The organism is Methylobacterium sp. V23 (assembly GCF_002917135.1).
GTDB lineage: Bacteria > Pseudomonadota > Alphaproteobacteria > Rhizobiales > Beijerinckiaceae > Methylobacterium.
Genome location: NZ_PDHT01000010.1, coordinates 111,509 through 166,476, shown reverse-complemented (window position 1 = coordinate 166,476; position 54,968 = coordinate 111,509). Strand labels below are relative to the sequence as shown.

Sequence of the window (54,968 nt, the reverse complement as noted above, 5' to 3'; positions counted from 1 at the left end):
GTCGTGGAGCGCCAGGACAGGCTCGGCCGCAACGCGTCCGTCGGCCTGACCGAGTGGCAGCCACTCTGTCCCGGCCAGGACCGGCAGCCGCTCCGCGATCAGGGCCACGGCGTCCTCGATGCGCATCAGCGCGCCCCCGAAGGCGAAGCAGTCGTCGGTCAGTTGGGCCATGGCCCCTCCACGTGCGCCAGCGCCGTCTCCAGCGGTTCTGCCAGGGCGAGGACGAGATCGGCGATGCGCGCGATATCGTCGAGATCGACCATCGGGACCCTCGCATCCGTGAAGGTCTGATCGCTGGCCACCGCGACGATCCGTGGGTCGTCCGGGTAGATCGGTGGCTTGCCGTTTGCGGCGCGGTGGACTTCGAGCTTGGCATGCGCCTCCCGCTTGAAGCCCTCGACGATGACGAGATCGCAGGGAGAGAGCCGGCGCAGGAGGTCGCCGATCCGCGCTTCCGACCCGTCGCCGATCTCGTGGATCTGGACCCAGCGACGCGACGAGGACACGATGACCTCCGACGCGCCGGCCTCGCGGTGGACGTAGGAATCCTTGCCCGGATGATCGACGTCGAAGGCGTGGTGCGCGTGCTTGATCGTTGCAACCTTCACTCCGCGCGTCACCAGCAGCGGGATCAGCCGGGACAGCAACGTGGTCTTTCCCGCGCCGCTCCAGCCCGCGAGACCGATGACCCCGGCGGGATTCACGATGCCTCCGCGGGTAAGAACCCGGCTTCGTTGAGGAGGATATGAGTCTCTGGTTCGCGCAGGCAGGCGAGGAAAGCGGCCAAGGCCGGCCGGCCGCGGTTTTCTGCGCGGTAGGCGAAATCGTAGCGTTCATGCGCGAGCGGCAGGAAGCCGAGGCCGTAGGCTCGCGCCACCGTGGCGATGGCGACGCCCCAATCCGCGCGCCCCTGAGCCACCGCCGCCGCCACGGCGTTGTGCGAACGCGGCTGGTTCCAGAACCCGGAGGGGCGGGCACCCTTAAGAAGGCCGTCAACCAGGGCACGGGTGCCCGAGCCGGTATTTCGGTTCACCATCACGGTCGCGGGTTCGGCCAGGGCCGCGGCAACAGCTATTTGCGGCGAGCGGCCCTCGAACAAGGGATGTCCAGGCCGGAATACGATACCCTGCAGGCGGCCCCAGCCTTCGGCCAACGCCATTCCGGGCGCCAGGAACGGCCGGTTGTAAACACCCGTCTCGGCGTCGAGGAGATGCATCGCGGCGAGGTCGCACTCCCCCCGATCCAGGGCGGCGAGCCCCCCGGCCGAGCCGACCCAGATGGGCCGTACGCGGAGCCCGCGCTCCGCGAGCCGCCCGATCACCTGGTCGAGCCCGACGCAGTGACTGCCGATGAGGGTCAGATCCGGCGGTCGAACGCCGGCGCCGAGGCGGGTGACGGACACCGTCTCTCCGGCTTCCAGGCCGGCTCTGGCGGCGGGAACCGCGAAGAAGCCATCGGCCTGTGAGAAGGCCGTGACCGAGCCCGATCCCTTCGGAAGCGGCAAGGCACGCAGGCCGTCCTCCGTCTCTGCCAGGGCGGCCATCACGAATTCGGTACGTCCGCGCTCGGAGAACACGCGCTGCGGCAGAACTGCCGTCACGGTGCTCTCCTCCCGAGGGGGAAGACCGGCCATCGCCCGCATCAGCGGCACGACGATATCGTGGAAGGTGAACATCGCGGACGTCGGAAAGCCAGGGAGGACGACCACGGGCGTCTTCCCCGCCACTGCGAGGCAGAGCGGCTTGCCGGGCTTCAGCGCGACCCCGTGCACGAGGATGCCGGGTTCGCCGAGGCGCTGAAGGATGCGGTGTGAAACGTCGCCCGCCCCCTTCGAGGTCCCTCCCGACAGGACCACGAGGTCGCTGTCGGTGATGGCGGTGCGGAGGGCCTTGTCCAGGGCGATCTCGTCGTCCCGCACGATGCCGAGCGGCCAGACGCTACCACCGTTCTCGGTCACGGTCGCGGCCACGATCAGTCCATTGGAATCGTAGATCGCGCCGGGCTTCAGTGGCTGGCCCGGCGCGACCAGTTCGTCGCCAGTCGACAGAACGGCGACCCGGGGGCGGCGGACGGCGTCGATCACGGCGAGACCACAGGCGGCCAGCATGCCGATCTCCCTTGCGGTGATCAGCATGCCCTTGCGCAGGACGGTTTCGCCTGAGGCCATGTCGGATCCGGCATAGCCGATGAATTGGCCGGGCCGGGCCGGACGGACCAGATCGATCGCGAGGCTGTCGGCACGGAACTCGGTCTGCTCGACCATTACGACAGCATCGGCGCCGCGCGGGACGACGCCGCCGGTGGCGATCGGCGTCGCGGTGCCGGGGGTGACGGCCACAGCCGGCGCGACCCCGCACGCGAGGATCTCGCGGTTGAGGGTCAGGCGACGCGGCTGCGCCTCGTCCGCGCCCTCGGTATCGCCAGCGCACAGCGCGAAACCGTCCACGAGGGCGCGGTCGAAGGGCGGCACGTCGATGGGCGAGGCGACATCGTGGGCCAGGACGCGCCCGAGTGCTTCACCGAGGGGAATCGTCTCGGCGGCGAGGGGGGCGTGCGGAACCGCTGAGCGGAAACGCTCGATGGCCTCCTCCCGGCTGACCACGGTCAGGAATTGTTCCTGGCGTGCAGCCTGCGCCAGCAGGTCCAGGAAAGCGTCTTCCGTCGCCGCGGCGTTGGTGGGTACGGCCTCCTTCACAGCGGGAGACCTTGAACGACGCTGCCCTTTGGATAGCCTTCCGAGTCCGGTTCGACGAGGATCACCGCATCGGCCTGGATCAGGCTGGCCAGCGCAAGGTCGCGACCACCCAGTGGCAGGAGCCCGTCCGGCATCCGTCGCGCGAAGACGATTTCGCTCATTCCAATGGTCGAGGCGATCTTGCTCAGGAGCGGGGCTCTGCTCCCCAACGGGGGCCGAGCTCCGGCGAGTGCTGCGATCATCGGGCGCGCGAGGGTGACGAAGGCGCTGAGCGCCGCGTCGGGCCGCCCTGGCAGCAGAACGACGGGGCGCCCTCCGACCTCGCCGAAGCCCGCGCTGTCCCCGGGCTGGAGGGCGATGCCGTGTACCCGCGTCGTTCCCGCGAGAGCCAATCCGGCAGCGGCATGGTCGTTGTGTCCGAAACCTGTCCCACCGATCATCAGAACGGCGTCACCTTCCTGTGTCCGGAGCACATCCGCGATCGCGTCCGGTGTGTTGGCCGCCATGATGCCGACCACGACGGCGCCGGCCTCGGCGACCCAATGCGCCAGAAGGGGGGACACGGTGTCAAGCTCGGGTGCGCCCGCAACGATCAGGGTCAAGCGCGGACGGCGCAGCGCGATGCTTGCGAACCCAGCCGCCTGAAGGGCCAGCCGGTGCAGGGCCGTCACCCGCTGACCGGTCGCAAGTAGCAGGGTGTCAGACGAGGCTTCGGCGCCGATCGCACGCACACCTTCACCGACCGCGACCTCGTCCACGATGGACGATCCGTCGAGGGCTTCAGGCGGCAGGATCGTATCGGCATCTTCGAGCAACCGCGCGCCGGCCTCGACCCAGAGAGGACGACGCCCGGTGAGGATCGGCGCAAAGGGCGAGGCGCCGACAACGTCAGCGCCGCGCACGGCCCAACCGTCCCGCAGGGCCGTCGGAAATTCCGGGATGGCCCGCGGCGCATGACAATCCACCGCGCCGGTCCCGCCAACGGCCTCACCGAGCGGTACCGCCTCCGGTGTGACCGGGGCAAGATGCTGTGTCAGCAGATGAACGGCCTGCATCAGGGGCATGAGGGCCGAGGATGCGGTCCGGCGCTGGCCGGGTGCCGATGCGGGCGAGCCGGCCTCCGTTTCGAGGGCGCTGCGGGCGGAAGCGATCATGCGTCGAGCGATGCGCCATCGTCGGGCGATGATCAAGCGCCCACCGGGTATACCGCGTCACCGGGTCCCGTCTTCGCGCAGCGACATCTGCCGGGCGGATCGTCTAGGTTCGCGCGCCGGACCGGGATCCCGGCGTATGATCGCGAGGGATGCGTTGCAGATATTCGGCAAAGCCTTGGCCGATCGGGCCCCGTCTCTGCGGGCACTCGCCCTCTGCTTCCTCGTCACCGCCTCGTCTGGATCACCCGCAGCGGCGCAATTGCGCGGACATGGCGGCCCGGTTCGAGCCTTGGCCGTCGCGCCGGGTGGTGCCGTTGCGATTTCGGGCGGCTTCGATCAAGCCGCGATCCTGTGGGCGATCGACAGCGGCGCGGCGCTTACCGTCCTGCGCTTTCACGATGGAGCCGTGAACGCGGTTGCGGCCTTATCCGATGGCGCCTTTGTCACCGCCTCGGAAGATGGCCGCATCGCACTCTGGCGCGCCGGACAGCCGGAGCCCGAGCGGGTCTTTACCGAACATTCGGGGCCGGTGGCGGCACTGGCCGTCTCGCCCGACGGATTGCTCCTCGCCTCGGCCTCCTGGGACGGGACCGCCCGCATCCGCCCGCTGACCGGCGGTCCGGTCCGCGTACTGGCGGGGCATCAAGGCAACGTGAACGCCGTGGGCTTCCTGCCGGACGGACGGCCGGTCACCGCCGGCTACGACGCCACCTTACGGATCTGGCCCCAGGCCGACGACCCGGCGGGCGTGACCATCGTCTTCACGCTGCCCACCATCCTGAACGCGCTGGCGGTGATGCCGGACGGCGAAATTGCGGTCGCAGGCGGGGATGCCGTCGTACGCCTGTTGCGCCCTGACGGATCGGCCCGGGCGTCGGTCAATGTCGGGCCGAACCCGGTGATTGCGCTCGCGCCCTCCCCCGATGGGAGCCGGATCGCCGCCGCCACCGCCGGTGGCGCAGTCGCCGTGATCGATCGGAGATCGGGCGCGATCCTGCACCGGCTCGTCGGGCCGGGTCTGCCGGTCTGGTCCATCGCCTGGCGCCCGGACGGACAGGAACTCCTCACCGGGGGCAGCGATCGGCTCATCCGACGCTGGGATGCTCGAACCGGAGAGCCGATCGGCCCCCTGGCAATGCCCCGCCCGGCGGATGCCCTGGCCGTCTACCATGGGGACCGCGGCGCCGAGGTGTTCCGCGCCTGTGTTGCGTGCCACGCCCTCACGTCGGAAGACGGCCCCCGCGCCGGACCGACGCTCGCCGGCATCATGGGCCGGCGAATCGCCACCGCGACGGGCTACCGCTATTCCGACGCCCTGAAGGGTATGGACATCGTCTGGGACGCGCGGACGATCGCGCAACTCTTCGAGGTCGGCCCCGCCCGTTACACCCCGGGGACACGCATGCCGGAGCAGACGATCAACCGGGCGGAAGACCGGGAGGCACTGGTAAAGTTCCTAGAGCACGCGACCACGACGCGCTGAGATCGGATCACAAAGTCCGGACCATGTAATGAGCCGCGCTGCCGTAGCTGGCGAGTTTCCTGGCCATTCCGTCGCTCGGCTCGCGGATCCGAAAGCCGTGGTGCTCCCAGAACGATACGGTTCCGTTGACCGCCACCAGGGCGAGGTCGCGGAGCCCGGCCTCCCGCATCCGATGGATCAGGAGCGCCAAACCCGCTCCCGCATGCCCGGCTCCGGCGAGCGCCGGGTCGATGCCGAGGTCATGGAGATAGGCCCCGCCCCCCGCCGGCGGCACGGGCGCAAGCGACCGGTTCAAGGGCGGAATTCGCCCGAGAGGCCAGGGATATGCGATGGCGTATCCCGACACGCCCGCATCTGCGTCGCTCAGGGCCAGACACAGGCCGGAGCCCAATGCGAGCCGTTCGGCAAAATGCACCGCATCCTCCGGATGGTCCGGAAACAGCCGATCGGCCAGGGCGACAACCTGCCTAAGGTCGCGCGCCGCCATGCTCCGCCATGTCCAGGCGCCCATAACAGAGCCTGATCCGGCTAGATCGCCTCGCCGCGAGCGGCACGCTCACGCAGGTAGTCCTCGGTGGTGCGCGGACGGGCGCGTTCGGGTCCGGCATGGGGATCGAAGCCCTGGTTCACCGCGACCTTGACACGACAGTCTTCGCACATCATCAGGGCCTGCACGCGCGCCTCGCCCGCTTCGCCCCGGAACATCCAGTGCCGGTCGCGCAGCTTCTCCACCACCCGCTCGATCGTACTGCGAGTGCCGAAGGGTTTGGCGCAAGCGATGCACGCGAAGGGCTCTTCCTCCTTCACCACACGTCGTGGTGCGGCCCAGGCCTCGAAATCGACGCCGGGCTTCAGGGTGATGACACTCTCCGGGCAGGTATTGGCGCAGAGCCCGCATTGTACGCAGAGGCTCTCCTCGAAGGCGAGGAACGGCCGGTCGGTACTGTCGGACAGTGCATGGGTCGGGCAGGCACCGACGCAGGCCAGGCACAGCGTGCAATCCTCCGTCCGGAACTCCAGGCCTCCGAATGGAGCGCCCGCGGCCAGTGGAATCCGCGTGACCGGCTCGGGAGCGGCCGCATGCATCTCGTTGAAGGCAAAGCGCAAAACTTCTCGCTTGCCGCCGACGGGCATGAAGCGAGAGGGCGCGCCCGCCGCCTTTCCGCTCGGCTGCGCCGCCAAGGTGGCGCCCAGAACGTCGGGGTCGTCGGTCTCGACCAGGGAGACCATCGGCTCGGAGATCCCGCTGCCATAACCGAGTCCGCGCGCCAGGGTGTCGCCGAGGGCCACCGCTCGGCGCAGACTGTCGAGGTCATGCTTGGGTCGGTCGCGGCCAAGAATTCGGACTCCAGCGGCGCCGTAGGCAAAGAGAGCTGCGAAGGCCTCCGGACCCAGTTGCGTGATCTCGTTCACCCGCACGGGCAGGACGCGAGCCGGCAAGCCATCGCCATGCCTCGCAAGCGCGTCGATGAGGGGCTCGCCGTGGTCGCCGTCGTGGAACAGGATCACCGCGTCATGCCCACCGGCCGCTTGATAGGCGACCATGAGCGTCCGCAGCCGCCGCATGAGCGCATCGGCCGGCGGCAGCGCATAGGCGGCAGCCCCGGTCGGACAGACCGAGGCACAGTTCCCGCATCCGGCGCAGATATAGGGATCGATTGCCACCGTATCGCCGGCCGGCGAGATCGCCCCCGTCGGGCAAACCTCGAGGCAGCGGGTGCAACCGGTGATGCGCGAGCGCGAATGGGCACAAAGCTCGGCGTGGAAATCCACGAAGCGCGTCTTGTCGAAGGTGCCGACGAGGTGTGACCCCTCGGCGATCATGCGCTCGACCGCCGCCGGATCTCTCGGATCTGCGCGCAGATAGCCGAGCCGAACTTCGTGGGCCGGAAACAGGGGGGTGCCCCCGGTAACGTCGATGACGATGTCGCAGGTCGAATTCGCGCCGTTTCGGCTCGGTCCGAAAATGAGCTGCGACCGCGACGATGGAGCCGGCAAGGCGTAATCGTCGATGCGCAACGCGAAAGCCCCGAGCCTTCCCTTGGCACCGGCGATCGTACCCTGCACGATCGGAAAATCGTTGCGCATGGGCGGCTCGACCGTTCCGGGCCGGCTCAGCAGCACCGTGACGTCGAGGTGTTCCGCAAGACGACGGCCAACCTCGATGGCGGCTTCGTCACGACCGTAGATCAGGGCGACGCCCTGACTTTCGATCGCGACGGTAGCGGCATTCGGGACGGGCTCGGCGCTCGCAGCGAGCAGAGCCGCCATCTTCGCGCCAGCCTCGTGACCGTGGATCGACCAGCCTGCCGTCTCCCGGATCTTCGCGTACGCCACCCGGTCCTCGGCGCCGAGTTCGGATGCGACTTCGTCGAAGAGGGGCGACTGCAGGGTACAGGAAACGGTGACCGCGCCACCCCCCTGAACCGCAGCCCGAAAGCGGTCGAGTTCGCGGCCGCAGAGCTGATCGGCCAGCTTGAGCGTCCCGCCACATCCCCGCCCGATCGTCTCGGCGTCGAGCGACATCGTCTTCTCGCAGGAGCAGGCGAATACGATACGATCGGACACGGACGAACCCTGGATGGATTTGGAGGACGCTGACGCAGACGACGGCCGGAACAGCGGTGGCCTCTTCGCGTCGTCGTTCGTATCGCATATACTCAAATGGTTCAAAACTGCGATCCGACACCGGAGCGCAGCGACGACACGTCCCGCGCGCATCTTGCGTCTTGTGACTTCGTCGTCGGCTGAACATGTCGGGTGCGCGTATCCCTCCCGCAACCAATCCCCCGTGAGTCTTGCCGTTTCCGTGATGACAGCCCTGGACCTCGACGTTCCATCGACGGCACTCGCCCTGCCACCAGCCTTCACCGGCCGGTTGGTACAGGGTGCCTGCGATGCCTTCACGGAAGCCTTGGCACTGGTGGGGCGAGACGGGTCTGACGCGGCAGGCACCCTCATCCTCACAGAACGCGCGAACGTGCTCGACTTGGCAGTGGTGCTGGCGCCGGACGAGCCCCTGGGTTCGGCGCGCCGTGCATTCCTGGCAGCCATGACGGCCCTTGCCGACGCTGTCGGCGCACACGGCCCACCGGAAATGCCGCTGACCTTCGGCTGGCCGGACGTTCTCGTTTTCGACGGAGCCCGGCTCGGCGGCGGACGGTTGGGCTGGCCCGTTACCTGCGCCGAAACATCCACGCCGGACTGGCTCGTCTTCTCGGCCATGCTCATTCTCTCGAAGGCCGGCACCGGCGATCCGGGGCTCACCCCTGGCTCGACGGCCCTCGATGAGGAGGGATTTCCCGCCGACATCCGTTATCCGCTGGTCGAGAGCTTCGCCCGCAATCTCATCCGCACGTTCTCCCTGTGGGCCGAAGACGGCTTCGACGGGATCGCAGCCCGCTACCTCGCGCATCTGCCGACCCCTTCGGGCGTGTCGGTCCGCATCGATCGAGAGGGTGACGTCATTCTCGGGGAGTCCGAGCGCTGGTCTCTGGCGCGGCTGCTGCGCGAACCGGCATGGCTCGATCCGGAAACCGGGACGGTCCGCCTATGACGGCGCTCAAGTTACCGCGCACATTGCGGCTCGACCCCTCCGACAACTTCGTCTTCGCCCATCCGGCCGAGCCGGGAGAATGGGCGGTGACGGGATCGTTTCTCTTCTGGGACCAGGACCTTCCCGCGCTGGAGGGGAAGGCGCGCGCCGCCTTTCGGTCCGGTTTCGTCGGGGTGACGTCGCTCGGTTTCTCGACCCTTGTGGTGGTGAGCGAAGCGTCCGAAGCCGAGCGCGATGCGGCGGTCGAAGATCTGGCTCGGCATATCCAAGAGCGGCTCGGTGCCCCGGACCGAGCGACCGCGCGCGCCGCGGCCCGCGAGGAGATCGACTTCGCCGCCTCCCTCTGCGGCGTTCCCATCGGAAGCGTCGTGGCGATGCATCGGACCCAGACGGACGGCGAGATCTCGGAAGCCTTCCGGACGCTGCACCAGCGCGATGCCGGAACGCCCGGAGCCGACCGCCTGCACGCCCATGCCCGCGCCTTCCGATTCGTCGAGACCGATGAGGAGGAGCCCGAGGAACGGGCCGACCTGATCGGTCTCGCCCGGGCTTCCACGTCCTCGGGAACCTGATCGATGCCAGCCTTCGTACCGGGACAGACCCTGCCATGACCGAATTCTGGGTCTCCAGCGGCCACCACCTGACGCAGCGCACCGAGGGTGGTGGGTTGGCCGTCACCGACGAACTGATCCTCGCCTATCTCGCTCGCCCGGAAGTGTTGCCGCCCGACGACGCCTGCGCTGCGGAGCGCGACCTCTATGCCGACCTGCTCGCTCACCCCCGCCGCCCCGTGGCGCCGGAGGCCGTGACGGCCATTGCCGATCCGGACGCGCGGGAAAACTGGGAGGTGCTGCTCGCCTTCCGGGACCGCCTGCTGGCCGCGCGCTCGATCGAGGCGGCTTATCTCGGCATGGTCAGACAGGGCCTGCAGGGCATTCCCTCGTTATTTCTCAACCAGTTGGTCCACCTGATCCTGCGCAATGCCCTCGACGGCTGCGACGACCCGTTCGTGCTGCGCGCAGCGGAACTGCTGTTCCGGCCACAACGGATCAGTCGCCTCGACGGCGCCGTTCTCTTGGCCGATGCGGAGGTGATCGAGGCCCGGGAGGGGAGTGCGCCCCTGTCGCCGCTGGTGAGCATGCTGGGCAAGGACGCGGCGAACGAACTCGACGTTCTGAACGAGGACAACGCCTGGAGCTACTGGAGCCGCTCCGACGCGTTCTCGATGGCGCTGAACCTCGGCTCCAGCGTGCGCAGCCGCGAGGCGCTCGCCCGGGTGATCGAGGCCTTCGTCGGACACCTCCTGAACGTCGAGGTTCGGGTCAACCCCCTCGACAAGCTCGAGGATTCCGACTGGCGCTGGTTCGTCGGCCTGGATGCGGAAGCGACGCGGATCGGCAACGCCCTCTGGCGCGGAGACCCGGTCTCGAGCGCCGATCAGGAGCGCGTCATCGCGCTCTTCAGCCTGACATTCGCCGACCGGACGCGCCTCGAAGACTCGGTCGGCGACCGTCCGGTCTACCTCCTGCTGGCGGCAACGGGCGCGAACCTCGTGACGCTGAAGCCGCAGAATTTGATCGCAGGCCTCCCCCTCAAGACAGCGCAGGCGCCCTGCTGATGCCGAACGATCCGACAATCCCCGACGACGAGCGGACCGGACCAGCGCCGGACGAACCCGCGCAGGAGCGGGTCCCGCCGCAGAACCATTTCGAGGTCGGTATCCTCGTCGCCCGCCGGCGCCTGCGCGGCCCCTGGGCGACCCATGCCTGGCTGCCGGTCGCGGCACTGCCGGCGGCGCCCCCCGTGGCGAACTGGACCCAGCTCGCAGAAACCGAAGCGGAATCAACGTTCTACGCCGGATCCTACGAGGTTCTCCTGCACCCTGCGGAGACCTCGCATTATCGCGACAACCTCGTGTCCGGACGTCCATCCCTCTGGGTCTCGCTGCGCAAACTCGGCGAGGATGCCTACGAGATCGCCACCGTGACGGCGGACCCCTACGAGGGCGAGGCCATGGCGGAAGGGATCGGGGAGATCGTGGAGGCTGTCCCGATGCCGAACGAGTGCCAGGGCATCCTGCGCGCCTTCTTCGAGGCGTTCCATGTGGAGCGGAAGTTCGAGAAGCGGAAGCGCGACCGCGCCGATCCGGAAGCGCTGGCGCGGGGCGGTCAGGGCAAAGGACGCGGCGAATGAGCGACGGCCTTCTCTCACGCTGGGCGCGACGCAAGCAGGAGGTTCGTCGGCGCGAGCGCGAGCAGGCGGTCGCGGAACCGCTCCCGACCGAACCGCAAGCCGTTGACGACGCTCAGGTTTCTTCGGAACCGGCGATCGACGACGAGAGCCTGGCGGACGCGATCGCCCGGTTGCCGAAGATCGAGGATCTGACCGCGGAGACCGAGCTCGCTCCGTTTCTCAGGGTGGGGATTCCGGCGGCTTTGCGCAAAGCCGCCCTGCGGCGGATGTGGTCCGTCGATCCGGCGATCCGTGACTTCGTGAGCGAGGCCCGCGAATATGCCTATGACTGGAATACGCCCGGTGGGGTGCCGGGGCTCGGCCCCATGCTCCCCACGGACGACATCAAGGCGATGGTCGAACGGATCATGACCGGCCACGCCCCGCGACGGGTCGAGGAGCCCGCCGGTATCCAAGAGGGTGTCGTCGAGGTCACACCGTCCACCGGACCGGATGCGGACGAACCGAAGACCGAGACGCAAAATCTGGCGGCACCCGACGGACTCGCCGATCCGGACGTGCTCGCATCCCCGGAGTTGCCGACGCACGTCGGCGTCGCGGAGCTTCATCCATCGAAAATTAGTGAGCGCGCGTTTCAATCGCCTCCGATTGTTTCGCCCCTGCGACGCCATGGCGGCGCGATGCCGAGCTAATCGGAAGAAAGCCGATTGCCGTCCGGCGAAACGCTTTTTATTATCAATACAAACTAGACCGCACCTCAGGTGGAGCGGCGGGGGCCGCAAGGGTCGAGGAGTGGTATGCGTTCCGGTGCGCCGTTTTCAGAGCCGCCAGGGGAAGTAGGCTTCGGGGTGACGGATCGGATCGACGAGGCCGCAGTGGCGAGCTTGGCCTTGGACGAAGTCGATTACCTGCGCGCCCAGCAGTACGACCTGCTCGCGGTCCTGCTGGGTCGCCCTCCCACGGCGGATCTTCTGCGCGCCTTGGCCGGACTGAGCGGCGGCGACAGCGTGCTCGGACGCGAGGTCGCCGCCCTCGCCGCCCTGGCGCGGGAGACGTCGGTGGAGGCGGTGGAGCGGGAATATTTCGCGCTCTTCGTCGGTGTCGGGCGGGGCGAGCTCCTTCCCTACGCCTCCTACTACCTGACGGGGTTCCTGAACGAGCGGCCCCTTGCCCGGGTGCGGGAGGATCTCTCGAATCTCGGCATCGAGCGCGACCCGGCGACGACCGAACCCGAGGATCATCTCGCGATTCTCTTCGATGTGATGGCCGGGCTCACGGCCGGGCGGCTCGAGGCGGAGCCCGAGGCGTCCCGCGCGTTCTTCCTCCGGCACATCGCGCCGTGGGGCGAACGCTTCTTCACGGATCTGGAGCGCGCGAAGGCAGCGCGCTTCTACCGCCCGGTCGGGGCTCTGGGACGAGCCTTCCTGGAGATCGAGGCGGCAGCTTTCGCGATGGATGCCTGAGGCATTCGTCACTTGGGATCATGGCGCTCGGCCCGCATGGGCGAGCACCGTCAGGAGTGTGTGGGCGATGAGACAGGATCAGAAGGACCAGCTCGGCCGTCGCCAGTTCTTCCGCGCGCTCGGCGGCGGCACGGTGGCAGCCGCGGCCGGCATGGCGTCGCCGATCTCGGTCACCGAGGCGCAGGCCTATGACCCCGGCACGGACGAGACCCGGTCGCGCTACCGCCTCACGGACGAGGTGAAGGCGTTCTACCGGACCAACGGCTACGAGACCCTCCAGAACAGCACGAACGCCGGAAAGAAGTGAGCCTGCGATGCTGACCAAGCGCAAGAGCGGCGAGGCGAGCCGCACCAAGCATCAGGCCGTCGCCGCGGGCCTTGCGGCCGGCGTGCTCGACCGGCGTGGCTTCCTGAAGAAGTCGGGCCTGACCGCGGGCGCCCTCGCGGCGGCCGGCACGATCCAGCTCGGGTCGGTGCGTCAGGCGCGCGCGGCCGGGTCCTCGGCCACGGCGCCGGACGTGCAGATCAAGAAGAACGTCTGCACGCACTGCTCCGTCGGCTGCACCGTGACGGCCGAGGTGGTGAACGGCGTCTGGGTCGGCCAGGAGCCGTCCTACGCGAGCCCGATCAACCGCGGCACCCACTGCGCCAAGGGCGCGGCCATCCGTGAGCTGGTCTCGTCCGACCGCCGCCTGAAATACCCGATGAAGCTCGTCGGCGGGCAGTGGCAGCGCGTCTCCTGGGAACAGGCGATCGAGGAGATCGGCGACAAGCTCGGCGCCATCCGCGAGAAGAACGGCGCGGACTCGGTCTACTGGCTCGGCTCCGCCAAGTTCACCAACGAAGCGGCGTACCTGATGCGCAAGTTCGGTGCCTTCTGGGGCACCAACTCCGTCGATCACCAGGCGCGCATCTGTCATTCGACCACGGTGGCGGGCGTCGCCAACACCTGGGGTTACGGCGCCCAGACCAATTCCTACAACGACATCCGCAACGCCAAGACGATGATCATCCTGGGCGGCAACCCCGCCGAGGCGCACCCGATCTCCATGCAGCACGTGCTGTCCGGCAAGGAGATCAACCGCGCGAACATGATCGTCATCGATCCGCGCTTCACCCGCACCGCCGCCCACGCCACCGAGTACGTGCGCATCCGCTCCGGCACCGACATCCCGGTGGTCTGGGGCATCCTCTGGCACGTCTTCCAGAATGGCTGGGAGGACAAGGAGTTCATCAGCCAGCGCGTCTACGCCATGGACGACGTCCGCAAGGAAGTCGCCAAGTGGACGCCCGAGGAGGTCGAGCGCGTCTCCGGCGTGCCGGGCGAGCAGCTGCGCCGGGTGGCGGAGAAGTTCGCCAAGGAGAAGCCCGCGACCCTGATCTGGTGCATGGGCGCGACCCAGCACACGGTCGGCACCGCCAACGTGCGCGCCCTCTGCATCCTGTGTCTGGCCACCGGCAACGTCGGCAAGCCCGGCACCGGCGCGAACATCTTCCGCGGCCACACCAACGTGCAGGGCGCGACCGATCTCGGCCTCGATGTCACCTCGCTGCCGCTCTACTACGGTCTCGTCGAGGGCGGCTGGCGCCATTGGGCCCGCGTCTGGGACGTGCCCTACGAGTGGCTGCAGTCCCGCTTCGACGAGGTACCCGCCGCGGCCGGCCGCAAGGCCCGCTCGCGCAAGGAGAACATGGAAGCGCCCGGCATCACCTCGACGCGCTGGTTCGACGCCGTGAACCTGCCGCCGGAGCAGATCGACCAGCGCAGCCCGATCAAGGCGTTCATGGTGTTCGGCCACGGCGGCAACACCGTGACCCGCCTGCCCGAGGCGATCGAGGGCATGAACAAGCTCGAGCTGCTGGTGGTCGCCGACCCGCACCCGACCACCTTCGCGGCCCTCGATGCCCGGCAGGACAACACTTACCTGCTGCCGATCTGTACCTCCCTCGAGATGGAAGGCTCCCGCACGGCCTCGAACCGCTCGCTGCAATGGGGCGAGCAGATCGTGAAGCCGGCCTTCGAGTCGAAGAACGACTACGAGGTGCTCTACCTCCTGGCCAAGAAGCTCGGCTTCGCCGAGACGCTGTTCAAGAACATCAAGGTCGAGAACAACGTCCCGTCCGCGGAGGACCTGCTGCGCGAGATCAACCGTGGCGGCTGGTCGACCGGCTATTGCGGCCAGAGCCCCGAGCGGCTGAAGGCGCACATGCGCAACCAGCACAAGTTCGATCTCATCACCCTTCGGGCGCCCAAGGACGACCCGGAGGTGGGCGGCGACTATTACGGCCTGCCCTGGCCGTGCTGGGGCAAGCCCGAGCTGCGCCATCCCGGTTCGGCGATCCTCTACAACACGTCGCTGCACGTGAAGGACGGCGGCAGCACCTTCCGGGCTCGCTTCGGCACCGAGCGCAACGGCCAGACCCTGCTGGCCGAGGACAGCTTCACCAAGGATTCGGATCTCACCGACGGCTACCCGGAATTCACCTTCGGGGTGTTCAAGAAGCTGGGCTGGGACAAGGACCTGACGGCGGACGAACTCGCCACGATCCTGAAGATCGGCGGCGACAAGCCCGACACCGTGAGCTGGGCCACCGACTTGTCGGGCGGCATCCAGCGGGTCTGCCTCGACCACGGCGTGATCCCGTTCGGCAACGGCAAGGCCCGGGCGAATGCCTGGAACCTGCCCGATCCGGTGCCGGTGCACCGCGAGCCGGTCTACTCGCCGCGGCCGGACCTGGTGGCGAAGTACCCCACCCGGCCGGACGAGCGGCAATTCCGCATGCCGAACATCGGCCTGTCGGTGCAGAAGGCGGCGGTCGAGCGCAACGTGGCGCGCGACTTCCCCATCATCCTCACCTCGGGCCGCCTCGTGGAATACGAGGGCGGCGGCGAGGAGACCCGGTCGAATCCGTGGCTCGCCGAGCTGCAGCAGGACATGTTCGTCGAGATCAACACCGGCGATGCCGCCGACCGCGGCATCAAGGACGGGTCCTGGGTCTGGGTCACCGGCGCCGAGAACAGCTCGAAGGCCAAGGTCAAGGCGCTCGTCACCGACCGCGTCGGCAAGGGCGTCGCGTTCATGCCCTTCCACTTCTCGGGTTGGTACGACGGCAAGGACATGCGCGACTACTACCCGAAGGGCACCGACCCGGTGGTGCTCGGCGAGAGCGTCAACTCGGTCACCACCTACGGCTTCGATCCTGTGACGGGCATGCAGGAGACGAAGTGTACCCTATGCCAGATCAAGGCCGCGTGAGAGGAGCGCATCGACCATGGCCCGTATGAAGTTCCTCTGTGACGCCGACCGTTGCATCGAGTGCAACGCCTGCGTCACCGCCTGCAAGAACGAGCACGAGGTGCCCTGGGGCATCAACCGCCGTCGCGTGGTCACGCTGAACGACGGCAAGCCCGGCGAGCGCTCGGTCTCGATGGCCTGCATGCATTGCACCGACGCGCCCTGCGCCGCGGTCTGCCCGGTGAACTGCTTCTACACCACGGCCGACGCCGTGGTGCTGCACTCCAAGGACATCTGCATCGGCTGCGGCTACTGCTTCTATGCCTGTCCCTTCGGCGCGCCCCAGTATCCGCGCGTCGGAAACTTCGGTTCGCGCGGCAAGATGGACAAGTGCACCTACTGTTCGGGTGGACCGGAGCCGGACCTGTCGGTGGCCGAGTACGAGAAGTACGGCTCGAACCGCCTCGCCGAGGGCAAGCTGCCGCTCTGCGCCGAGATGTGCTCGACCAAGGCCCTGCTCGCCGGCGACGGCGAGATGATCGCCGAGATCTACAAGCAGCGCGTGATCAAGCGCGGCTACGGTTCCGGCGCCTGGGGCTGGAAGACGGCCTACCGCGAGACCGTGGCGATCTGATCGCCCCCTCGCCCCTGGAGCCGGCGGCCGTCCGGCGGCTCCCAGACGACACGCCATCGGGCGACACGCCATCGAAAGGAACGCCGATGCGGCGGGCAGTTACGCTCCTCAGCACCCTCGTCGTCGCGACGACGCTCCTGGCCGCGCCGGCAGCGTTCGAACCGGCGCAGGCCCAGAATCCAATCACGCAGGACGGGCAGAACCCCATGGGCGCCAGGCCCACGGCGGATTCGGTGAACGAAGAGTTTCTCTTCAAGAACGCGGACAAGATCACCGGCCGGATCAGCATCCCGGACCGGAAGGCCGCGAACCTGATCCAGCCGCAGGGCCGCGAGTACCAGTCGTTCCGCGAGCACTACCTGCCGTGGATCGGTGCCGCCTTCATCCTCGGCATGATCGGCGCGCTGGGCGCGTTCTTCCTCTGGCGCGGGCGCATCCTGACCGAGCACAGCCAGGAATCCGGCCGGAAGATCCTGCGCTTCAACACCTTCGAGCGCTTCACCCACTGGATGACGGCCGTGTGCTTCATCATCCTCTCGCTCTCGGGCCTGAACTACATCTTCGGCAAGCGCCTGCTGATGCCGCTGATCGGCCCCGAGGCCTTCGGCGCTCTGGCGCAATGGGCGAAGTACAGCCACGTCTACCTGGCCTGGCCGTTCATGTTCGGCGTGGTGATGATGTTCGTGGTCTGGATAAAGGACAACATTCCCAACCGCCTGGACTGGGCCTGGATTAAGGCCGGCGGCGGCTTCATCGGCAACAAGCACCCCCATGCGGCGCGCTTCAACGCGGGCCAGAAGGGCGTGTTCTGGATGGTCGCCGGCTTCGGCGTCGCCATGAGCCTGACCGGCCTGATGATGCTGTTCCCGTTCGCGCTGCTGGACATCAACGGCATGCAGGTCATGCAGGTGATCCACTCGCTGATCGGCATCACCTTCATCGCCGGCATCCTGGCGCACATCTACATCGGCACGCTCGGCATGAAGGGCGCCTACGACGCCATGGGCAGCGGCAAGGTCGATCTCGCCTGGGCGCGCGCGCACCACGATCTCTGGGTGGAGCAGGAGCAGGCCAAGACCGCCAGCGGTCCGCAGCTGACCGGGCGCCACCCCGCCGCGGCCGAGTGACCTTCCAACGCTGCCTGAGGACGCCGGTACGGCGACGGGGAACCAGACCATGAAAGCCTTCATCCTCGCCGTCATCGCGGCCATCGGGCTCGGCGTCGTCGCCATGTACGCCCTGACGAGCAATCAGAAGTTCGCCTACCAGGCCTTCGCGACGTCGGGCGCCCGCGTGTCGGAGCCGGGCACCAATCTCGTGGGCGACAAGTGGAACGGCGATCCGCGCACGAACGACACCGGGGAATCGGCACACGGCAAGGCGACCGGTGAGCCCTCCCACCCGAAGCGGTCCTGATCCATCCTGCGATCGCCGAACCCAACCAAGCGCCCGGACCACAGGGGACCGAAGATGATCCGACGCCTGCCCTTCGCCGCGCTGCTCCTGTCGAGCTGCCTCGTGGCGCCCGCGGCCTTCGCCCAGGATGCGGCGCCCGCCCCGGCGGCGGCCCCCGCGAAGGGGCCGGCGAACCTGTGCCAGGAATTGGTCGCCTTCGTGCAGAAGCCGGAGGAGAAGAAGCAGGAGGCCGCCACACCGGCGAAGCAGGCGACCGCCGTCTCGAATTCCTCCGGCAAGAGCGAGGGGCAGCCCTCGACGGGCGCGGGTGAACCGCAGCAGAAGTCCGGCCTGAGCGGACCCACGAACGCCGACACCAAGGCGCCGTCCAGCGACACCAAGGCGCCGTCCACCGAGGCGAAGGCGCCGGCCGGCGACACCAAGGCGCCGACCAGCGATACGCGGGCGCCCGTCAGCGACGGCAAGACGGTCATGACCCAGGCCAATGCTTCGGCCAAGTCTCCGCCGCCGCCCGGTGCACCGGCCCCGAGCCCGAAGCCGGATCCGGCCGTGATCGCGCAGCTCGAGACGGCCGCCGGGGCGAACGACCAGACCGCCTGCCGCGCGGCGGCGCGTGCCATGCGGGTCGCCGGCGTCGTCATGCCCCCGCCCCTGCTGGCGCTCGCCGCCCTGAACCCGAAGTTCTACGCGGGGTCGCAGCCCTGAGCCTGGACGGGAGGGCGGACGACGCAGACTTGCGTTGCCCCGAACGTCCCCCCATCGGGCGGGACACGACCCTCTGCATGTCCCTGTCGGCGCGACCGGGACATTTCGGGTCGCGGTTTCACAACCGGCTCTACGCGCTTCTCGGGCTCGACTACGTCTACAAGGCGTTCGCGACCACCGACCTCCCCAGGGCGATCGCCGGCATCCGCGCGCTCGGCATCCGCGGCTGCGCGGTCTCGATGCCGTTCAAGGAGACGGTGATCCCGCTCCTCGACGCCCTCGAGCCGTCCGCGCGGGCGATCGACAGCGTCAACACCATCGTCAACGACAACGGCACGCTGACCGGCGCCAACACCGACTACCTCGCGGTGCGCGCCCTGCTGGCCCAGCACGCCATCGATCCGTCGGCGGCGTTCGTGCTGCGGGGGTCCGGCGGGATGGCCAAGGCGGTCGTGGCGGCCCTGCGCGATTCCGGCTTTCGCCACGGGACGGTCGTCGCGCGCAACGCGGCGGCCGGGGCCGCCCTGGCGCAGCGCTACGGCTTCGCCCATGCGACCGAGCTCGGCGACCGCACGGCGCCGCTCCTCATCAACGTCACCCCCCTCGGCATGGAGGGCCCGGATGCGGCGGCCCTGGCCTTTCCGGAGTCGGCCATCGCCGCCGCCGCGATCGCCTTCGATGTGGTCGCCCTGCCCGCACGGACCCCGTTCCTGCAGGCGGCGGAACGCCTCGGGACGCCATCGATCACCGGACACGAGGTCCTGGTGCTGCAGGGCCTCGAACAGTTCGTCCGCTACACCGGCGTGCGGCCCACATCCGCCCAGGTGGCGGATGCGGCCGCCTACGCCCGGACCTGACCGGGCGACGGCCCGCTTCGGGCGGCCGTCCGACACGAAGACGGGAGGGAGCGATGCCGGAACGGCATCGATCGGGGCCGGCGTCCCGCAGACAGGGGCTTAGGCGTGCGGATGGGCGGACCGATCCCCGTCGCCCGTCCGCGTCGCGACGCGGGCGAGCGCGTCCTCCGCGAAGAAGGCCTCCAGGGCACGCACAAGGTCCGGATTGGGTTTCTTCATGCCGTTGATGAAACGCGAGATCCGCGGCTGGTTGATCCCCAGTTCCCAGGCGAGACGCGCTTGGCTCCAGCCGGTGCGATCGAGGAATTGGCAGACGTCGGCGGGTCGGACCGGCATGGCTCCACCTGAGGCGACGGATTTCGCGCAGGCGCTTAAGGGTAGGCGCGCCGACAATCCCGACCATACGCGGTCGAGCCTTAATCCATCCCCTCCGATCACGTTCGCGTGATATTCGACACGGTCCGCATTACTTTTGGAAGCGGAGCTTTAGCTACTCCTCGCCACCAGAACGATCTGCGAGGAAACCCCATGCGATACATGATCTACGGTGCTCTGTTTGCCGCCCTGCTCCCCATGGCCGCGCATGCAGAAGGTGATGCCGCGGCGGGTGAGAAGGCGTTCGCACCCTGCAAAGCCTGCCACGCCTTCGGCAAGAACGGCGTCGGGCCGAACCTGACGGGCGTCGTCGGCCGCAAGGCTGCGTCGGAGGAAGGCTACAACTATTCCGCCGCCCTCAAGGGGTCCGGGATCACCTGGGATGAAGCCAACCTGCACGAGTGGCTGAAGAACCCGAAGGCGAAGGTCCCGGGCACGAAGATGGTCTTTGCCGGCTATCCCGACGACAAGAAGATCGACGATGTGATCGCCTACCTCGCATCCAAGAAGTAATCGGTCCCGGCACGAAGCGACGCTTCTGCCTGATCGGCCTGTCCGTCGAAACGCCGCCGGATGTCCGTCCGGCGGCGTTTCGCGTCTGATGGGCGCGCCGCCGGCTTATTGCGGCGTCGGGGCGGGCATCGCCGGCCGATCCGGAGCGGGCGAGGTCGTAACAGGCGAAGTCGTGACGGGTGCTTGGGGATCGGCCGCACGCGCCGTCTCGGTCGAGCTGGCGAGTTCGGGATAGGCCTCGACCACGTGCGCCCCGTTCAGGGGCTTGCTCACGCCGTTGTGGCAGGTGGTGCAGTTGACCTTCGGCACGTCACCGAGGGCGCCGAGGCGGTTCGGCGGGAAGGTCGAGAGCAGCGGCTCAAGGTAATTGCCGTTGATGTCCCGCACCATCCGGATGCCGTGCCAGGCGGTGGTCCGTTGCGGCGTGCTCTGCGACCAGTTCGAGATCGCGCGGGTGTTGTGACAGAAGGTACAGTTGACCCCCAGTCCCTCCGACATGTGGATCATCAGCCCGTAGGTCTTCTCGGCATCCTGGATCGGCTTGCCCTTGCTCGTCGGCAGCGCCGTCGTGGCGTTCACCCGGATCGCGTTGTTGTCGATGGTCTTGTCGGCGAGGTACTCGGTCAGGGTGTCGTAGGGCAGCGACGCCAGGCCGACCGACGGCGCGGCCAGGTTCTGCCCGTTGTTGCGGGCGATGAAGCCGCCCGGGCGATTGGGACCCGGCTGGGTGAACCAGATATTGGCCGGCACCGGTTGCCCCCGGTGGCAGGTGTAGCAGGTCACGCCCGCGCCGCCGACGTGGTTCTCCTTCCAGGAACTGTTGATGTGCTGCGTCATCTGCAGCATCCGGCGGGCGACCTTCTTCTGGTACAGGCTGTCGTCGGCCATGTTCTCGGTGTTGTGACAGTAGGTGCAGCCCTGCTCGGGGCTGACCCATTCGGTCATCGAAGCCATCAGCCGATTGAACTCGTTGACGCTGACGTTCTTGAGAACCTGGACGTTCTCGTAGGTCGTGCCGGCAAGCTCCTCGCCGGGCTCGGCCGGATCGGCGGGCGCCGGCGCGCGGTTGGCGTCCCGGATGTCCTCGACGGCGTCGCGGGTGTGGACCTGCGCCATCGCGGTCCCGCGGAAGCCGTTCTGATGGACCGCCAGCGGCGGCCGGTCCCAATCGGTCAGACCGACCATCGCCACCGTGAGGAAGAAGGCGATGGACGCGCCGAGGACGGTGAAGAAGGTCTTCATGGAGCTCCCCCGGGCATGGTGGTGGGCGACACACTCAGCGGATCGACGACCGGCGGATAGACCTGCGGGTAGGACGGGGCGACGCCGTGCTTGACCGCCCAGAGGTACCAATTGTCGACCACCGTTCCGGTGAGCAGGATTCCGATGCCGCCGGTGAGCGTCGTCAGCACCGCGAACCACCAGGCCCAGCGGTGGACCGATTCCATGGTGGCGTTGAAGCCCATGGTCCAGCGCCAGAACAGGGCGGCGCGCTCGGTGGCGGTGCCGCGGTCGACGATCTGGTCGATCTCGCGCTCGCCGCCGAAGCGGCTCACCGCCAGGATGGTGCCGCCATGCATCGCGAAGAGCAGCGTCGATCCGTAGAGGAAGACGATCGAGAGCATATGGAAGGGATTGTAGAACAGGTTGCCGTATCGCAGCGAGAACGCGGCGGTCCAGTCGAGGTGCGGGAAGATGCCGAATGGGACGGCCTCGCTCCAGGAGCCCATCAGCACCGGGCGGATGAAGCCGAGCACCAGGAACAGCCAGATCGCGGAGGCGAAGGCCCAGGGCACGTGGTAGCCGAGGCCCAGCGCCTTGGCGCGGCGGAACAGCCGCAGCCACCAGAGCAGGATCGAGGCGGTCAGGAAAAAGCCGGCGATCAGCCACCAGCCGCCCTCGGCGAGGGGCGGCAGCACCTTCAGGCCGTATTGCGGCCGGGGCGGCTCGAGGGCCAGCCAGGGCAGCTGGCGCACGAACTGGATCGGATCCCAGTTCACGCTCGCCCACATGTTGAGACCGATGATCTCGAAGGCGATCAGCCCGCAGGCGAAGGAGAGGGCGCCGAGGTAGCCGATATAGATCGGGCCGACCTGCGCGTTGCCGATGAGGCCGAACAGGTAGGAGTTGAACGGCGTGCCCCAGCGCTTGTCGACATCCACCGGGATGCCGTGTTCCGGCTGGGTCGGTCGGACCTGCACTTCGGAGAAGATGTTCTGGTAGTAGGCCATGGGGTCACGAGCCTCCCTCTTCGGAGATCAGCGCCAGACGGGGAGATTGAGCCACCAGCCCCACCATTCGGGCCAGCCGCGGGTCCAGAACGGACCGCTGATGACGATGCAGACGGCGCTCCAGAAGCCGGCCGACAGCGCCAGGAACAGGCCGAGCCGGTGGATGCCCAGCGTGCCGATCGAGTAGCCGATGGTGTCGCGGAAGAAGGTGTCCTCGTGCTCGGGGGTCTTCACCACCTCGCCCTTGCCCGGATTGGTCGAGGACAGGATCAGCGAGCCGTGCAGCGAGAGCGCGAGCGTGGTGGTGAAGAAGAACGTCACCGCCAGCATGTGCGCGGGATTGTAGTGGAAGTGCAGGTACTGGTAGCCGGTGTTCGAGACCCAATCGAGGTGCGAGAGGATGCCGTACGGGAACCCGTGTCCCCAGGCGCCCATCAGCAGCGGCCGGATCACCACCAGCGTCACGTAGGCGAAGATCGCCACCGCGAAGGCGAAGGGGACGTGGTAGCCGATGCCGAGCTTCCGGCAGATCTCGACCTCGCGCAGGGCCCAGGACGAGAACGCGCCGACGGCGCAGAAGGTGATGATCTGCCAGAGGCCGCCCTCCTGGAGCGGCGCCAGGGCGAGCCCGTATTTCAGGTCGGGCGGTGCGATGTTGATCTGCCAGATGTTCCAGGTCGGTCCGAGCGCCGCCCCGTAGATGATCAGTGCCGTCCCCAGCACCGAGAAGAACAGCGTCGTGACGCCGAAGAAGCCGACGTAGAACGGCCCGACCCAGAAATCGAACAGGTCGCCGCCGACCAGCGTGCCGCCGCGGATGCGGTATTTTCGCTCAAAACTCAGCATCGCCATCGCGACCTCCCGGGCCCACCATCACGAGTCTCCGCGATGATCGACGGGGGGCCTTGGCGCCCGCCCGCCGATCATCCGTGTTCGAGGTCCTCTACTGTCGAGGCCGCGCCTGTCAGGCGGGCATCGTCGGCAGGACCAGCGTCTGCGCGTCGGCGGCCCGCGGCGCCTTGGGGCCTTCCAGCCAGTTGAACCGGTCGGTGCTGAGCAAGATGAAGTGGATCAGCAGCGCCAGGATGAAGAGGAAGGTGAAGAGCGCCACCAGCGTGCGGCGCGGATCGAAGAGAAGCCAGACCTTGTGCATGATGAGGGTCCTTCTCAGGAGAGCAGGGAGACGACGCCCTGGGCCGCCGTCTCGAGGGCGGCGTAGCCCTTCGGTCCGGGCAGCCACGGACGCCACAGCCACACCAGGATGTGGGCGACCACGGCGATCGCCGTGAAGATGATGAAGCTGGTCAAGAAGATCGCGTGGAACTCCTTGGCTTCCGGTTCCGTCAGCCCGGACAGGCTGCTCGGTTTCTCGACAATGCCATTGGCCATTGGTTCAAACCTCCGCTTTGACTAGCCGCGCCCGCACGTCCGGGTACGGTGGGTGTCACCGGACCGCGCGGAGCGGCCTCGGCGGTCCTTCCCGCCTGTTCGGACGGGAGGTCGATCGGGGGCGGGCGGAACGCCTCGTCCCGAGGACGAAGTCAGCCCATGAAGACGAAGGGGATGGCCGAGACGGCCATCGCGCGGGCCTCGGCGAAGACCGAGCGCCGCCGCTGCGGCAGCGCCGTCCGGGCCTGCGGGATCACGCGCTGCACCAGGGCGGCGATGAGGAAGAACGGATAGGTGCTGGCCAGGATGATCCGGAACTGGACCTCGTCCTGATGCAGGCGCGACACCGGATTCAGCGAACGTTGCATGGGATGGGTCTCCTCCTGGCGTTCCGCGGCGGGACGCATCCGGGTCGGGACGCGCGGGGTCGGCATCGACCGGTCGGACGGCGCCGCGCCGTTCCAGCCGGAAAGGGAATGGGTGCCCGGGACGGGATGGGCGCTCATGCGGCGGCCCCCAGGCGGGTCTCGGCGCGGGCGCGCTCGACATGGTGGGCGACCACGCGGGCCGTGCCCTCGCCGCGCGCGACGCGCTCGGCCGCATCACGCAGGCGCTTGGCCGCCGAGATCCGCACCAGCACCGGATGGGCCTCGACGAGTTCGTCGAGACGGGCCCGGGCGGCCTCGTCCCAGGGCAGCTCCCGGTGGAGCCGCGACGGCGTCGGCTCGACTTGGTCCATGTCGTGGGCGAGCGGCAGGATGTGGAAGAGCATCTCGAACAGGGCGTTGCAGACCTCCTGGACGAGGTAGGTCGCACCCGCGAACCCCATGAAGGGCGTGCCCGTGTGCCGCCGGATGATCGCGCCCGGGAAGGAGGCCGGCACGAAGACCGCGCGGGCCCCGGCCTCGGCGGCGTACATCCGCTCGTTGAAGGAGCCGAACAGCACCAGGGGCGGGTTCTTCGCGATCATCTCGCGAATGGCGGCGTTGTCGGTCTTGGCACCCGCCCTGCGGCACTCCGAAAAATGACAGGGCAGCCCCATCTCGTCCGCGAGGAAGTGCCGGACACCCCGGGCGTAGGTCTCGGAGGCCACGATCCCGAAGCTCGCCGTGCCGAAGAAGTCCTGCGTCACCGAGCGCCAGAGATCCCAGACCGGCTTGATCGTGGTGTGCTTCTCCCGCGCGATGAACGGCTCCGGGTCCAGGCCGAGGGCCTCGCCCAGGGCCCGCAGGAACCGCGTCGTCGAGTGGATGCCGATGGGCGCCTGGAAGTAGGGGCGCTCGAGGGCCTCGCAGAGCAGCCGGCCGAACTCGCGATAGAGGCAGATATTGGCGTCGGCATTCACCAGGGCCGGGACGTCGGCCAGATGCGAGCCCAGGGGGAAGACGAGGTTCACCTCGGCGCCGATGCCCTCCACCAGGCGGCGGATCTCGGCGAGGTCGGAGGGCATGTTGAAGGTGCCGTAGGCCGGCCCGATCAGGTTCACCCGCGGCTTCACGCCCTCCCGGCGAGGCGGCCGCGCGGGGATGCCCTTCTTGGCGAAGCGCTTGGCGCCGTACTCGTTCCAGAGCCACGCCATGGCACGGTCGGCGGCCTGCCACTGGTCCTCGTCGATGGTGCGCGGCAGGAAGCGCTGGAGATTGGTGCCCTCCGGCGTCACGCCGCCGCCGATCATCTCGGCGATGGAGCCGGTGACGACCACGCTCGGCTGGGCCGGGTCGAGGGTGGCGTGGGCCCGCTTCATCGCGGCCTCGGTACCGTGGCGGCCGAGTTCCTCCTCGGCCAGGCCCGTGACCACGATGGGCAATTCGTGCGGCGGCAGCGCGTCGGTGTAGTGCAGCACCGAGGTCACCGGCAGGTTCTCGCAGCCCACCGGGCCGTCGATGACGACCTGCAGACCCTTGATCGCGGTGAAGACGTAGACGGCGCCCCAGTACCCGCCGGCCCGGTCGTGATCGAGGACGAGCATCAGGCCATCTCCCCGATCGGATCGTGGGTCGGTTTCGGCCGGACCGCCGCGGCGACGTTGCGACGAAGCCTCGGCACGTCTTCCCAGATGCCGGCGGCATGGCCCTCGCCGACGCCGTCGAAGAAGTCCCGCATGGCATCGAAGCGCGCGCGGTTGCCGAGGGCGGCGTTGATGACTTTCGCCAGCGAGCCGGCGCCCGCCACGCCCATGAGCGGCCGGGCCGAGATCAGGTTGGTGAAGTAGAGGGCGGGAATGCCGAGCGTCTTGGCCTTCTGCACCACGGGCGTGGTGCCGATGGCGAGATCCGGCCGGACATCCATCAGGGCCGCGAGATCGTCCTCCAGGGACGCCCGGTAGCGCACCGCGACGCCGCGCGCCTCGAGCCAGGCCTGATCGGCCTCGGAGTACGGCGTGCGCGGGCAGGCGGTGCCCACGTAGGCGAGATCCGCGCCGCTCTCCACCAGGAGCCGGGCGACCAGCAGCTCGGAGCCCTCGTAGCCCGACAGCGTGATCCGGCCCCGGATCGGATTGGCGCCGAGCGCCCCCCGGATCATCGGTAGGACGCGGTTCTTGGCCGCCTCCACCGTGGCACGGGGCACGGCACAGGCCTCGCCGATCCGGTCGAGCCAGTCGGCGGTGCCGTCATGCCCGACGGGGGCCGAACCGACGATCGGCCGCCCCGCGCCGGCGAATTCGCGCAGCGACGCGGTGTAGAACGGGTGGATCGCCGCCACGGCGGTGCAGTCCAGGGCGGCGTAGAGCTCGCGCCATTCCCGCGTCGGGACCACCGGGCCGGCACTGAGACCCAGCGGCTCCAGCAGGCCGCCGATCACGACCGGGTCGGCGGGAAACATCTCGCCGAGGAGGGCCACGGTGGGACGCTCGGCCCGGCCGGAGCGGGGCGCCTGCACGGGCCCCTGCTCGGCCTCGGTCCGCGCGACCTTGAGCATCGCGCCGGCCAGGACGTCCTTGGCCTCGGCATGGGTCGGGACCCCGAAGCCCGGAACGTCGATGCCGATGATGCGGACGTTGTCGATCTCCTTCGGCAGCAGGCGGAGGGGCACGCCGGACGCGGTCGGCACGCAGAGATTGATGACGACGACGGCGTCGTAATCGGCCGGCTTGGCGACCTGGAACACCGCCTCGCGGATGTCCTCGAACAGCTTGCCGGTGACCAGGGTCTCGGAGTTGAAGGGCACGTAGCCCACGCTCCGCTTGGCCCCGTAGAAATGTGCGGTGAAGGTCAGGCCGTAGACGCAGCAGGCCGAGCCGGAGAGGATCGTCGCCGTGCGGCGCATCCGCAGGCCGACCCGGAGCGAGCCGAAGGCCGGGCACATGCTCTGGGGCTGGTCGTGCGGGCCGGCCGGGTAGTCCCGGGCGTAGGTGTCCAGGGTCTCGTTCAGGCCCGCGGCCTGGGCGGCCGCCCGCATCGCATCCTTGCCGGCGTGACAGCCATGACCGTCCTCGCGCGCAGCGGCCAGGTTCACCACCTCGGCGGAGGCCGTGACGGCCCCCAGGGTCGAGGCCGGGCGCTCCTTGCGGGCGCGAAGAGCGGCGATGTCGAGGGTGACGGCCATGATGCGTCAGACCTCGTCGTAGACGACTTCGAGGGACGGCTTCACGACCTGCGTCGTGCCGCACATGTCCTCGAAGGTGGCGGGCACCAGGGTGACGCCGCGGCCGACGGCCTCGCCCTTGAACAGGCCCAGGAGTCCATCCTGGCTGAGGGGCGTCGGATGGTGCGGCGCCGCCTCGTGGACGTTCCGGGCGAGCTCGGAGAACAGGGAGCCCCAGGGGCTCTCGGGCCGCCCGATGATCTCGTAATTCGCGCTCTTCCGGCGGATGTCGTCGTCGGCCGGGATCGAGGCCAGGATCGGAATGCCGACGGCTGCCGCGAAGGCCTGGGCCTCGCCGGTGCCGTCATCCTTGTTGATGACGAGACCGCCGACGCCGACGTTGCCGCCGAGCTTGCGGAAGTATTCCACCGCCGAGCAGACGTTGTTGGCCACATAGAGCGACTGGAGATCGTTCGAACCGACGACGATGACCTTCTGGCACATGTCGCGGGCGATCGGCAGGCCGAAGCCGCCGCAGACCACGTCGCCGAGGAAGTCGAGCAGGACGTAGTCGAACCCCCAGTCGTGGAAGCCGAGCTTCTCCAGGAGTTCGAAGCCGTGGATGATGCCGCGACCACCGCAGCCGCGCCCGACCTCGGGACCGCCGAGCTCCATGGCGTAGACGCCGTCGCGCTTGAAGCAGACGTCGCCGATGGCGACCTGTTCGCCCGCGAGCTTCTTCTTCGTGGAGGTCTCGATGATGGTCGGGCAGGCGCGGCCGCCGAACAGGAGCGAGGTGGTGTCGCTCTTCGGGTCGCAGCCGATCAGCAGGACCTTCTTGCCCTGCTGGGCCATCATGTAGCTGAGGTTGGCCAGGGTGAACGACTTGCCGATGCCGCCCTTGCCGTAGATCGCGATGATCTGCGTCGCCTTGGTGGCGGCGACGGGCACGGGATCCGGCTCGATGCCGGCCTCGGCGCGCAGGGCCTCGGAGGCCTCCAGGGCGCCGCCGTTCAGCTGCCGGTTCGTCAGCTGGATGTTCATGCGGCTCTCCAATCCAAGATCATCTTCAGGCATCCGGCGTCACCGAAGGCCGTGCGATAGGCATCCGGAGCGTCCGCGGCCGGGCGCCGATGGGTGATGAGGTCGTCGAGGCAGAGCCGGTCCTCGGCGACGAGCGCGAGGGTCGCGGCGAGATCCTCCGGCCGCCACTGCGCGGCGACGCGGATCCGGGCTTCCCGCAGGAAGGCGGGCGCGAAGGCGAAGCCGAGACGGCCTTCGTAGAACCCGGCGAGGACCAGTTCGCCGCCGGGGGCGAGGCGCGCGATCCCGGCGTCGAGGATGCCGGAATCGCCGCTGACGTCGAGGATCGTGGCGTAGTCGCGCCGTGCATCGTCCTCGGGCGCGAGAACGAGGTAGGATTCCGGGTTCCGGCGCCGCACGGGGTTGGTCTCCCAGACCTGCGGCGTGGCACCGAGGGCCTGGGCGATGCGCGCCACCAGGCGCCCCAGGACGCCGTGGCCGATGACGAGGAGCGGTTGGCGCAGGTCGATCCCCGCCAGGGCGTGGCGCGCCGTGGCCGCCAGGGCGATCAGGGTTCCGCGCTCGCCCCAAGCCGTGTCGATGGGAACGAGGCGCTCGCCGGCGCTGACCAGGTGGGCGGCGGCGCCGCCGAACAATCCGCGGACAGGGCCGAAGCACCGGGCACCGGGGACGAAGACGGTCTGCCCGACACGGACGCCGCTCCCGGCTCCGGCCTCGACGACCTCGCCGACGGACTCGTAGCCGGGCACCAGGGGGTAGCCCATCCCCGGAAACGACGGCATCCGGCCAGACCAGAGCAGGCGCTCGGTTCCGGTGCTGATGCCGCTCCAACGGACCGCCACGACGGCATCGCCGGCCGCGGGATCGTCGAGCGGCAGACTTTCGAGGCTGAGCAGGCCGGGATCGTGGAGGACGACGGCATCTGTTTGCATCGCGCCTGCCCTCCCCCATCCACCGACTCGGTTCGTTCGGCGCCGAACCCGTTATGTCATCCTAGATAGACACTTTTGAACGTCAAGATAAACTTACATCGACGGTGTCTTATCGCGTTGACACGAGCAGCCGGGTCAACAGCGGACGGCGCGTCGCGACTTCGACGCTGCGTCGGAAGCCGGCTTCGGAGAGGAGCGCCGTGAGCTCCCCGACGGTGCGGCAGCGCCCGCTGCCCATCGCCAGGAGGTAGAGGCCGAAATAGGCGTCGGTGACCGGCTCGGCGCCGGGCGTACCGCTCATGGGCTCGGCGAGAATGAGACGCCCGCCGGGGGGGAGCGCCGCGTGCACGGCCTTGAGCAGGATGCGGACGGTCGCGTCGCCGTGGTCGTGCACCACCCGCACCAGGCTGATGGCGTCGGCGCCGGGCGGGAGCGGGTCCGACAGGAAGCTGCCGCCGAAGGCCTGGAAGCGGCCCGCGAGCCCGGCCCGGCCGGCCTGTTCCGTGGCGCGATGCGCCACCGCCGGCAGGTCGAAGAGTCGGAGTTGAAGCGCCGGCGCGAGGCGGCCGGCCGCCGCCAGGAAGGCGCCCTCGCCACCGCCGACATCCATGAGGCAGCGATGGCGCCGCATCGGGTAGGCCTCGAGGATATCCGCTGCGATCAGCGCCTGGGAGGCCGACATCAGCCCGCTATAGGAGGCCACCGACGCGGCCTCCAGCGCGGCCCCGTCCCCGAGGGCATAAGGCCAGTATCCGCCGAGACGGGTCGGTCCCGCCTCGCCGCGCAGGAGCGCGACGGGATCGCGCAGGTCGTCGTAGAGCAGCGCGTGGTGCTCGATCATCCGGCCAATCGCGGGGTTCCCGATCAGGGCCGCCCCGAGATCGGCCAGGAGATAGCGGCCGTCCGGCAGCCCGCGGATCAAGCCGAGGGAGGCCGCGGCCTTGAGCAGACGCGTCCCGGCCTCGGGGGACAGTCCCATCCGGTGGGCCAGCGCCGCGCCCGGCACCGGGCCGTCCGACAGGAGGCCGAAGAGGTCGAGCCGGACACAGGCGAACAGCGTCTGCGAGTAGGTGAACCCCGCGCAGAGATCGAACAGCGCGCGGGTGTTCGACCGCGCGATCCGCCGCGTCAGCGGAAAGCCGGCGGCCCAGCGCTGAAAGCGCGGATCGGCGATGATGCGGGCCCGGAGCGCGTACCAGCGCGCCCGGAGCCCCCCGATGCCGGGCGGAAGCGGTGGATCGAGGGTGGCGCCGCGCGCCACCTCACGCCAGCTCCCGCGCGAGGCTCGCCGGCAGGAAAAGCCGGGTTTGCGCCTCGATTTCGGCGCGCAGCGTTTCGGCGCCGGGACAATCCGGAATGACCTCGACGGCCTCGCGCACCAGGCGCTTCAGGTGCGTGAGCGCCCCGCCCATCCCGAGGAGCGCGGCCGCGTTCGGGCGGCCGAGCGTCGAGTCGCGGCCGACGGGCTTGCCGACCTCCTCCTGGCGGCAGGCGACGTCGCGCAGATCGTCGGCCACCTGGTAGGCCTCGCCCAGGCATTCGCCGAGGAGGCGCCAGGGCAGCGACGGAGCGCCCGCGGCGGCGGCCCCCGTGACCGTCGCGGCGGCGAACAGCGCCCCGGTCTTGGCCTGCTGATACTCAGTCAACGCCACGGTCGGCTCCGATTCCCAGGCCTGACCGGCGGCGATTCCCGACGGCGAACCGGCCGCCCGGGCAACGAGGCCGACGAGGGCGGCCAGCCGTTTCGGATTCCGGGCCGCGCCGCGCGCGAGGGTCTCGAAGGCGGAGACGATGAGGGCGTCGCCCGTCAGCACCGCGAGGGGCTCGCCGAAGGCGGCGTGGACGGAGGGTTGGCCGCGCCGGAGGGGCGCATCGTCGAAGCAGGGCAGGTCGTCGTGGACGAGGGAGGCGCAGTGAAGGAGCTCGATGGCGGCGGCCGCGGCGTCCGAGGCCGCCGGATCGTCGTCGCCGCAGGCCCGGGCCACGGACAGGCACAGGCGCGGGCGGATCCGGTGCCCGCCGGGGAAGACGGCGTAGCGGATCGACTCGGCGAGGCGTGGCGGCGCTCCGGGCGCCTCCAGGTGCGCGACGGCGGCGTCGAGGGCGGTCTCGATGCGACGGTTGGCGTCCATTGGCCGTCTCTCCCGTGTCACTTGTTCTTGCTTAATCAAAGTGTCAGTATTTATTGACAGTCGTCAAGACGGATCCGCTTGACGGGAGGAAGCCACGTGAAGGTCGTCGTCATCGGTGCCGGCATTGGCGGTCTGGTCGCCGCGCTGCGGCTCGCCCATGCGGGCCTCGACGTGACGGTGCTGGAACGGGGGCAGCGGCCGGGCGGCAAGATGCGGCGTGTACCGGTGGGCGGGACGGCGGTCGATGCCGGCCCCACCGTGTTCACGATGCGCTGGGTCTTCGAGGAAATCTTCGCCGAATGCGGCGCGGACCTCGGCGCCCATGTCGGGCTGGAGCCGGCTGCGATCCTGGCCCGGCATGCCTGGGGGCCCGGCGAACAGCTCGACCTCCACGCCGATCCGGACGCCTCGGAGGCGGCGATCGCGGAATTCGCCGGGCCGCGCGCGCGCGACGGATACCGCCGGTTCCGCGCCCGCGCCGCCGAGGTCTACGCCACCCTGGAGGGGCCCTTCATCCGGGGCGAGCGCCCGAGCCCGATCGACCTGACCCGACAGGCCGGCCTCTCGGGCCTGGGCGACCTCTGGCGCATCCAGCCCTTCACCACCCTGTGGCGCGCCCTCGGCGACTACTTCACCGATCCACGGCTGCGGCAGCTCTTCGGCCGCTACGCAACCTATTGCGGCTCGTCGCCCTTCGCGGCGCCCGCGACCCTGATGCTGGTGGCCCACGTGGAGAGCCAGGGCGTCTGGCACGTGGCCGGCGGCCTCAGCCGCCTCGCCGGCGCGGTCGCCGCGCTGGCCGGGGAGCGCGGCGCCGCCTTTCGCTACGGGACGGCCGCCCGCGGCATCGCCGTGCAGGGCGGCCGCGTCGTCGGCGTCGACCTCGACGACGGCGAGCGGCTCCCCGCGGATGCCGTGATCTGCAACGCCGACGTGGCGGCCCTGGCCGATGGCCTGCTCGGACGCGACGCGGCCCGAGCCGCAGAGACCGTTCCGGCCTCCGAGCGCTCGCTCTCGGCGGTCACGCTCTGCGCGCAGGCGCGTGCCGCGGGCTTCCCGCTCGCGCGGCACACCGTGTTCTTCTCCGGCGACTACGCGGCGGAGTTCGCGCGCATTCGGGCCGGGCACCTGCCGGACGATCCCACGGTCTATGTCTGCGCGCAGGACCGATCCGACGCGAGCGCTCCGTCGGATCGGCCCGAGCGCCTGCTCTGCCTCGTCAACGCCCCGGCCCGGACCTTCAGCCCCTCGGAGATCGAGACATGCGTGACCACGATGCGGCGGCGCCTGAGCGCGAGCGGATTGACCCTCTCGGAGACGGCGGATCCGGTGACGACGGGCCCGGCGGAGTTCGCGCACCTGTTCCCGGGATCGGCGGGCGCGCTCTACGGGCGGGCGTCCCACGGCTGGATGGCCTCGTTCAAGCGCCCGGGCGCCCGCACGCGGATTCCGGGCCTCTACCTCGCGGGGGGGAGCGTGCATCCGGGTCCGGGGGTGCCGATGGCGGCGCAGTCCGGGCGGATCGCGGCGGACAGCCTGCTGCGGGACCGGAGCGGCGCCCGCGCTTCGATACGCGGGTGGATCGCGACGGCTACGTCTGGTGGTACGTCGATGCCCTGAGCGAGGACGGCCGTCAGGGCCTGACCATCATCGCCTTCATCGGCAGCGTGTTCTCGCCCTATTACGCCTGGGACCCCAGCCGCGACCCCTTCGACCACTGCGCCGTCAACGTCGTGCTCTACGGCGAACGGGCCAACCGCTTCTGCATGACCGAGCGGGGCCGGACGAGCCTGAGCCGGGATGCCGACCACATCCAGATCGGGCCGAGCGGCCTGTCCTGGGACGGCACCACGCTGACGATCCGCCTCGACGAGGTGACGGCGCCGATCCCCACCCGGGTCCGAGGGACGGTGCGCCTGCGCCCGGGGGGCTTCACGCCGGGCCCGCACCCTCTCGATGCGGGGGGCCAGCACCGCTGGTGGCCGATGGCGCCCTCCTCCCCGGTCGAGGTGGCGCTGGAGGAGCCCGGGATCGCCTGGCGCGGAACCGCCTACTTCGACACCAACCACGGCGACACGTCGCTCGAGGCCGCCTTTCGCGACTGGACCTGGTGCCGGGCCGACCTGCGCGACGGGGCGGCGATCCTGTACGACGTCAACCGGACGGACGGCACCGGGCAGGAACTCACCCTGTGCTTCGCCGCCGACGGGACGCCCCGGGACATCGACCCGCCGCGGCGCGTCGCCCTGCCGCCGACGCGGTTCTGGCGCATGCCGCGCAGTACGCGGAGCGACGATGATCGCGTGGAGGTCGCGCGAACCTTCGAGGACACGCCGTTCTACGCGCGGTCCTGTCTCCGCGCGACCCTGCGCGGCGAGGCGGTGCGACCGGTCCACGAGAGCCTGTCGCTCACGCGTTTCAGCCACCCCCTGGTGCGGCTGATGCTGCCGTTCCGGATGCCGCGCCGGACGCGCTGAGGCGGATCAGGACGGCGGGCCCTCGGCCCGCTCGGCCGCCGCGCGCGCGGCCGCCGCCCGGTCGCGCCGGATGCCGCGCTTCAGGACCACGCGCTGCCAGGTCGCCAACCCCAGGGCGAGCGCGAAGACGAGACCGATGTCGAAGGCGGCGAAGAGCGGGTCGATCACGGACCGGCCGGGACCGTGGCCTCGCGCTCGCGCAGGGTCTCGATGAGGTCGAGGACCCGGGCGACCTGGGCGGGAACGTTCCACCAGGCGGGGGGCACCGGCACGGGTTGGGCGGCCACGGCCTCCACCAGGAAGGCGGTCTCGGCCAGGGGCGGCGCGGTTCGGTCGGGCATGACCGAACCGGGCATGAGTAATCCGGGCATGACCAAGTCGGGGGCGGCCAAGTCGGGCCGGGCCAAGCCGAGGCTAGACGTGAGGGGCAGCAGCGCGCGGGCCATCAGGACGGCCTTGCGACGGCCGGCGACCCGCGCCCGGTTGGCGACCGGGTCGAGGCCGCGTCGCTCGAGATCGCGGCCGATCTCGGCGTAGATCAGGCGGGCGGCCCGGATGGCGGGTCGGCAATCCAGGGGCAGCCCGGGAATGCCGGCCTCGGCACGCGCGTAGAGCGATTCGGCGACCGCGAGGAGGCGACCGACGATCGCCCGCAGCGCCGGGCCCGCGACCGGGTTCGCCAGGAAGGCGTCCGGGTCGAGGCCGGTCTCCCGCATCCAGGCCAGCGGCAGATAGAGCCGCCCGGCCCGAGCGTCCTCGCCGACGTCGCGGGCGATGTTGGTGAACTGCATGGCGACGCCGAGGTCGCAGGCGCGGGCGAGCACGGCGCCGTCGCGCACGCCCATCAGCACGGTCATCATCGCGCCGACGCTGCCGGCGACCCGAGCCGCATAGGCGGTGAGGTCGGACAGGGTCTCGTAGCGCCGCCCCTGCGCGTCCCAGGCCAGCCCCTCGATGAGGGCGGCGGGCAGGGCCTGGGGCAGCCTGTGGGCGGCCACGAGGTCGGCCATGGCCCGGTCGGCGGAGGAATCGGACGGGGCGTCGTCGTAGATGCGGGCGAGGCGCGCGGCGAGGCGCGCCAGGGCGGCCGGACGGTCGCGGGCGAGCGCGTCGTCGACGGCATCGTCGGAGAGGCGGCAGAAGGCGTAGAGCCCGTAGGCCGGGCGCCGGACCCGCGCCGGCAACAGGGCGGAGGCGACGAAGAAGCTGCGCGAACCGTCCCGGATCGCGGCCCGGCAGGCGGCATGGTCAGCCGCATCCGCGTGGGGCATCACCCAGAGCGGCGGCCGCTCCGGCCCGCGCCGGACGGCCTCGAACAGGGTGAGCGCGGGCCGGAGGGGTTCGGGCGGAAGCGGTTCGGGCCGGCGGGTGAGACCCTGCGACCTGTCAGGCGAAGAGACGCGCATCCGGCACCACCGTGTCGAGGACCTTGGCCGAGGACAGGACGCCGGGGAGCCCGGCCCCCGGATGGGTGCCCGCGCCGACGAGGTAGAGATTGCGGAACGCCGACGAGGCGTTGTGCGGACGGAACCAGGCCGACTGCGTCAGCACAGGCTCGAGGCCGAAGCCGGAGCCGCGGAAGCTCCGGAAATCGCCGGCGAAATCCGCCGGCGTGGTGACGCGGGAGGTGACGATCGCGTCCGAGAGGCCCGGCATCACCGAGCTCTCCAGGCTGTCGGCGATGGCCTTCCGGTAGGGTTCGGCCAGCACCGACCAGTCCTGCCCGCCGGCGAGATTCGGCACCGGGGCCAGCACGTAGAAGGCATCGCAGCCCGGCGGCGCCAGGAGCGGGTCGGTGGCGGTGGGGCGGTGCAGGTAGAGGCTGAAATCCGGCGCCAGGACCTTGCGGACGAAGATGTCCTCGATCAGCGCGCGGTAGCGCGGCCCCATCAGGATGGTGTGGTGGGCGATGTCGGGGAACTGCCGGTTCGTGCCGAAGTACCAGACGAAGAGGCCCATGGAGGAGGACGAGGCCTTGAGCTTCGCCCGGTGCCAGGACCGGCCCTCCTCGCCGAGCAGCGACAGGTAGGTCTCGGCGGAATCCGCGTTCGAGACGACGATGTCGGCGGGGATGCGGGTGCCGTCGGCGAGGGTGACTCCGGTGGCCGCCCCGGCCGCGACGTCGATCCGGGCCACGTCGGCCCGGTAGCGCACGGTGCCGCCCTGCCCCTCGATCAGCCCGACGAGGCCGTCGACCAGGCGTCCGGTGCCGCCCATGGCGAAATGCACGCCCCAGCGGCGCTCCAGATGCGCGATCAGGCAGTAGATGGCGCTGGCCCGGAAGGGCGAGCCGCCGATCAGCAGGGGATGGAAGCTGAAGATGGTGCGCAGGCGCTCGTCGCGGATATGGCGCGCCACGAGGTCGTAGACCGAGCGATGACCGCCGAGGCGCAGCAGCGAGGGCGTGATCCGCAGCATGTCGCGGACCGACGAGAAGGCGACGTGCCCGAGTTCCTCGAACCCGACCCGGCAGATCGCGGCGCTGCGCGCCATGAAGCGCTCGTAGCCGGGGACGTCCTCGGGCGAGAACCGCGCCACCTCGGCCCGCATCGCTTCCGGGTCGCCGCTATAGTTGAAGGTGGCGCCGTCCGGGAAGCGGATGCGGTAGAACGGCAGCATCGGCGCCAGGGTGACGTCGTCGGCCATGCGCCGCCCGCACAGGCTCCAGAGCTCCTCGAACAGGAACGGCGCCGTGACGATGGTCGGCCCGGCATCGAAGGTGAAGCCGTCCTGGCGGTGGACGCGGGCCCGTCCGCCGGGCCGATCCAGGCGCTCCAGCACAGTCACCCGGTAGCCTCGGGCGCCGAGACGCACCGCCGCCGCCAGCCCGCCGAAGCCACTGCCGATCACCACCGCGTGCGGGCGGGGAGACCGGGTCGTCGCGAGGCTCGGCGAGTCGGCAAGTGTCAACATAGTCTGACACTATTCGCGTCAGGCCGTCGGGCGCAAGCGCGATTCTGCGCGCGCTTCCCACGCATGACGTTCGCCGGGATCCCGAACGCGACGGGTGTCGGGGCAGGCTCAGCGGCGGGCTTCGGTCATCATCCGGACGGCGAGGCCGGCCAGGACCGTTCCCATGACCCAGCGCTGGACGAGGGCGAAGGAGGGCCGGCGCGTCAGGAACAGGGCGATCGCCCCCGCCGAGAGCGCGACGGCGGCGTTGACCATGACGCTGAGGGCGATCTGGATCGCCCCGAGGCTGAGGGCCTGGGCGAAGACGCTGCCCCGGGCGGGATCGATGAACTGCGGCAGCAGCGACAGGTAGATCACCGCGATCTTCGGATTGAGCAGGTTCGTCAGGAAGCCCATCAGGAACAACTTGCGGGGGCTGTCCTGCGGCAGGGCCTTCACCGCGAAGGGGGAGCGCCCGCCCGGGCGGACCGCTTGCCAGGCGAGCCAGAGCAGGTAGAGGCCGCCGACGAGGCGGATGGCGTCGTACGCATAGGGCACCGCCAGGACCAGGGCGGTGAGGCCGAAGGCGGCGCACAGCATGTAGACGACGAACCCGAGGGCGACGCCGCCCAGGGAGATCAGGCCGGCCCGTGGTCCCTGACAGATCGAGCGCGAGATCAGGTAGACCATGTTCGGCCCGGGCGTCAGGGCCATGCCGAGGGCGATCGCCGCGAAGGCGAGGAGGCTCGTGGTTCCGGGCACCGTGGGTCCAACTCCGTGTGAAGCTTAAGGGGACGCCGGCCCGGGAGGCGGCCGCGACCGACTGCGATCCGCGCCGGCTCCACGTCATCCCGCATCAGCCGCGCGATGGCCACGGGAAATCGCCGGGCGACCACAACCCCCACCGGTAAACCCTGGCGGAAGGGATCCCCGCGGAGACCGATCGTGCGGACGATCAGGGAACATTGGCCCGCGACGACCCGTCAATATCAGAGGTCGTCCGAACCAAAGGGCTCTGCCATGCCGCAAATGTTCGATTGGATCTTCTTCGCGATCATCCTGCCCGTCCCGGCCTATCTCGTCTGGGACTGGTATCAGCATCGCGCGGACCCGCAGGCGGAGCGGGATGCCAGACCGCGCTAGCGCGGCGTCTCCACATCCCAAGTCGCGCTAGCGCGACTTCTCCAACTGCCAGGTCAGGTGGGTCCGCACGGTCGGCCAGTCCGGCGCGACGATGCTGTAGACGCAGGTGTCCCGCAGGGAGCCGTCCGCCAGGCGCTGGTGGTGGCGCAGGATGCCGTCGAGGCGCGCCCCGAGGCGCTCGATGGCACGCCGGCTCGCCTGGTTCATCACATGGGTGCGGAATTCCACGGCGAGGCAGCCGAGGGTCTCGAAGGCGTGGCCCAGCAGCAGGCGCTTCGCCTCGGTGTTCAGGGGGGAGCGCTGGACCCGTGCGGCGTACCAGGTCGAGCCGATCTCCACCCGCGGCCCGGCGGCGTCGATGTTCATGTAGGTGGTCATCCCGACGGGACGGCCGCCGGGTCCGTCGAGGACGGTGAAGGGCAGCATCGTGCCCGCGTCCTGCAGGCCGAGGCGGCGCTCGATCTCGGCGGCCATCCGCTCCGGCGCGGGGATCGCCGTGTACCAGAGGCGCCAGAGTTGGCCGTCCTGCACCGCCTCGGACAGGACCGCGGCGTGGTCCAGCGCCAGCGGCACGAGTTCGACATGCCGGCCGGTGAGGGTGACGGGCGTCAGGGCCATGGACAGCAACCTCGCGGACAGGCGCCGGGCCGGCGCCGTCTCCGGACATCCGCGATCGGACATCCTGCGTCCGTCGGTGCGACCGGGCCGCGGCCGCGTCAAGCCCCGGCGGACGGGTGTCCCGCGGCGATCTGCTCCTCGTAGGCCGCGATGATGGCGTCGGCGATGCGCGCCGGGTCCTCCTCGTGGGCGAGGTGCCCGAGATTGCGGATCAGGCGGACCCGGGCCTGGGGCAGCCGGTCCTTGAGGGCAAAGGCGGTTTCGGGAGCGATCGCCTTGTCGTCCCCGCCGACGAGCAGCAGCGTCGGCACCGCGAGCCGGCCGATCTCCCGATCGAGGGCGGCGAGGTCCCAGTTCGCCATCATGCCCAGCGCGCCGGCCACGTGGCCCGGACAGCGGAAGAGGCGCCGGTAGAGCTCGAGACCGCGGGCGTCGAGGCGCGAGCCGGTGCCGCGGATCAGGCGCTCCACCGCCGGACGGTCGGCGGTCCAGGCGAAGATCCGCGGGGTGACGGGGTTGAGGAACAGCATCCGGGCGAGCCCCGGGAACAGCACCGAGGCGAGGCCCGGAAACGGCGTCAGCGCGCCGTTCAGGGCCACCAGCAGGCGGGGCGCGAGCCCGTCGAGGCAGAGCCGGACCAGGATCGCCGCGCCGGCGGAATGCCCGACCACGAGGTCCGGCGACAGGTCGAGACTGCGCAGCAGGTCGCGGATCGCCGCCGCCATGCCGGGCAGGGACAGGCGCCCGGCGGGCAGCGGGTCGGTGAAGCCGTGGCCCGGCAGGTCCGGGGCCACGACCCGGAAGTGGTCGGCGAGCCGCGGCGCGAGGCCCGCCCAGGAATGGGTGGCGGCCCCGGTGCCGTGCAGGAGCAGGACGACGGGCGCGTCGGGCGCCCCGAACTCCTGCACGTGCCAGGTCAGGTCGGCGGCCCGGACGAAGCGGCTCGCGGCGCGGTTGGGCCAATCCGCGCCGTCGCGCTCCCACTGGGGCCGGTCGCTCGGCGCAGGCATCGCAGATCCTTCAGCGGGCCGAGCGGATCGCGGTGCTCATGGCCGCGGCATCGGCATAGGGAAGCGGGACATAGCGCGCGCCCATCGCTTCGGCGAGGCGCCGTGCGGCTTCCTGCGGCCGCGCCGCGGTGTCGATGAGGATCGTGCGGATCGCGGCGGCCCGCAGAAGGCCGGCGGCGTTCAGGGCCTCGGCGCCGGCCGCGGCCCGGCCGGGCGCACCGGAGCGGGCGACGTTGGCGCGCCCGTCGGTGAGCACCACCACCACCGGGGTTCCACCGCCGCGCCGGACGGCGCGGGCGAGGTCGCCGGCGGCGTCGAGGCCCGCGGCGAGGGGCGTGCCCCCGCCCCCCGGCAGGGCCGAGAGGCCGCGCCGGGCCCGGGCCAGGGCACGGGTGGGCGCCAGCACGATCTCGGCTTCGCTCCCCCGGAAGGCCACGAGGGCGACCTTGTCGCGGCGGACATAGGCCTCGGCCAGGAGCAGCTCGACGGCGCCCTTCGCCTCGGCCAGGCGTTCCAGGGCGGCCGAGCCGGAGGCATCGACGGCGAAGATGGTGGTGCTCTCGCCGCGCTGCCGGAACCGGGTGATGCGGAAATCTTCGCTGCGCACCTGAATCAGGCGCGGGGCTCCCCCCGCACCGGCCCGCAGACGCTGCCAGGGGGCGGCGGCGCGCAGGGTGGGCAGGAGGGCGAGGCGGCCAGTGCGGGGCGAGCCGGGCCTTGCGCCGGCCGGACGCCCGGAGCGCGGCGCCTGCATCACCGCGCCGACGCGGCCGGCCTTCGGCGCGGGCGGCGCCGGGCCGGCCTGCGCCAGCCGGGCGAGGAGATCCGGCGGGATCGCCGCGCGAGCGGCCTCGACGAGGCTCTCGGCCCCCGGTTCGAGGCCGGCCTCAGGGGGCGCGCCATCGTCCGGCGCCGGCGGCTCGGACCACTCCGGCGGCGCTGCATCCGCCTCCTCCGGGCTCGGGGGCAGGCGCGTGGCGCGCGGCGCCAGGACGAGGCAGGCGGCTTCGCGGAGATCCGCCGTGCCGAGCGCTCCCTCTTTCGCCAGGAGGCGCGCGACGCGCAGCGCCAGCAGCGGGGCCCGCAGGGAGGCGATGCCGAGCGCGACCGCGACTCCGCAGAGATCCGCCACCGCAGCGTCGATGTCGATGTCGACGTCCGGGTCGGCCGGGTCCGGCTCGGCTTCGGCCGCCGCCCCTTGCGTCTCGCCCCAGGCGATGCCGGTGAGGTCGAGGCGGAAGGCCAGGCGATCGGCCAGGGCCTCGGGAACCCGGGCGTCGTCGCCCTCCCCTTCGTCGAGGAGGATGAGGCCGATCCGCGCCGGCGCCCGCGCGGCCAGCCCGTCGCGCTCCGCCCGGACCTCGCCGGTGTCCAGGGCGGCGGCGAGGCGGGCGGCGGTGCCGGGCGAGAGGCGCTCCGCCATCGGCACGATCACGCACCCGCCATCCGCCTCGGACAGGAGGCCGGACTGGGCGACGGGGCGCCCGGCGGCCAGGGTCGCGGCGAGGTCGAGCCCGCCGAGGAGGCGGTCGTCGGCGATGCCCGCCGGCATCCGGCGGAAGGGCCGGCCGGATCCGAGTTCACCGGCGAGACGGTCGAGCCAGAGGTCCCGCACCGGGCCGGCCCCGGCCCGGACGACGACACCGCCGCAAACCTGCGGATCGGTGGCGACGAGGCGCGCCACGCGCAGGGCGCGGGCCCAGGCGGGGCTCATCGGGCGAGGAGGTCCTCCACGGCGCGGGCGACCCGCGCGGTGGAGCCGGATTCGTCGAGGGGATTGCGGCGCAGCCGGTGGCGCAGGGCCGAGGGGGCGATCCGGGCCAGGTGGTCGAGCCCCACGGTCTCGGCGCCCTCGTAGGCCGCGAGCGCCCGGGCGGTCCGCATCAGCGTGAGTTCACCGCGCAGGCCGTCGGTGCCCAGCGCCAGGCAGAGCCGCGCCGCGGCCTCCAGGGTGGCGTCGGGCACGCTCAGGCCGGGGAGCCGGGCGCGGGCGGCGGTGAGCGCCTTGCGGATGGCGCGGTCGGCCTTGGCGTAGGCGGCGCAGAACGCCGCCGGATCGCGCTCGTAGGCGTCGCGGCGGCGGACCACGTCGATGCGGGTCGGCAGGTCGGTGGGCGTCGTCACCTCGACGGCGAGGCCGAAGCGATCGAGGAGCTGGGGCCGCAACTCGCCCTCCTCCGGGTTGCCGCTGCCGACGAGGACGAACCGGGCCGGATGGCGGATGCTCAGGCCCTCGCGCTCCACGGTGTTCACCCCCGAGGCGGCGACGTCGAGGAGGAGATCGACCAGGTGGTCCTCCAGCAGGTTGACCTCGTCGATGTAGAGGAAGCCGCGATTGGCCCGGGCCAGCAGGCCCGGCTCGAAGGCCTTCTCCCCGCGGGTCAGGGCGCGCTCCAGGTCGAGGGCGCCGACGACCCGGTCCTCGGTGGCGCCGAGCGGCAGGTCCACCACCGGGACGGGGATGGATTCGGCGCGCAGGACCGGCTTCTCGCGGCACAGGTGACACTGCTCGGCCGGGCGGCCGGGATCGCAGGCATAGGGACAGCCGACCACGGCGGACATCGGTGGCAGCAGGGCGGCGAGGCCGCGGATCGCCGTCGACTTGCCGGTGCCGCGGTCGCCGAACACCAGCACGCCGCCCACGGACGGGTCGACGGCCGCGATCAGCAGCGCTTGGCGCATCTCGTCCTGGCCGACGATGGCCGAGAAGGGAAAGGTCGGCGCGGCCGCGCCCGGGTTGGTTCGCGGCGCCTTGCTCGACCCGGCGGCCCGAAGGATCGGCGGGGTCTCGCTCGCCGACGCCGCCGAGACCGGTTTCAGGGACATCGCTCGGATCGATCCGTTCACGATCATGGGCTTGAACTTCCTTGCGCGAAGCCGCGTACGCAGTCCCCTCCCCCCCCAAACGGGCGGAGGGTTCGCGTGTGTCCTACTCGGCCGCCGCGCGCTGGACGCCCATCCGGCCCCAGATCGTGCTCAGCGCGCCGACGAGGTGGTCGATATCCGCGTCGGAATGCAGGGGCGACGGCGTGATCCGCAGGCGCTCGGTGCCGCGCGGGACGGTGGGGTAGTTGATCGGCTGGACGTAGATGCCGAACTCGTCGAGCAGGGTGTCGCTGATCGCCTTGCACAGCACGGGATCGCAGACCATCACGGGCACGATGTGGCTGTCGTTCGGCAGATAGGGGATGCCGGCGGCGTCGAGGCGGGCGCGGACCGCGGCGACCCGCTCCTGGTGCCGGGCCCGCTCGGCCCCGCTCGCCTTGAGGTGGCGGATGCTGGCCGCGGCCCCCGCCGCCACGGCGGGCGGCAGGGAGGTGGTGAAGATGAAGCCGGAGGCGAAGCTGCGCACGAAGTCGCAGAGCTTGGCCGAGCCGGTGATGTAGCCGCCATGGACCGCGAAGGCCTTGCCGAGCGTGCCCTCGATCACGTCGAGGCGGTGGGCGAGGCCGTCGCGCTCCGAGATGCCGCCGCCCCGCGCGCCGTAGAGACCGACGGCATGGACTTCGTCGAGATAGGTCAGCGCGCCGTGCGCCTCGGCCACGTCGCAGATCTCCGCGATCGGGGCGATGTCGCCGTCCATCGAGTAGACCGATTCGAAGGCCACGATCTTCGGCCGGGCCGGGTCGACCAGGCGCAGCTTGCGGTCGAGATCCTCGGGGTCGTTGTGACGGAAGATGTGGCGCTCGGCGCGGCTCGCCTTGATGCCCTCGATCATCGAGGCGTGGTTGCCGGCATCCGAGAAGATCGCACAGCCGGGGAGCTGGCTCCCGAGGGTGCCGAGGGCCGCCCAGTTCGAGACGTAGCCGGAGGTGAAGAGCAGCGCGGCCTCCTTGGCGTGGAGGTCCGCGAGCTCGCGCTCCAGCAGAACGTGGTAGTGGTTGGTGCCCGAGATGTTGCGGGTACCCCCGGCCCCGGCCCCGCAGCGGTCCAGGGCCTCGTGCATGGCGTCGAGCACGGCCGGGTTCTGGCCCATGCCGAGGTAGTCGTTGGAACACCAGACAGTGACCGGCCGCGTGCCGGACGGCGTGTGGTGGGTGGCGTGCGGGAAGCGCCCCGCCTGCCGCTCGAGGTCGGTGAAGACGCGGTAGCGTCCCTCGCGATGCAGGCCGGCCAAAGCAGAGCCGAAGATCTCTTCGTAGTTCATGCCCGTCCCCTTCCCTCGTTGCACGGCGGGTTCTGGCCCGCTCGCCTCTCCTGCCGCCGCGGCGGCGTCGATCGCGCCGGTCCGCCGGAGCGGACCGGGAAACGGTTCAGCGTCCCTCGGCCTCGGCGAGGCAGGGCTCGCCGCCGCGGACGCCCTCCCCGCGCGCGGCCGGGACCGGCGACGGCACCGGTCCGCGCCGGTCCAGCTTCGGCAGGCTCCATTGCCAGAGCGCGGCCGAGGGCAGCGGCAGCATCAGGAAGCCGTGCTCCAGGGTGGCGAGCGCCATCAGGGTGGCCAGGATGCTGAGTCCGGCGACCTCGTGGGCGCTGACGCCCTCGGCCAGGGCCGCCAGCACCAGGGCGGCGGTGGCGAGGCCGGCCGCCGTGACCGAGACCGGGAACAGCGGGTTCATGGCGCGCACCCGCAGGTAGCTGCCGAGATAGGCGAGGTGCTCGGGCAGGAACTCGGCGTTGAGGTTGCGCACCCCGAGGAACAGGTTCAGCCGGGCGGAGAGGTTCATTCCCCACAGGACGAGGTAGGTCCACAGGGCGAAGAGGTTCGCCTGGCGCCAAGTCAGGGCCAGGATCGCGAGGCCGCCGGCGACGATGGCCGCCTCGTGCCACAGGCTGGTGGCCGCCGCCGCCCGGAAGCGCCGGAAGCCCCGTGCCTCGGGCGGGCAGCCCTCCGCCCGGGGGCCGGACACGAAGCCCATGTAGTAGCTCATCTCCTGCCAGCCCCAGACCACCAGGGCCGCCGTGAAGGCGACGTACGCGCTTCCCGCGCTGGCATCCCCGGCCGAGGCGCCGATGGCCCAGAGGGCCAGGGCGAGCACGCCGGTGCCCGCCGCCATGCTGACCCCGTGCGTCGCGCGCGGGCGGTGGTCGAGGAGCAGGATCAGGCCGGTGGAGAACCACCAGACCAGCACCGCATAGAGGGCGGGAAGCGCGTAGGCGGCCATCCTACCAGACCGGCTCGAGGCGGATCTCCGCCGGCATCGGGTTGTCGCGGGTCGGCAGGGCGTAGAGCCGGGCGAAGTTCAGCGCCGAGGCGGCGACCCACGCGCCCTGCTTGAGCCGGCCGAGCAGGCCGCCCTGCGCCTTGGCATCGGCGATGCCCACCGAGCAGGCGAGCAGCCGGTCGAGGGCCTGCTTGAAGCGCGGATTGTCGAGGTCCAGCGTCAGCGGGAAGGTCTGCTTCGAGATCTCCGAGGTGATCCGGAAGACCTGGAAGTCGTAATCGGTCGGATCGACGCCGAGGGCCTCGTGGAAGGCCGGCCGGCAATGGTCGCGGACATACATCGTCGCGAAGACCGCCAGGAGGAAGAACTTGATCCAGTAGCGGTTGAGGCCCGAGGTCAGCTTCGGGTTGGCGCGCATGAGCAGGGCGAAGGCCTCGCCATGGCGGAACTCGTCGTTGCACCACTTCTCGAACCACTTGAAGATCGGGTGGAAGCGGCGCTCCGGCTTGCTCTCCAGCTCCCGGAAGATGGTGATGTAGCGGGCGTAGCCGATCTTCTCCGACAGGTAGGTGGCGTAGAAGATGAACTTCGGCCGGAAGAAGGTGTACTTCTTCGAACGCGTCAGGAAGCCCAGATCGACGCCGATGCCGAAATCCTTCAGCACGTCGTTGATGAAGCCGGCATGGCGCGCCTCGTCCCGGCTCATGAAGCCGAACAGCTCGCGGATGTCGGGGTTCTTCGCGCGCTTGCGCATCTCGGCGTAGAGCACGCAGCCCGAGAACTCGGCGGTGATCGACGACACCAGGAAGTCCATGAACTCCTTGCGCAGGGCCGGGTCGAGCCCGGACATGTCGCAGTCGAAATCCGCGTTGCGCGTGAAGTGGCGCTTGTTCGGATCGGCGCGCAGCTCCGCGATGAGCTTGGTCCACTCCGCCCGGACGGGCTCGACGTCGGTGCGGTCGAGCTCCTCGAAGTCGGTGGTGTAGAAGCGCGGAGACAGGAACGTCGTCTCCTGCGCGGCCTTGGTGGCCTCGTTGAGGGGCGGTTTCGGCGCGGGAGCCTTGGGAACGGACTGCTGGATGGCTGCGGTCACAGGCGCCTCCTCTCGGAAAAGCTGACTTCGTAGAGTTCGGTGAGTTCGAGGTGGCCCGCGAGCTTGGTCCAGAGCCGCTCGAGGCGGCCGGCGCGGGTCACGGTGGCGGTCCGGCGCACGACGAGGCGTTCGCCGTAGGGCACCGAGGTGGGCGCGTCGTGCACCTGCACGGCGTCGCCGGGCTCGATCTCGAAGCCGGCGTCGAGGACCACGTGGGCGTGCAGGCTCTCGGGGGTCTGCTCGATCTCGACGGTGCAGGGGACGTCGACGGTGCGGCGTCCGTTCAGCCAGGCCATCATCGTGCGGCTCCGTCTCGAGGCATCAGGCGGGCGAAGGCGGCGAAGTTCGAGGGCCCGAAGGCGCCGAAATCGACGCTGCGGCCGGTAAGCGCGTCGTCGAGCCGGAGCGAGCCGTCGTCGAAGCGCGTCAGGCGGAAGGGGACGTCGCGCGGCAGGCCGGCCCGGAGCCGCCCCTGCGCGAAGCCCCGCAGGGTGGCGCGGATGAAGTTGTCCTCGCCGGGCCGGACGGTGGCGACGAGGTCGCCGTGCTCGGCCTCCCGCAGGGTGATCGCGCCGTCCGCCGCGTCGTCGACCCGGAGGGCGAGGCTCTGGACGGGGCGCGCCGGCTCCATCCGGGTCAGGCCGATGCTCTCGACCCGGCCGACCGTGACGGCCGCGACGACGAAGCCGAGGAGGAGGCCGACGCCGAGGACGAGGCCCCGCGAGGTGCGGCCGGCGGTGCGTGCGAGGGGATGCGGGTTCGCTGGAGTCATGGGATCAACTCGCGGTGGCGAGGCGTGGGACGGGGGCCGCGCGCGGCCTCAGGATGACCGGGCCGGCCGCCTCCTCCGGCGCCTCGCGATGGGCGGCCAGCGCGCGGGCCAGGATTGCGGCCACCTCGGCCCCCTGCGCCACGGTGCGGAGCATCGGCGCGGGCCGGTTCACCTGCCAGGGCCGGGCGTGGGGCCAGAGGTGGAGGTAGGCGACGCGGTTGCCCAGGCGCAGGCGCAGGGGCAGATCGGCGCTGCCGTCACGGTAGAGGTGACAGCCCGCCTCCTCCACCAGGGCGAAGGGCAGGTTCAGGGTCATCGGCAGGGCGATGCCGATCCGCATCACCACCCGGCGGTTGGTGATGGTGTAGGTGGTGGTGCGGGCCGAGAGCCAGCCGAGGACGCCCAGGAGCAGCACCGCGCCGGTGCCGATCGCCAGGGTCGGCAGGGCAAGGGAGGCGGCCTCCCGCCCCTGTCCGGCCAGGGCCGCCGGGAGCGCCGCCCAGAGGGCCAGCCCGGCGAACCAGAGGCCGACGAGGCGCAGATGCAGCGCCCGGAAGGCGATGCCGAAACCGCAGGGGCGGCCCTGCCAGAGAATGTGCTCGCCGGCCGGCAGCGGTGCCGGCAGGCCCGGTGGCGCGTCGAAGGCGTTGGCGGGCAGGTGCGGCGCGGGCCGCGTCTTCGGGTTGTGCGGCGCGGGCCGCGTCTTAGCGTTGTGCGGCCTGGGCCGCAGGCTGGACCGGCTCACAGGATGGCCTCCTGCCGGGTGGGCGTCGCGTAGAGGGTGCCGCCGCCGTAGAACGCCATGATGCGCTCCTCCTCGTTGAGGGTGACCGAATCCGGGTCCTTCGTGGTGGGGACGTCGGCGAACTGGTGCGCCAGCAGGGCTTCGCAGGTCACGCGCTGCGAGAACCGGCCGGTCCGGCAGAAGGTGGCGGGCATCAGCACCCGTCGGCCGCCGGCGCCGAGCTCGACCTCGTAGTAGCGCACCATGGATTCCCCGCGATCGACCCAGAGATCGCTCACGGTTCCGGCCACCTGCCGGTCGGCCCCGAACACCGACATGCCGATGGGGTTCGGCCCGAGTTCATGGACCATGAAGTGCTCGGCGACCCGCAGGGGCACGATGCGCTTCTCGCGATCCCAGGTCTCGTCGTGGCTGTCCTCGCGGTTGGCGTAGGAGCCGGGACCGATGGCGTCGTGCAGGCCGTCCGTATCGGGCTCGAGCGGGGCGCCCGGCCAGACCTCGTGCTTGTGGCCGCGATAGTTCCAGGGGGTGCGCTCGCCGGTCTGGGGCGCGTGCTTCACGTGGCCGTTGGAGAGCAGGAATTCCTTCGGCGAGGGGATCAGGAACGGGTCCGGCGGCATCGCCCGGCCGCGGGCGGCCTCGGATTCGAGCGGGTAGCCCTCGCGGCGATCTTCGCGGCGCAGGTAGAAGACGAGACCGGCGAAGAAGATCCAGAACGCGTAGAGGACCACCTGCGCGACGTCGACGTAGCCCGTGATTTCACCTCTCGGCATGGCCGGTCTCCTTCAGGCTGAGCGGGGCAGGGATCGGGGGAGAGGCGCGCGGCTCTCGGCGCGGACGAGCGGGCCGATGGCCAGCAGCGTCGCGAACAGCAGCGCGATCTCCAGGTGGTAGACGATCAGGTAGCCGGTAGAGGGCAGGTTCAGCGCCTCGCCGAGCCGGCCGGATTCGGCGAGATGCGCCCCGAGATCGCGCAGGATGCCGCTCGCCGCGATGGCGAGGCCGGCGGCACTCGCCTGGACCGCGCCCCAGGCCCCGAGGGCGAGACCCGTATCCTCGGGGCCGGCCTTGGCCATGGAGGCCGTCAGCGTCCCGTGGGCGAAGAGGCCGCCGCCGAGGCCGATCAGGGCAACGCCCACGGCGAACAGCCGGGCGGAATCCAGGGGGGCGGCGAAGACCACCGCGGAGAAGGCCGCGATGCCCACCCCCGCGCCGGAGGCCGCGACCCGGAAGGCGTCGCCGCCCCGGTCGAGCCAGCGGGCCGCGACGAGGAGGCCGAGGCCACCGCCGGCGGCCAGCAGCGCGGTCAGCGCCGTGGTGGCGGCCACCGGCAGGTGCAGGATCTGCCCGCCATAGGGTTCGAGCAGGATGTCCTGCATCGAGAAGGCGGCGGTGCCGAGCCCGGTGGCGACGAGGCGGCGCCGCGCCCGGCCCTTGCCGGCATAGAGCGCCCAGGATTGCGCGAAGGCCGGGCGCGGCAGGTCGCGCGCCGTGCGGGCGGGCGACCGCGGCTCCTGCTTCCAGAGCGCGATGCCGTTGAGCACGACGGTGAGGAGGGCCGCTCCCTGGATCACCTTGATCAGGCGCAGGGCCGAGAAATCCGCCAGCAGCAGCCCGAAGGCGACGGCGCTGACCACCATGCCGGCCAAGAGCATGACGCAGAGGAGCGCCACCACGCGGGGCCGCGCATGGGCCGGGGCGAGATCGGTGGCCAGCGCCAGGCCCACGGTCTGGGTGGTGTGGAGGCCGGCGCCGACCATGACGAAGGCGAGCGCGGCGGCCACGTGACCGGGCCAGGCCGGGCCGGTGGTGTCGCCCGACAGGATCAGCAGGGCGAAGGGCATGATGGCCAGCCCGCCGAACTGCAGCAGGGTGCCGAACCAGATGTAGGGCACCCGGCGCCAGCCCAGGACCGAGCGGTGGGTGTCCGAGCGGAAGCCGACGAGGGCGCGGAAGGGCGCGAAGATCAGCGGCAGGGACAGCATCACGGCGACGATCCAGGCCGGAACCGCCAGCTCGACGATCATCACCCGGTTAAGCGTGCCGATGAGCAGCACCGCGGCCATGCCGACCGTGACCTGGAACAGGGCGAGCCGCAGCAGGCGCCCCATCGGCAGTTCCGCCGTCGCCGCGTCGGCGAAGGGCAGGAAGCCGGGGCCGACGCGCTGGATCGCGCGGGCCATGGACGCGCCGAGGCGGGTCACGGTGCCCGCCGGAGTTCGAAGGCGTGGGACAGGTAGAACCCGCTGTTGACCCGGTGCGCGCGCGCGATCCGGACATCGGCCAGGGCCGGCTCGGCGGCCAGGCGGCGGCGCAGGTCCGCCGCGCCGACGGGCACGATGGCGGGCGCCCGGTCGGCGCGCGGAAAGGCGCGGCCGGCCATGTGCATCAGGGTGAGGAGGGGCGTGCGCGGCGCCACGGTGAACAGGATTGCGGCCTCGGTCCGGGCCGCCAGCGCCGCCAGCGCCTGCACGATGTCGGGCGTGGCGTAGTGGATCAGCGAATCCATCGCGACCACGACGTCGAACCGGCCCAGCGCCGGGTCGAGCATGTCGCCGACCCGGAAGTCGATCCGCCCAGGTCCCGACAGGGTGGTGCGCTCCCGCGCCAGGCCGATCAGCGTCGGCGAGACGTCGATGGCGACGACCTCGGCGCCCCGGCGGGCGGCTTCCAGGCTCAGGGCCCCGGTGCCGCAGCCGGCATCGAGCAGGCGCCGGCCGGTGAGGTCGGCGGGCAGCCAGGACAGGAGGTTGGCCCGCATGGCATCGCGCCCGGCCCGCACCGTGGCGCGGATCTTCGAGACCGGCGCGTCCGAGGTCAGCCGGGCCCAGGCCTCGACGGCGGTCCGGTCGAAGTAGGTGGTGAGCTGAGAGCGCCGGGCGGCGTAGCTGTGCGAGGTCATGGTGGGGCGCCCGCTCAATCGAAGCCGAGGAATTCGAACAGGTCGCGGTCCTTCATGGGGAGCGCGTTCAGCGGCTTGCCGCCGGCCCAGAGATGGGCGGCGAGGCGCATGTACTCGGTGGTGACGGCTTCGAGTTCCGGCGTCGGCTCCATCTCGAACAGGGTCGACTTCTTCAGGCGCGAGCGCCGGACCACGTCGAGGTCGGGGAAGTGGGCGATGCGCTCCAGGCCGGTCGCGGCGTTGAAGCGGTCGATCTCGTCGGTCTTGGCCGAGCGGTTGGCAATAACCCCGCCGAGCCGCACCGGATAGTTCTTGGCCTTGGCGTGGATCGCCGCGACGATCCGGTTCATGGCGAAGATCGAGTCGAAGTCGTTGGCGGTGACGATCAGCGCCTGGTCGGCATGCTGGAGCGGCGAGGCGAAGCCCCCGCAGACCACGTCGCCGAGTACATCGAAGATCACCACATCGGTGTCCTCGAGGAGGTGGTGCTCCTTCAGGAGCTTCACGGTCTGGCCGACGACGTAGCCGCCGCAACCGGTGCCGGCGGGGGGGCCACCGGCCTCGACGCACATGACGCCGTTGTAGCCCTCCGCGACGAAGTCCTCGATGCGCAGCTCCTCGGAGTGGAACTGCACCGCCTCCAGGGCATCGATCACGGTGGGGGCCAGGCGCTTGGTCAGCGTGAAGGTCGAGTCGTGCTTGGGATCGCAGCCGATCTGCAGCACGCGCTTGCCGAGCTTCGAGAAGGCCACCGAGAGGTTCGACGAGGTGGTCGACTTGCCGATGCCGCCCTTGCCGTAGACCGCGAACACCTTGGCGGTGCCGATCTTGAGGTTCGGGTCGAGCTCGACCTGGACGCTGCCCTCGGGCTGGCGCGCCGTGACCGGATTGCGGATGGCGATGTTCATGCGGCGACCCCTGCGGTGATGCCTTCGACGCGGTCCTCGAGCTCCTCCTCGGCGCGGTCGAGCGCGTCGCGCGTCTCCGCATCGGGGGTCCAGAAGCCGCGCTGGTGCGCCTCGATCAGCCGGTGAGCCACCTTGGCCGAAGCGGTCGGGTTGAGAGCCGCCATGCGCGCACGCATCGCGGGGTCGAGGACGTAGGTCTCGGTGATGCGCTGGTAGACCCAGGGGGCGACGCCGTTGGTGGTGGCCGACCAGCCCAGGGTGTTGGTGAGGTGCGCCTCGATCTGGCGCACGCCCTCGTAGCCGTGGCCGAGCATGCCCTCGGTCCATTTCGGGTTGAGCATCCGGGTGCGGGTCTCCAGGGAGACCTGCTCCGTCAGGGTCCGCACCACGCCCTCGCCGCGGGTCTGGTCGCTGATGAAGATCGGCACCGCCGCACCGCGGGCCTCGGCGACGGCGCGGCCCATGCCGCCGAGCCCGTCGAAGTAGTGGTCCACCGAGGTCACGCCGACCTCGACCGAGTCGAGGTTCTGGTAGGCGAGGTCGACGGTGGCGAGCACCGCCCCCATCAGGGCGCGCTGGGCGCTGGGAACGCCGGTGCGGCCGTACGCGAAGGATTTGCGCCGGGCGAAGGTCTCGGAGATCTCGTCCGCCTCCTCCCAGCGGCCGGATTCCACCAGGGCGTTGACGTTGGCGCCGTAGGTGCCCTCCGCGTTGGAGAAGACACGGAGCGCCGCGGTCTCGAGGTCGATGCCGTGCGCGGCCTGGAGCGCCAGGGCATGCTTGCGCACGAAGTTCCGCTCCACCGGCTCGTCGGCCGTGGCGGCGAGGTAGGAGGCTTCCGCGAGGAGCCGGGTCTGCAGGGGCAGCAGATCGCGGAAGATCCCCGACAGGGTGACGACGACGTCGATCCGCGGCCGTCCGAGGGTGTCCAGGGGGATCAGGGTGGCGCCGCAGAGGCGGCCGTAGCCGTCGAAGCGGGGAGCCGCGCCGATAAGCGCCAGGGCCTGGGCGATGGGGCCGCCCTCGCTCTTCAGGTTGTCGGTGCCCCAGAGCACCAGGGCGATGCTCTCGGGCAGCGCCGCCCCTTCGTCGCGGAAGCGCGCCAGCAGGCGGGCCGCCTGGCGGGCCCCGTCGGCGAGGGCGAAGGCGGAGGGCAGACGGTAGGGATCGAAGCCGTGGAGGTTGCGCCCCGTGGGCAGGATGTCCGGGTTGCGCAGGAGATCGCCGCCGGCCACGGGGGCGATGAAGCGGCCGTCGAGGGCGGCGAGCAGGCCCCGGATCTCGTGATCCTGTGACAACAGGCAATCGGTCTCGCGCAAGGCCGCGAAGGCGGCGCGGTTCGCGTCGGTGAGGCCGAGGCCGCCCTGCGCCAGGGCGTCGTCGATCTCGCTCCCGGCGACGAGGGCCTGGAGCCCGGCGCGAGCCGGCACGAGGCCGTGGCTGGCTTCCGCGAGGGCGAGGAGGATGTCGGCCCGCTCCTCCGGCGGGGTGGCGGCGCCCGTGACGTGCAGGCCGTGCGGGATCAGGGTGTGCTCCAGTTCGTGGAGCGCCGCGCCGAGGCGATGGACATGGCCGGCGAGATCCGCGTCCCAGGCCGGCTCGGGGGCCACGAGGTCGAGGCCGGCGCCCTGGGCCTGGATCAGCTCGGCGAGGTCGCGGCGCTCGGCGACGGCGCCGGGCTCCAGGCCGCGCCAGCGCTCGATCGAGGCCTTGAGGTCGATGAGGCCGCGATAGAGTCCGGCCTGGGCCAGGCTCGGGGTCAGGTAGCTCACCAGGGTCGCCGCGGAGCGACGCTTGGCGAGCAGGCCCTCGGACGGATTGTTGGCGGCGTAGAGGTAGACGTGCGGCAGCGCGCCGATCAGGCGCTCGGGCCAGCAGGCGTCGGAGAGGCCGGTCTGCTTGCCGGGCATGAATTCGAGCGCCCCGTGGGTGCCGAAATGCAGCACGGCGTCGGCGCGGAAATCCTCGCGCAGGTAGCGGTAGAAGGCCGAGAACGCGTGGGTCGGGGCGAAGCCGCGCTCGAACAGCAGGCGCATCGGATCGCCCTCGTAGCCGAAGCCCGGCTGCATGCCGACGAAGACGTTGCCGAACCGTGCGCCGAGCACGAAGATCTGGGCGCCGTTGCTGTTCTGGCGCCCCGGAGCCGGGCCCCACTGGGCCTCGATCTCGGCGAGGTGCCGCTCGCGCCGGACGTGCTCGTCCGCGGGAATGCGGTGATGGACGTTGGCGGGCGTGCCGAACCGGGCGGCGTTGCCGGCGAGCACCGCCTCGCGCAGGGCATCGACGCTCTCGGGCACCTCGACCGCGTAACCCTCGGCCGCCATCGCCACGAGGGTGTTGTGGAGCGAGTGGTAGACCGACAGGAAGGCGGCGGTGCCGATGCTGCCGGCATTGGGCGGGAAGCCGAACAGCACCACCGCGACCCGGCGCTCGGCCCGCGCCTTGCGGCGCAGGGCCACCAGGCGCTCGATGCGGGCGGCGAGCATGTCGGAGCGCTCGGGGTGCACGACCATGTCGCGGGCGCTGGTGCCGAGGGAGCGGCTGGAGCGCCCGCCGAACACCATCGGGGCGGTGGCGCCGTCGAGTTCGGGGATCGCCACCATCATGGTGGCCTCCACCGGGGAGAGGCCCCGGTCGGACCCCTCCCACTGCTCCAGCGTCTGGAACTCCAGCGCGTGGGCCGCGAGGTAGGGCACGTCGAGTTCGCCGAGCAGCGCCTGGGCCCCGGCGGCATCGTTGTAGGCGGGGCCGCCCACCAGGGAGAAGCCGGTGAGCGAGACCAGGGCGTCGATGGTCGGGCGCCCGTCGCGGCGGAAGAAGGCGTCCACCGCCGGGCGGTTGTCGAGGCCGCTGGCGAAGGCCGGCACGACGGCGAGGCCCCGCGCCTCCAGGGCGGCGATGACGCCGTCGTAATGGGCGGTGTTTCCGGCCAGCACGTAGGAGCGCATGACGAGCAGGCCGACGCGGCCCTTCGCCGGAGCGGTGGGCGCCGGCACCTTCGCCAGGTCCTCGCCGATGCGGCCGGCCATGCGCGGGTGGTAGAGGCCGGTCTCGGGGTAGCTGAGCGGCGCGGGCGCGGGCGCGATCCGGCGCCAGCCCTCGCGCGGACCGGCGGCGTAGCGGCCGACCAGGAAGCGCACGAGGTTGGCGATGTTCTCGTCCGAACCCGAGAGCCAGTATTGCAGGGTGAGGAAGTAGGCGCGCACGTCCTGGGCCGAGCCCGGGATGAAGCGCAGGATCTTGGGCAGCTTCCGGATCATCGCCATCTGGCGGGCGCCGTTGCCCTGGGCGCCGGGCTTGCCGCGCAGCTTCTTCAGGAAGTCGAGGGCGCCGCGCTTGCTGCCGTCCATGTCGAAGCGGTTGAGGCGGGTGGTCTTCACCACCTCGCTGGCCGAGAGGCAGCCGATCATCGCGTCGCACTGGGGCCGCCGCGCCAGCAGGGCCGGGAGGATGGCCCGGACGTGCTCGTCCATGAACAGCATGGTGGAGATGACGATGTCGCCCCGGGCGATGTCGGCCCGGCAGGCGTCCAGGGCGGCCGGGTCGGTGTCCCAGGCGGCCGCAGCGTGGAAGTCGAGGACGAGGCCGGGCAGGTCGCGCGCCAGGCGCTGGCGGGCGCGCTCCAGGGCGCTCGCCACGTGATTGTCCATCGTCACGAGGACGACCCGGAGCGCCGGGCGCTCAGCGTCCGAAATGCGCTTTGGCATCGTACAGGGTCTCGACGGTGATGAGCGGCAGGGCGCGTTCCCGCGCGAAGCGCTCGGTGTTCG

The 54,968-nt window shown here is 70.7% G+C and carries 57 protein-coding genes (2 of these 57 running past the window's edge); 18 read left to right on the top strand and 39 right to left on the bottom strand.

Features of this window, described 5'->3' with window-relative positions:
* The 4 genes in view from glp to CRT23_RS11995 are tightly spaced (each overlapping or abutting the next) and all read right to left on the bottom strand, a layout consistent with a single transcriptional unit that may run on beyond the window.
* Positions 1-171, bottom strand: partial view of a gephyrin-like molybdotransferase Glp gene (gene glp / locus CRT23_RS12010; RefSeq protein WP_103709860.1) — the beginning only. It extends 1,083 nt beyond the left edge of the window; the window shows 171 of its 1,254 coding nt (coding positions 1-171); the start codon lies at positions 169-171; the stop codon falls past the left edge of the window.
* Complete coding sequence (gene mobB / locus CRT23_RS12005) at positions 159-704, bottom strand: molybdopterin-guanine dinucleotide biosynthesis protein B (RefSeq protein WP_103709859.1); 546 nt, start codon at positions 702-704, stop codon at positions 159-161. Before mobB ends, glp begins: the two co-directional genes overlap by 13 nt.
* Positions 701-2,695: a molybdopterin biosynthesis protein gene (locus tag CRT23_RS12000; protein ID WP_245436155.1), complete on the bottom strand. Its 1,995-nt coding sequence runs from the start codon at positions 2,693-2,695 to the stop codon at positions 701-703. The genes mobB and CRT23_RS12000 overlap by 4 nt, the downstream gene beginning before the upstream one ends.
* The gene (locus CRT23_RS11995) at positions 2,692-3,849 is read right to left on the bottom strand and encodes a molybdopterin-binding protein (protein ID WP_103709858.1); all 1,158 of its coding nucleotides are present in this window, start codon (positions 3,847-3,849) and stop codon (positions 2,692-2,694) included. Before CRT23_RS11995 ends, CRT23_RS12000 begins: the two co-directional genes overlap by 4 nt.
* Before the next feature lie 196 nt (positions 3,850-4,045).
* On the opposite strand from CRT23_RS11995, the gene CRT23_RS11990 reads away from it, so the two are divergent.
* Positions 4,046-5,332: a c-type cytochrome gene (locus tag CRT23_RS11990; protein WP_245436160.1), complete on the top strand. Its 1,287-nt coding sequence runs from the start codon at positions 4,046-4,048 to the stop codon at positions 5,330-5,332.
* Between the two features lie 7 nt (positions 5,333-5,339).
* Here CRT23_RS11990 and CRT23_RS11985 read toward each other — a convergent pair whose 3' ends face one another.
* Positions 5,340-5,819, bottom strand: coding sequence for a GNAT family N-acetyltransferase (locus CRT23_RS11985; RefSeq protein ID WP_181017327.1), 480 nt, complete (start codon positions 5,817-5,819; stop codon positions 5,340-5,342).
* Between the two features lie 41 nt (positions 5,820-5,860).
* Complete coding sequence (locus CRT23_RS11980) at positions 5,861-7,858, bottom strand: 4Fe-4S binding protein (RefSeq protein WP_103709855.1); 1,998 nt, start codon at positions 7,856-7,858, stop codon at positions 5,861-5,863.
* 286 nt (positions 7,859-8,144) lie between these two features.
* Here CRT23_RS11980 and CRT23_RS11975 point away from each other — a divergent pair, with 286 nt between their 5' ends.
* The 13 genes from CRT23_RS11975 to CRT23_RS11915 all read left to right on the top strand — a co-directional run bounded on the left by CRT23_RS11975 (position 8,145) and on the right by CRT23_RS11915 (position 19,392).
* Positions 8,145-8,888 carry a biotin/lipoate--protein ligase family protein gene (locus CRT23_RS11975; protein ID WP_103709854.1) on the top strand — a complete coding sequence of 248 codons (744 nt, stop codon included), beginning with the start codon at positions 8,145-8,147 and terminating at the stop codon, positions 8,886-8,888.
* The gene (locus CRT23_RS11970) at positions 8,885-9,460 is read left to right on the top strand and encodes a DUF6505 family protein (RefSeq protein WP_103709853.1); all 576 of its coding nucleotides are present in this window, start codon (positions 8,885-8,887) and stop codon (positions 9,458-9,460) included. The genes CRT23_RS11975 and CRT23_RS11970 overlap by 4 nt, the downstream gene beginning before the upstream one ends.
* 35 nt (positions 9,461-9,495) lie before the next feature.
* A complete protein-coding gene (locus CRT23_RS11965) occupies positions 9,496-10,506 on the top strand; it encodes a DUF6352 family protein (RefSeq protein WP_103709852.1) in 1,011 nt (336 codons plus the stop codon).
* On the top strand, positions 10,506-11,081 hold the full coding sequence (locus CRT23_RS11960) for a DUF3305 domain-containing protein (protein WP_103709851.1): 576 nt from the start codon (positions 10,506-10,508) through the stop codon (positions 11,079-11,081). Before CRT23_RS11965 ends, CRT23_RS11960 begins: the two co-directional genes overlap by 1 nt.
* Positions 11,078-11,773 (top strand): DUF3306 domain-containing protein, encoded by a 696-nt coding sequence (locus tag CRT23_RS11955; protein WP_103709850.1) that lies wholly within the window; start codon positions 11,078-11,080, stop codon positions 11,771-11,773. The genes CRT23_RS11960 and CRT23_RS11955 overlap by 4 nt, the downstream gene beginning before the upstream one ends.
* 156 nt (positions 11,774-11,929) lie before the next feature.
* Positions 11,930-12,544 carry a molecular chaperone TorD family protein gene (locus CRT23_RS11950; protein WP_245436154.1) on the top strand — a complete coding sequence of 205 codons (615 nt, stop codon included), beginning with the start codon at positions 11,930-11,932 and terminating at the stop codon, positions 12,542-12,544.
* A 67-nt stretch (positions 12,545-12,611) separates the two neighbouring features.
* Entirely contained in the window at positions 12,612-12,851 is a 240-nt protein-coding gene (locus CRT23_RS11945) for a formate dehydrogenase (RefSeq protein ID WP_103709848.1), read from the top strand.
* A gap of 7 nt (positions 12,852-12,858) precedes the next feature.
* A complete protein-coding gene (locus CRT23_RS11940) occupies positions 12,859-15,801 on the top strand; it encodes a formate dehydrogenase subunit alpha (protein WP_103709847.1) in 2,943 nt (980 codons plus the stop codon).
* Positions 15,802-15,817: 16 nt separating this feature from the next.
* The gene (fdh3B, locus tag CRT23_RS11935; RefSeq protein WP_055955987.1) at positions 15,818-16,414 is read left to right on the top strand and encodes a formate dehydrogenase FDH3 subunit beta; all 597 of its coding nucleotides are present in this window, start codon (positions 15,818-15,820) and stop codon (positions 16,412-16,414) included.
* A gap of 86 nt (positions 16,415-16,500) precedes the next feature.
* Entirely contained in the window at positions 16,501-17,541 is a 1,041-nt protein-coding gene (locus CRT23_RS11930) for a formate dehydrogenase subunit gamma (RefSeq protein ID WP_103709846.1), read from the top strand.
* Between the two features lie 49 nt (positions 17,542-17,590).
* Complete coding sequence (locus CRT23_RS11925; RefSeq protein WP_055955992.1) at positions 17,591-17,830, top strand: hypothetical protein; 240 nt, start codon at positions 17,591-17,593, stop codon at positions 17,828-17,830.
* A gap of 54 nt (positions 17,831-17,884) precedes the next feature.
* The gene (locus CRT23_RS11920) at positions 17,885-18,535 is read left to right on the top strand and encodes a hypothetical protein (RefSeq protein ID WP_055955995.1); all 651 of its coding nucleotides are present in this window, start codon (positions 17,885-17,887) and stop codon (positions 18,533-18,535) included.
* 29 nt (positions 18,536-18,564) lie between these two features.
* Entirely contained in the window at positions 18,565-19,392 is an 828-nt protein-coding gene (locus CRT23_RS11915; protein WP_280951979.1) for a shikimate 5-dehydrogenase, read from the top strand.
* Between the two features lie 99 nt (positions 19,393-19,491).
* Here CRT23_RS11915 and CRT23_RS11910 read toward each other — a convergent pair whose 3' ends face one another.
* Positions 19,492-19,728 (bottom strand): helix-turn-helix transcriptional regulator, encoded by a 237-nt coding sequence (locus CRT23_RS11910; protein WP_103709844.1) that lies wholly within the window; start codon positions 19,726-19,728, stop codon positions 19,492-19,494.
* A 192-nt stretch (positions 19,729-19,920) separates the two neighbouring features.
* On the opposite strand from CRT23_RS11910, the gene CRT23_RS11905 reads away from it, so the two are divergent.
* Complete coding sequence (locus tag CRT23_RS11905) at positions 19,921-20,280, top strand: cytochrome c family protein (protein ID WP_055956005.1); 360 nt, start codon at positions 19,921-19,923, stop codon at positions 20,278-20,280.
* Positions 20,281-20,385: 105 nt separating this feature from the next.
* Here the strand turns inward: CRT23_RS11905 and pufC are convergent, their stop codons facing one another.
* The 12 genes from pufC to CRT23_RS11845 form a co-directional block, all read right to left on the bottom strand.
* Entirely contained in the window at positions 20,386-21,522 is a 1,137-nt protein-coding gene (pufC, locus tag CRT23_RS11900; protein ID WP_103709843.1) for a photosynthetic reaction center cytochrome PufC, read from the bottom strand.
* On the bottom strand, positions 21,519-22,511 hold the full coding sequence (gene pufM / locus CRT23_RS11895) for a photosynthetic reaction center subunit M (protein ID WP_103709842.1): 993 nt from the start codon (positions 22,509-22,511) through the stop codon (positions 21,519-21,521). Before pufM ends, pufC begins: the two co-directional genes overlap by 4 nt.
* A gap of 27 nt (positions 22,512-22,538) precedes the next feature.
* Entirely contained in the window at positions 22,539-23,363 is an 825-nt protein-coding gene (pufL, locus tag CRT23_RS11890; protein WP_055956014.1) for a photosynthetic reaction center subunit L, read from the bottom strand.
* A gap of 112 nt (positions 23,364-23,475) precedes the next feature.
* Complete coding sequence (gene pufA / locus CRT23_RS11885; protein ID WP_055956017.1) at positions 23,476-23,664, bottom strand: light-harvesting antenna LH1, alpha subunit; 189 nt, start codon at positions 23,662-23,664, stop codon at positions 23,476-23,478.
* 14 nt (positions 23,665-23,678) lie between these two features.
* Positions 23,679-23,900, bottom strand: coding sequence for a light-harvesting antenna LH1, beta subunit (gene pufB, locus CRT23_RS11880; protein WP_055956020.1), 222 nt, complete (start codon positions 23,898-23,900; stop codon positions 23,679-23,681).
* 152 nt (positions 23,901-24,052) lie between these two features.
* On the bottom strand, positions 24,053-24,268 hold the full coding sequence (locus CRT23_RS11875; protein WP_055956535.1) for a hypothetical protein: 216 nt from the start codon (positions 24,266-24,268) through the stop codon (positions 24,053-24,055).
* 134 nt (positions 24,269-24,402) lie between these two features.
* On the bottom strand, positions 24,403-25,869 hold the full coding sequence (bchZ, locus tag CRT23_RS11870; protein ID WP_103709841.1) for a chlorophyllide a reductase subunit Z: 1,467 nt from the start codon (positions 25,867-25,869) through the stop codon (positions 24,403-24,405).
* Complete coding sequence (gene bchY / locus CRT23_RS11865) at positions 25,869-27,446, bottom strand: chlorophyllide a reductase subunit Y (protein ID WP_103709840.1); 1,578 nt, start codon at positions 27,444-27,446, stop codon at positions 25,869-25,871. The genes bchZ and bchY overlap by 1 nt, the downstream gene beginning before the upstream one ends.
* A gap of 6 nt (positions 27,447-27,452) precedes the next feature.
* Positions 27,453-28,469, bottom strand: a complete 1,017-nt coding sequence (locus CRT23_RS11860; RefSeq protein WP_103709839.1) for a chlorophyllide a reductase iron protein subunit X — start codon at positions 28,467-28,469, stop codon at positions 27,453-27,455.
* Complete coding sequence (gene bchC, locus CRT23_RS11855; RefSeq protein WP_103709838.1) at positions 28,466-29,401, bottom strand: chlorophyll synthesis pathway protein BchC; 936 nt, start codon at positions 29,399-29,401, stop codon at positions 28,466-28,468. Before bchC ends, CRT23_RS11860 begins: the two co-directional genes overlap by 4 nt.
* Positions 29,402-29,510: 109 nt before the next feature.
* Entirely contained in the window at positions 29,511-30,662 is a 1,152-nt protein-coding gene (locus tag CRT23_RS11850; protein ID WP_103709837.1) for a methyltransferase, read from the bottom strand.
* 1 nt (position 30,663) lies between these two features.
* Positions 30,664-31,533: a polyprenyl synthetase family protein gene (locus tag CRT23_RS11845; protein WP_103709836.1), complete on the bottom strand. Its 870-nt coding sequence runs from the start codon at positions 31,531-31,533 to the stop codon at positions 30,664-30,666.
* A gap of 96 nt (positions 31,534-31,629) precedes the next feature.
* Between CRT23_RS11845 and crtD the strand changes: the two genes are divergently transcribed.
* Together crtD and CRT23_RS11835 are read left to right on the top strand one after the other, a co-directional pair.
* Complete coding sequence (gene crtD / locus CRT23_RS11840; RefSeq protein WP_245436151.1) at positions 31,630-33,153, top strand: 1-hydroxycarotenoid 3,4-desaturase CrtD; 1,524 nt, start codon at positions 31,630-31,632, stop codon at positions 33,151-33,153.
* Positions 33,111-34,010: a carotenoid 1,2-hydratase gene (locus tag CRT23_RS11835; RefSeq protein ID WP_181017326.1), complete on the top strand. Its 900-nt coding sequence runs from the start codon at positions 33,111-33,113 to the stop codon at positions 34,008-34,010. Before crtD ends, CRT23_RS11835 begins: the two co-directional genes overlap by 43 nt.
* A gap of 6 nt (positions 34,011-34,016) precedes the next feature.
* Here CRT23_RS11835 and CRT23_RS28455 read toward each other — a convergent pair whose 3' ends face one another.
* The 4 genes from CRT23_RS28455 to CRT23_RS11820 all read right to left on the bottom strand — a co-directional run bounded on the left by CRT23_RS28455 (position 34,017) and on the right by CRT23_RS11820 (position 37,664).
* Positions 34,017-34,178 (bottom strand): hypothetical protein, encoded by a 162-nt coding sequence (locus CRT23_RS28455; RefSeq protein ID WP_181017325.1) that lies wholly within the window; start codon positions 34,176-34,178, stop codon positions 34,017-34,019.
* Positions 34,175-35,281: a phytoene/squalene synthase family protein gene (locus CRT23_RS11830; protein WP_103709882.1), complete on the bottom strand. Its 1,107-nt coding sequence runs from the start codon at positions 35,279-35,281 to the stop codon at positions 34,175-34,177. The genes CRT23_RS28455 and CRT23_RS11830 overlap by 4 nt, the downstream gene beginning before the upstream one ends.
* A gap of 115 nt (positions 35,282-35,396) precedes the next feature.
* Positions 35,397-36,923 (bottom strand): phytoene desaturase, encoded by a 1,527-nt coding sequence (locus tag CRT23_RS11825; RefSeq protein WP_103709834.1) that lies wholly within the window; start codon positions 36,921-36,923, stop codon positions 35,397-35,399.
* 108 nt (positions 36,924-37,031) lie between these two features.
* Positions 37,032-37,664, bottom strand: a complete 633-nt coding sequence (locus CRT23_RS11820) for a LysE family translocator (RefSeq protein WP_103709833.1) — start codon at positions 37,662-37,664, stop codon at positions 37,032-37,034.
* A gap of 258 nt (positions 37,665-37,922) precedes the next feature.
* Here CRT23_RS11820 and CRT23_RS29595 point away from each other — a divergent pair, with 258 nt between their 5' ends.
* Complete coding sequence (locus CRT23_RS29595) at positions 37,923-38,045, top strand: hypothetical protein (protein WP_280951978.1); 123 nt, start codon at positions 37,923-37,925, stop codon at positions 38,043-38,045.
* 27 nt (positions 38,046-38,072) lie between these two features.
* Here the strand turns inward: CRT23_RS29595 and CRT23_RS11815 are convergent, their stop codons facing one another.
* From CRT23_RS11815 to bchB, 16 genes are all read right to left on the bottom strand, one after another.
* The gene (locus tag CRT23_RS11815; RefSeq protein WP_103709832.1) at positions 38,073-38,663 is read right to left on the bottom strand and encodes a GNAT family protein; all 591 of its coding nucleotides are present in this window, start codon (positions 38,661-38,663) and stop codon (positions 38,073-38,075) included.
* A gap of 98 nt (positions 38,664-38,761) precedes the next feature.
* Entirely contained in the window at positions 38,762-39,673 is a 912-nt protein-coding gene (bchO, locus tag CRT23_RS11810; protein ID WP_103709831.1) for an alpha/beta fold hydrolase BchO, read from the bottom strand.
* 10 nt (positions 39,674-39,683) lie between these two features.
* Positions 39,684-41,387, bottom strand: coding sequence for a magnesium chelatase subunit D (locus CRT23_RS11805; protein ID WP_103709830.1), 1,704 nt, complete (start codon positions 41,385-41,387; stop codon positions 39,684-39,686).
* Positions 41,384-42,499 carry a magnesium chelatase ATPase subunit I gene (bchI, locus tag CRT23_RS11800; RefSeq protein ID WP_103709881.1) on the bottom strand — a complete coding sequence of 372 codons (1,116 nt, stop codon included), beginning with the start codon at positions 42,497-42,499 and terminating at the stop codon, positions 41,384-41,386. Before bchI ends, CRT23_RS11805 begins: the two co-directional genes overlap by 4 nt.
* Positions 42,500-42,602: 103 nt before the next feature.
* Entirely contained in the window at positions 42,603-43,820 is a 1,218-nt protein-coding gene (gene hemA / locus CRT23_RS11795; protein WP_055956058.1) for a 5-aminolevulinate synthase, read from the bottom strand.
* Between the two features lie 106 nt (positions 43,821-43,926).
* Positions 43,927-44,778, bottom strand: coding sequence for a putative photosynthetic complex assembly protein PuhE (gene puhE / locus CRT23_RS11790; protein WP_103709829.1), 852 nt, complete (start codon positions 44,776-44,778; stop codon positions 43,927-43,929).
* A 1-nt stretch (position 44,779) separates the two neighbouring features.
* Positions 44,780-45,859 (bottom strand): magnesium-protoporphyrin IX monomethyl ester (oxidative) cyclase, encoded by a 1,080-nt coding sequence (acsF, locus tag CRT23_RS11785; protein WP_103709880.1) that lies wholly within the window; start codon positions 45,857-45,859, stop codon positions 44,780-44,782.
* 8 nt (positions 45,860-45,867) lie between these two features.
* The gene (locus CRT23_RS11780; RefSeq protein WP_055956547.1) at positions 45,868-46,167 is read right to left on the bottom strand and encodes a hypothetical protein; all 300 of its coding nucleotides are present in this window, start codon (positions 46,165-46,167) and stop codon (positions 45,868-45,870) included.
* Positions 46,167-46,643: a photosynthetic complex assembly protein PuhC gene (gene puhC / locus CRT23_RS11775; RefSeq protein ID WP_103709828.1), complete on the bottom strand. Its 477-nt coding sequence runs from the start codon at positions 46,641-46,643 to the stop codon at positions 46,167-46,169. Before puhC ends, CRT23_RS11780 begins: the two co-directional genes overlap by 1 nt.
* 4 nt (positions 46,644-46,647) lie before the next feature.
* A complete protein-coding gene (gene puhB / locus CRT23_RS11770; RefSeq protein WP_245436149.1) occupies positions 46,648-47,388 on the bottom strand; it encodes a photosynthetic complex putative assembly protein PuhB in 741 nt (246 codons plus the stop codon).
* Positions 47,385-48,161: a photosynthetic reaction center subunit H gene (gene puhA / locus CRT23_RS11765; RefSeq protein WP_055956067.1), complete on the bottom strand. Its 777-nt coding sequence runs from the start codon at positions 48,159-48,161 to the stop codon at positions 47,385-47,387. Before puhA ends, puhB begins: the two co-directional genes overlap by 4 nt.
* A 12-nt stretch (positions 48,162-48,173) precedes the next feature.
* A complete protein-coding gene (locus CRT23_RS11760; RefSeq protein ID WP_055956554.1) occupies positions 48,174-49,571 on the bottom strand; it encodes an MFS transporter in 1,398 nt (465 codons plus the stop codon).
* Positions 49,572-49,588: 17 nt separating this feature from the next.
* Positions 49,589-50,290 (bottom strand): magnesium protoporphyrin IX methyltransferase, encoded by a 702-nt coding sequence (gene bchM / locus CRT23_RS11755; protein WP_103709827.1) that lies wholly within the window; start codon positions 50,288-50,290, stop codon positions 49,589-49,591.
* Between the two features lie 14 nt (positions 50,291-50,304).
* Positions 50,305-51,198, bottom strand: a complete 894-nt coding sequence (bchL, locus tag CRT23_RS11750) for a ferredoxin:protochlorophyllide reductase (ATP-dependent) iron-sulfur ATP-binding protein (protein ID WP_055956073.1) — start codon at positions 51,196-51,198, stop codon at positions 50,305-50,307.
* Positions 51,195-54,905 (bottom strand): magnesium chelatase subunit H, encoded by a 3,711-nt coding sequence (locus CRT23_RS11745; protein ID WP_103709826.1) that lies wholly within the window; start codon positions 54,903-54,905, stop codon positions 51,195-51,197. Before CRT23_RS11745 ends, bchL begins: the two co-directional genes overlap by 4 nt.
* A protein-coding gene (gene bchB, locus CRT23_RS11740; protein ID WP_103709825.1) for a ferredoxin:protochlorophyllide reductase (ATP-dependent) subunit B crosses the window boundary here: on the bottom strand, positions 54,880-54,968 show its 3' end. It continues 1,453 nt past the right edge of the window; the window shows 89 of its 1,542 coding nt (coding positions 1,454-1,542); its start codon lies off the right edge, out of view; the stop codon is at positions 54,880-54,882. Before bchB ends, CRT23_RS11745 begins: the two co-directional genes overlap by 26 nt.

What these genes read in the sequence shown, in the direction of transcription:
- CRT23_RS11995 (WP_103709858.1), bottom strand. Translation starts at nt 3,849, where the DNA reads ATGATCGCTTCCGCCCGCAGCGCCCTCGAAACGGAGGCCGGCTCGCCC.
- CRT23_RS11985 (WP_181017327.1), bottom strand. Translation starts at nt 5,819, where the DNA reads ATGGCGGCGCGCGACCTTAGGCAGGTTGTCGCCCTGGCCGATCGGCTG.
- CRT23_RS11980 (WP_103709855.1), bottom strand. Translation starts at nt 7,858, where the DNA reads ATGTCGCTCGACGCCGAGACGATCGGGCGGGGATGTGGCGGGACGCTC.
- CRT23_RS11975 (WP_103709854.1), top strand. Translation starts at nt 8,145, where the DNA reads ATGACAGCCCTGGACCTCGACGTTCCATCGACGGCACTCGCCCTGCCA.
- CRT23_RS11970 (WP_103709853.1), top strand. Translation starts at nt 8,885, where the DNA reads ATGACGGCGCTCAAGTTACCGCGCACATTGCGGCTCGACCCCTCCGAC.
- CRT23_RS11965 (WP_103709852.1), top strand. Translation starts at nt 9,496, where the DNA reads ATGACCGAATTCTGGGTCTCCAGCGGCCACCACCTGACGCAGCGCACC.
- CRT23_RS11960 (WP_103709851.1), top strand. Translation starts at nt 10,506, where the DNA reads ATGCCGAACGATCCGACAATCCCCGACGACGAGCGGACCGGACCAGCG.
- CRT23_RS11955 (WP_103709850.1), top strand. Translation starts at nt 11,078, where the DNA reads ATGAGCGACGGCCTTCTCTCACGCTGGGCGCGACGCAAGCAGGAGGTT.
- CRT23_RS11945 (WP_103709848.1), top strand. Translation starts at nt 12,612, where the DNA reads ATGAGACAGGATCAGAAGGACCAGCTCGGCCGTCGCCAGTTCTTCCGC.
- CRT23_RS11940 (WP_103709847.1), top strand. Translation starts at nt 12,859, where the DNA reads ATGCTGACCAAGCGCAAGAGCGGCGAGGCGAGCCGCACCAAGCATCAG.
- fdh3B (WP_055955987.1), top strand. Translation starts at nt 15,818, where the DNA reads ATGGCCCGTATGAAGTTCCTCTGTGACGCCGACCGTTGCATCGAGTGC.
- CRT23_RS11930 (WP_103709846.1), top strand. Translation starts at nt 16,501, where the DNA reads ATGCGGCGGGCAGTTACGCTCCTCAGCACCCTCGTCGTCGCGACGACG.
- CRT23_RS11925 (WP_055955992.1), top strand. Translation starts at nt 17,591, where the DNA reads ATGAAAGCCTTCATCCTCGCCGTCATCGCGGCCATCGGGCTCGGCGTC.
- CRT23_RS11920 (WP_055955995.1), top strand. Translation starts at nt 17,885, where the DNA reads ATGATCCGACGCCTGCCCTTCGCCGCGCTGCTCCTGTCGAGCTGCCTC.
- CRT23_RS11910 (WP_103709844.1), bottom strand. Translation starts at nt 19,728, where the DNA reads ATGCCGGTCCGACCCGCCGACGTCTGCCAATTCCTCGATCGCACCGGC.
- CRT23_RS11905 (WP_055956005.1), top strand. Translation starts at nt 19,921, where the DNA reads ATGCGATACATGATCTACGGTGCTCTGTTTGCCGCCCTGCTCCCCATG.
- pufC (WP_103709843.1), bottom strand. Translation starts at nt 21,522, where the DNA reads ATGAAGACCTTCTTCACCGTCCTCGGCGCGTCCATCGCCTTCTTCCTC.
- pufM (WP_103709842.1), bottom strand. Translation starts at nt 22,511, where the DNA reads ATGGCCTACTACCAGAACATCTTCTCCGAAGTGCAGGTCCGACCGACC.
- pufL (WP_055956014.1), bottom strand. Translation starts at nt 23,363, where the DNA reads ATGGCGATGCTGAGTTTTGAGCGAAAATACCGCATCCGCGGCGGCACG.
- pufA (WP_055956017.1), bottom strand. Translation starts at nt 23,664, where the DNA reads ATGCACAAGGTCTGGCTTCTCTTCGATCCGCGCCGCACGCTGGTGGCG.
- pufB (WP_055956020.1), bottom strand. Translation starts at nt 23,900, where the DNA reads ATGGCCAATGGCATTGTCGAGAAACCGAGCAGCCTGTCCGGGCTGACG.
- CRT23_RS11875 (WP_055956535.1), bottom strand. Translation starts at nt 24,268, where the DNA reads ATGCAACGTTCGCTGAATCCGGTGTCGCGCCTGCATCAGGACGAGGTC.
- bchZ (WP_103709841.1), bottom strand. Translation starts at nt 25,869, where the DNA reads ATGCTCGTCCTCGATCACGACCGGGCCGGCGGGTACTGGGGCGCCGTC.
- bchY (WP_103709840.1), bottom strand. Translation starts at nt 27,446, where the DNA reads ATGGCCGTCACCCTCGACATCGCCGCTCTTCGCGCCCGCAAGGAGCGC.
- CRT23_RS11860 (WP_103709839.1), bottom strand. Translation starts at nt 28,469, where the DNA reads ATGAACATCCAGCTGACGAACCGGCAGCTGAACGGCGGCGCCCTGGAG.
- bchC (WP_103709838.1), bottom strand. Translation starts at nt 29,401, where the DNA reads ATGCAAACAGATGCCGTCGTCCTCCACGATCCCGGCCTGCTCAGCCTC.
- CRT23_RS11845 (WP_103709836.1), bottom strand. Translation starts at nt 31,533, where the DNA reads ATGGACGCCAACCGTCGCATCGAGACCGCCCTCGACGCCGCCGTCGCG.
- CRT23_RS11830 (WP_103709882.1), bottom strand. Translation starts at nt 35,281, where the DNA reads ATGCCCCACGCGGATGCGGCTGACCATGCCGCCTGCCGGGCCGCGATC.
- CRT23_RS11825 (WP_103709834.1), bottom strand. Translation starts at nt 36,923, where the DNA reads ATGTTGACACTTGCCGACTCGCCGAGCCTCGCGACGACCCGGTCTCCC.
- CRT23_RS29595 (WP_280951978.1), top strand. Translation starts at nt 37,923, where the DNA reads ATGCCGCAAATGTTCGATTGGATCTTCTTCGCGATCATCCTGCCCGTC.
- CRT23_RS11815 (WP_103709832.1), bottom strand. Translation starts at nt 38,663, where the DNA reads ATGGCCCTGACGCCCGTCACCCTCACCGGCCGGCATGTCGAACTCGTG.
- bchO (WP_103709831.1), bottom strand. Translation starts at nt 39,673, where the DNA reads ATGCCTGCGCCGAGCGACCGGCCCCAGTGGGAGCGCGACGGCGCGGAT.
- CRT23_RS11805 (WP_103709830.1), bottom strand. Translation starts at nt 41,387, where the DNA reads ATGAGCCCCGCCTGGGCCCGCGCCCTGCGCGTGGCGCGCCTCGTCGCC.
- bchI (WP_103709881.1), bottom strand. Translation starts at nt 42,499, where the DNA reads ATGTCCCTGAAACCGGTCTCGGCGGCGTCGGCGAGCGAGACCCCGCCG.
- hemA (WP_055956058.1), bottom strand. Translation starts at nt 43,820, where the DNA reads ATGAACTACGAAGAGATCTTCGGCTCTGCTTTGGCCGGCCTGCATCGC.
- puhE (WP_103709829.1), bottom strand. Translation starts at nt 44,778, where the DNA reads ATGGCCGCCTACGCGCTTCCCGCCCTCTATGCGGTGCTGGTCTGGTGG.
- CRT23_RS11780 (WP_055956547.1), bottom strand. Translation starts at nt 46,167, where the DNA reads ATGGCCTGGCTGAACGGACGCCGCACCGTCGACGTCCCCTGCACCGTC.
- puhC (WP_103709828.1), bottom strand. Translation starts at nt 46,643, where the DNA reads ATGACTCCAGCGAACCCGCATCCCCTCGCACGCACCGCCGGCCGCACC.
- puhA (WP_055956067.1), bottom strand. Translation starts at nt 48,161, where the DNA reads ATGCCGAGAGGTGAAATCACGGGCTACGTCGACGTCGCGCAGGTGGTC.
- CRT23_RS11760 (WP_055956554.1), bottom strand. Translation starts at nt 49,571, where the DNA reads ATGGCCCGCGCGATCCAGCGCGTCGGCCCCGGCTTCCTGCCCTTCGCC.
- bchM (WP_103709827.1), bottom strand. Translation starts at nt 50,290, where the DNA reads ATGACCTCGCACAGCTACGCCGCCCGGCGCTCTCAGCTCACCACCTAC.
- bchL (WP_055956073.1), bottom strand. Translation starts at nt 51,198, where the DNA reads ATGAACATCGCCATCCGCAATCCGGTCACGGCGCGCCAGCCCGAGGGC.
- CRT23_RS11745 (WP_103709826.1), bottom strand. Translation starts at nt 54,905, where the DNA reads ATGCCAAAGCGCATTTCGGACGCTGAGCGCCCGGCGCTCCGGGTCGTC.